This window comes from Psychrobacter sp. ASPA161_9 (genome assembly GCF_051970275.1).
In the GTDB taxonomy this organism is placed as follows: domain Bacteria; phylum Pseudomonadota; class Gammaproteobacteria; order Pseudomonadales; family Moraxellaceae; genus Psychrobacter.
In genome coordinates this window covers 230686-288356 of record NZ_JBEFNI010000002.1, presented here as the reverse complement: position 1 = coordinate 288356, position 57671 = coordinate 230686, and the positions used below count along the sequence as shown (strand labels likewise).

The window sequence follows — 57671 nt, the reverse complement described above, 5'->3', positions numbered from 1 at the left end:
GGCTAAAGGCTAAAGGCTAAAGGCTAAAGGCTAAAGGCTAAAGGCTAAAGGCTAAAGGCTAAAGGCTAAAGGCTAAAGGCTAAAGGCTAAAGGCTAAAGGGAGATTAACGAAGGCTTCACCTATCCTATAAGATATTTGAGCCAAGCAATCAGATGTAGTTACATTAATGTTTTTCAGGATTGACCTCATGGTAAGTCACATGTCAATGCCAATCCTGAAGAACTAATGATGGGAGCATCTGGGTTTGCTTTATAAGCGGTTATACGATTTTTTGATAGGCGACATGTAATATGTAATCGACTTCTGATATTTGGCAAAGTCGCCCTTTGAAAGTGACAGCAGACTACTTGATTAATGCTTTCCAAATTGACGTCTGGGTGCTTGACAGCATTTACTAATAGATTCTTAGTATCATTATGGGTATACCCTAAAGGAACCAGTCTGCTGCATCTGTAAATACATTTATAGACTACTCAGAATAGACCGGTGTCATGGAATCACTTGTATTAGACTGTTGAGCTAATGATGTATATTAAAGCTTATTTGAGCAAGTCTACTAAAGATTAATCAATGGACTCTGCCATTATGTTGCCTAATCAGAAAATCCTAAGTTAATATCTACGGATTTGACAGCAAAGGTCAATACTTGTGGATTCCTATTTTTTTAACTATTGGTTTTGATGATTAATATTTACGCTTAGAAAACATCTTGACTATATTCCTTTCCCATTTCAATCTAAACTATCAAAGAGACGTGTAACACGGGTTGAGAGTGAAAATATAGAATAATTGGAAGATAAAACAGCTACTATATTTCACTAAGCTTAGATGATTGGAATTTTTTTCATTCATCCAAAATAACTGTCACGCAATTGATAAATGCTCATCACAAATCATCATCATATGCACAAAATACCTCAATAACGGCGAAAACTTCCATTTACCTTGATTCACTCTTGCATCACGATGAGCGATACCGACATGCACAGTTGTGACAGATTTTTTATAGTAAAGGCACAACCCCTTAATTACCTGCTCATCACACCGTTTAGAAATGATTTCTTGCGCCCCAGAAACCAGCCAACTTTTAGCCGGTAACAATGTTTGAGCGATCTGTATAAAGCGCACTAAATCTGCATTCTCACTTTTTAAGAAAGATACTGAAGCTGTCGTTATTGTTAGCTTTTGACTGCAAATACCAATAAACCATTGCCAGTCATCTGGAGTATTTATGCGTAGATCTCGCGCCTTGCTTTGAAGAACAGACAACATTCTAAAGTCACTTTGATGCTGAATATTGAGAGGACTTAATAGTGGTTCTCCAGACTCCCCTAGTTTCACAAATCGTGGTTGATCTCTTTTGGTCACAAGCTTAGTAACTTTATAAGCTCGTCTAGCCAATATTTTTGCATCATTTATACTTAGATCAGCCAAACGCGCCGCGTCATTTATTAGCATTGATACATCCGAGACATTTAAAAATGTTTCTATTCGATTAATGCCATAACGCATGAAAAGCTCAGTGCTGGTAGCTGGTGACATATCATGTAGACTCTGAATGCAGGCTTGTTCAATAACGAAACTTGGTGATTTGCGACTTCCTTTTATGGTTTTTTTAAACAAGAGTTTTCGGATGCTTGTTAGGCTTACTTGCTCACTATTGATAGTAGCTTTATTTTCTTTTAACTGCTTCTTTGTGATGCCTGTAATATTATTAAACGTGTTAAAAGGCATATATATATTTGCAAAGCTCAGCTCATACGTTGCCATTAGCGTCGCAATATGATTGTAATATTCAAAGCTGCGTTGTGGAGACAGGTGTCCCATAATACCCGACAGTCCATACCAGCGGTCTGATTCTTCGATATGCTCACCTATCAATCCACGCTTGATACGTGACACATCATCAGAGTCGTAGTCCGTTAATGCTGTTATTAAGTCATCTCTACCATTTAGCACTAGAGACAGATTGCTAACGGCGGTATGTCTAAACGCATGAAAAGTGAAATTAGGCGACTCTTGCTCTACGGATATATCTTTTAGTACCTGTTTAAGCAGTTGTAGCGGGACATGGTCATCAACGGGCTGATGAGAGTTTGATAGCGTAAATATAAATTTGTTAGGATTATTACCGATATTGCTCTGTACATAGTTGATAAGAAAACTTAACTCCTGTGGTTTGAGAAGTGCAAAAACAGCAATCCGCCTAATACTACCTTGTGTTTTAGTAGAGCGATATTTATTAGGACGAACAATAACGGAAGGCTGACCTTGAGATAGTACCTCTATATCTATATAGCGCAGACCAAGTAATTCCTTTTTACGCATACCTGTGCGATATACCAGCATAAAGAGTAAAACGAACATCTCCATCTCTAGGACATCCACAGACTTAAACAGCTGTCTAATTATGGCGTTATAAGCTTGCGGAGAGACAAGCTCAGATCGTACACGGCGGTTGCTTCCAGCCTGCTGAATAACTACTGAAACCAAGCCAAACTCTGACTCTGCAAGCTTATGCATCCGCTGAAATAAATTTGCCCCATAGCTGATATCTTTATTGCCGCGTTCAAACATTTTATATTCTAAAATATCATCATAAAGCTCTTCAAAATCTTCCTCTGTCCAGTCGTTAAGTGGCTGACCTACTGTAAAATATAACCACTCATAACCAACATTTGAGAAATATTTTATTATGGAATCATGTGATGGAGCTTTTTTTTGATTCAGTAAGTCGTATATCCACATCAACAAGATGTTTTCACTTAGATCATCATACTGTTTGCATAGCCTTATGATACGAGCATTTAAGGTCAGTCTCACTTTCCAATTTTGAAATCCTAATGATTTATAAGTAATATTATCGAGGATATATGGCGTGACTTGCTTATACTCTAAACGATTAATAGGTGCTTTTAACTTATACTTTTTACTAAGTTCAAATGCACGTTTAACCTTATCAATTAGATCTGACTTCCTCACTTTGGCCCGACTATGCTTACTGATAGCTGGTTTTTTTGAATCATCAGTAGAGTCAATTGATAACTTTAGAACTGCTGCTAAGTCATATTGGACGGACTGATTTTTATATCTTCTATCTAGATACTGTTCAAAACCGGTAGTAACCAATCCTGTATGATTTTGCCGTCCTTGCAAGATGGTTACTGATGCTTGGTCTATGTCAATATCGTCTAACATCTCCCAATGATAGCTGGCGTAATGCAGTAGTCTAGTAAAGGTAGGCATCTCAATGGCCAAAGGTTCAATGACAGGAGACAAAACATTAAAAACATATTCTTTGATACGATTTTGAGATAACTGTTTTATAATATTTTGAGTATCAATCTCACTATTATTTTGAGCCTTATAACGCATTAACCAGCACTGACTGACCAAATCTAAGATGACTTGTTTGGTATTGTAGATAGTATCGCTATCTTCTATACGTTCGTTACCATAACCTCTTTGTTCATATCGAATAGATAAATAAACCCGTTCCTTGATAAATGGACGCGCTTGATTAGTAATCAACTCATGTAACCAAGCTTCTAGCAAATGCCTATCGTTAATGCCACCATAAATAATACCCGAGAATAACAACCATCCTATAATCTCTTGACTGCTATATTCAGTAGTATTACTCCAATGTGCTTTAATCGCCTTAATAATCCTAATTAAAACCTTACCTTCAGTGACCCAGTTGGTATTAATAACCAAGGGATTTAGCTTTGCTTTTTTGGGTGGTGTTAATACGGAATAATAGTGTTCAGCAAGCATAAAATGCTTATTCTGATAATTAATAAACTCCGCTACAATTCTCCACGCATGCTTCACCTCTTTTTCTGTCTTACATTGCTTACGCACTCTTTCAAGCGCAAAACCTCTAAACTCCTCAAAGCCTTTTTTAGATAAAGGCTGAATCTTAAGTTTGAGCTGTTGCAACTTATTAAAATCGTTAACCCACAGATACCATTTACAATCGAGGTAGCTGATTAGCTGATCTTGTAGTATGAATTGTTTATTCTTAGGATCTAAGGCTTGTTGGTATTGCTGAATAGTGAATCGTTGCCAGTTCATATTACCAGGCGTCTGCTGCCGTATTTGGTTCCACTTGGTTTGCAAATCGGCTAATAGCTGATATCTAGTTTGTTCTAACTTTTGCTCTTCAGTTGGCTCATTGGGCTTGTCTAAAAGCACATACTTTTTGCGTCTGCGATTAAATTTAGCAAAATCTTTAGTTATTTTGAGCATGCTTATTGTATGCAGCATCTCATCTAACATCGTTTTAGAACTTAAACTGACCATTTAGGTAACCAAGCCTCATCATTTAACTCCAATTGCCCAGCAATATCCTCAAGCGCTTTACCCACTGCTTTTAGTTGCGCTTTACTAAGTGATGAGAACTTACCTAAAACTTCTTGTCGGTTTTTTTCATGGCCAATAATGCCGTTTATCAGAGTAATACTCACTCCTAATCTCTCCAGTTGCGTCCGTACAAAATGACGTGTCCAATAAGGATTCAATTCAATAAAACCTTTAGTCATTGCATAAACAACACCGCGTTTGATAGGTACTAATTTATCAAAACTATATGAAAGCACTCTTAATAGTGAGACCTCATCACCAGCTCGAATCTGATCAATATCTCGACTAAGGTTACGCTTGATTAAATTATTTTTTTGATAGCTGACAAGGTAATTTTCATAGTTTCTAAGGTGTTTTATGAGGGTTGAACATAAGGGTATTAGTCGATGATTCCTAGCACTTTTACTGGGTTTATCATCAATCAGCAGCCAACCCATATCCAGATCTATATCTGCTATTTTACCGATTCCATTATTAGGTCTTATGCCGGTAAGCAGACAGAATACAAACCACGTATAGATGCTAGTTCTATCAAAGTGCTCATCCATTGTCAGACTACTTTGAACCCATTGTCGTAGTTGCTCTATAAACTCACTGACATAGCTCAGCTTAAGAGCAAAGCTTGAGCCCACTGTATATTTATGCCAAGGAGTGATGTAAGACAAATCAAAATCGCTTTCACCGTTTAAAACAGACAATGCGGACTTATAGTGGGCTATTATTGCTTCACTGCTGTGACTACTGTAATACATTGCTGCTGCATGGGGTGCAGGCGTCCGGCATATAAGATTGGCAATATGAGAGCTACAATTAGGTGTATAGCGAGATAAAATGACGTGCAATGCGGATTCAACTCTTGCGAGCGATAAATATGGTAGCTCTAAGTCTTTACGCAGTGACTTTAAAGAAGCGGTAAAAGCCTCTTTTGAGGGTATATGGTGATTAGTAAGCGCCGTAACTAACCAAAACGGTATAGGGATTTTTACTTCATCTGACTTATTTTCATATTTTTCTTCATCAAACAGATCAGAGCGCTTGGTTATTCCTAAACGATGCTGAATATAAGCCCGTCTGCTACCAATGTTAAAAGTTTTAGAATGCCTTATATAGCCTTCAGTGCTTAACGACTCAACTGGTATCGCCGTTATTAAAGACAGTAGCAAGATTCCAGCACATAGAGCATCCGTATCAGCAGGCGCAGTCTGTAGTTTTTTGGCAGCAGAGCTTAGTGACTTAAATAGAACCTGATAACCGGCTAAAGATAACAGTCGGGTATTGGAATTGAGCGCCAATTCACGTTGAGAGATATAGTTTTGCTGTAGTGATAAGTCAATGGTTTGCAGCGGTGCGGAGTGTCTAATCAACTCGTTTGGCAGCTGTTCATAGTTTATGTAAGGCGTATCGTAAGAATCTAATGTCTCTTCAAAGCCTGGCGTTAAACCCTCGTTTATTTCAGTTTCTGGCTCTAAGAATGCAGTATTAAAATTTGGACTATAGTGTTCAATATCGTCTTTTGGCGTGTCCCAGCGATAAGGGGCTGGCTCATTAGGAGGGGTATAACTTGGCGACTCATCTGAAAGTTTGATTGGCTTACCAATAGGCTTTTTCTTGTCACTATTTTCATCCTTTTTAGATTTACTTTTTCTTCTAGCATTTGGATAGTATGCCTGCTCGTAAGCGGTCAAGATCTTTTGAATTTGGCCATTTTTTGTCTTTAGTAGATTCTCACCCTTGCCCTTATCTTTATCCTCATCCGCCTTAATGAAATCCAAAACAGTACTATTAGCAATATCAGGCAGCTCTTGCTCAATTCGCTCTGAAATACCAGCTAATGTTAATAAAATATTTTTAACACAAAAGGGTATGCTGTTTTGAAGACTGCTTTGAAAGTCAGGTAGTTCATTCCAAATCCAACGTCTACTTTCAGTGGTAAAAAAAACAGCCAACTTTAACTGCATTAGAATATTATCGGACGTCGTATTTTTATTATGATGTTTTAATAAAACCGCGGTATGCATGGCGATAGCAAGCCATAACACTTTTTGTCTCCCACCTTTTTCACTATTCATATACACACTTTGCATAAGCAGAAAAATTTGTACTGCAAGCGGTTCTTTAGCTAAACCTGATTTAGAGATATCTATGTCATATCGTGAAATAGAGTTATTTCTCAAAACTAGTAGAATTTTCTCTATTGGGTTTTTGTGTTCCTTATAACCTACATGAATAATGTTTACGATATCAACAATAGCTTCAGCTATGTTGTGTCGATCTACGAAGACTTGTTTTCGGTTTATTTGTTGAACCGTTTTTATTAACTCTCCAATTGAGATGCTTATCAACTGACTTGTATCAGGTATTTCATAGCTTTTAACCATGACTAGTTTGTCTCAATTCGATTATAGTAAGTTCTTTCTGGCAAATTTATCAGGCTACAGAATGTAGCTATGCCAAAGTTATTTTTCCCGAATAGTTCCTGACATATCTCTAATGATAATGAAATCCTAAGCTCATTGTATACATGCTCTAAATTCACCAACTTATGGTATCTAGAGATACTATAAATTAATTCATAAAAAGCCAAATCAAATCTAAAAAACTCAGCACTTATCTCACTGTATAACATCTTATGCTTAAGTATTTCATCAGTGGCATCCGTCATTTTAAGTATATTATAGAGCTCAAAATTATGTCCTAAAATTAATGCCCTCTCATCTTTTATAAAAAGTGAAGGCTTAGATAACGCAATATTTCTTTCGTTTATGAGATGACAGTCTTCGAGATGAGGGTATATCAGCTTGGAGTGAATTTCAAATAGTGGTATGACTTCAGGCGCTACATATATCTCTTTTTTTTTAAGTTTTTCTGGTGTGATGCTTTTCATTAATAATTTCTCGATTTTATAAATCCAATTCATTTACGAGCTTTTAAATTTGTATTTCCACTACTCAAAAAGTCGATTCTAATCGTTAGTTTATATTACACGACATTAAATGTCGTGTAATCATTAATTGACTATTGTTTAAAGATATTATCTTGACTATAGTAAAACCCTATGCCTAATATGGCTTTTCGCCGAAAAATGGAACTATGATGAGCAAACCTAGCAATCCCTATACCAACAATAGCTTTGTCTCTTCAGATCTCAAAACCATTTTGCACTCCAAACGCGCCAATATCTACTACCTATCGCATTGCCGGGTCATGCAAAAAGATGGGCGTGTGTTGTACCTTACTGAAGATGATAAGACCAACCTCTATTACAATATTCCTATCGCTAATACGACCTCTCTCTTACTTGGGACAGGCACATCCATTACCCAAGCCGCGATGCGCCTGCTATCACAAGCAGGTGTATTGGTCGGCTTTTGTGGCGGTGGAGGTATGCCGCTATTCATGGGCACAGAGCGTGAGGTCTATGTCGAGTGGATGACCCCGCAAAGCGAGTATCGACCGACTGAATACATTCAAGGTTGGATGAGCTGGTGGTGGGATGATGACAAGCGTTTAGCAGCAGCCAAACAGTTGCAACTTGCCCGCCTTGCTTACCTACAAGCCGTTTGGAATAAAGACAGTGACTTTAAGCGCTGGGGTTTTGATAGCAATATTGATGCGGTACAAACATTGCTTAACGATAATATTCGGCAAATCGATAAGCAGACGGAGGTCATGCATTTGTTGCAGCTTGAAGCACGCTTGACCAAGCAACTATATAAATTGGCAGCAAAAAATACTGGTTATGATGGTTTTACTCGGGAGCATGAAGGCATTGATAAAGCTAATGGTTTTCTTAATCACGGTAATTATTTAGCTTATGGACTCGGCGCTACTACCGCATGGACGCTCGGTATTCCGCACGGCTTTGCGGTAATGCATGGCAAAACGCGGCGAGGTGCATTGGTGTTCGATATTGCTGACATTATCAAAGATGCTTTAGTGCTACCCCTCGCCTTTATCTGTGCTAGTGAAAACATGAGTGAGCAGGAGTTTCGTCAAGAATGCATCAATATTTTCACTAAGCATAAGGCACTAGATTATCAGTTTGAAGTAGTCAAACAGTTGGCGATGACCAAAAACTGGGAGGCATAAATGATCGTCACCTTTGTCTCTCAATGTGAAAAAAAATCACTTCAGCGCACACGGCGTATCTTAGATGCTTTTGCCAATCGCATCGGTAATAACGTTTGGCAGACGGCAATTACCGAGGATGGCTTAAAGACTGTCAAGCAATTACTACGGAAGTCAGCGACTAAGTCTACAGCGGTGAGTTGTCATCGCAATAAAACCCGCCAGCTAACTGAACTGGTGTGGGTGGTGGGCAATAAGCGTAAATTTAATGAGGTTGGAATTGTTCCTGTTAATTGGACAACTAAGGAGTTAAATATGGATATAGCAATATCTGACACATCACGTATTTTAGCAAATACAAATCAGCAGCCTTTATACCAGCATCTATTCGCTGTTGGTTATCTGGCTTACCATCTTATTGAACATATGAATATAGATAGTAAGCCGCTAAAGCAGTCTGCTTTCATAGCAGGTATATTGCATGATATTGGCAAAGCTGACCCTCACTTCCAAACCTGGGTCAATAAAAAAGTTGCTAAAACTGAAGATGAGCCATTACCAGAAGACGGGCAGCATATCGATAAAACAGTGTCAGGAATGACTAAGTTCACTTTTGAAAAACATCCACGTCATCATGAGCTGTCTTGGTTGTTTGCAAGCTCGTTATTAAGAGAAGGTGCTTCCTTAAATACTCTACAGCAATCACAAATAATGCACGGTATATATTGGCATCACACCAAGCCTTACCGAAAAAAAGACAATAAATACTTTGATGAAGCTAAAGGTATCTATAAAAAATTTACCGCTTCATTAGAAGGAACTTTGACTAACTTTGATACCGTCGTAGATGATGTAAACAGAATAATAAAAGACGTTACGAAGTTAGCTAAAAATCTCGGTAAGGCAGATATGTTAGCACCAATGCTTGATAATTTTATCTTAACTGCTAATGCTTTACCTGACTATAAAACATATAGCGATATTAATGACCGACTGCCTGAATATAAAAAGGAAGTTAAAGAAAATGCTTTAAACAATCTGATTCGTACTGCTGTTATTAGTGCAGATAGATTGGTATCTCGTCTCGATGCAGAGGATTTAACCAGCTACTTACAAGAGGATACTTTATTAGATTTAATTAATGACTTAGCTGTTGATGATAATGACTTACTCACTCAAATTCAGAGATGTATTGATGCTTTCGATAACAATAGTATTGAAACTGAACGTACTCAAGCACAAAAAGCTACGGCGACCAAACTTGCACAACTGAAAACTATCGCCGAAGCAAACGAATCTGACAACGTAGCGGTACTCCAAGGCCCTGCTGGCTGCGGTAAAACGAAAATAAGCCTTGAGTGGGCGTTAAATACTAAAGCTAAAAAGATAATTTGGGTCTGCCCTCGCGTGCAAGTTTGTCTCGGTATCGTCAATGACTTAACCCAACCAGAATACCTACCTAATAGTAGTATCGAAATATTCACAGGGGAATACAAAAAAATCTTGAAAGATGGCGTCATTCTGACTTATGCACCTGATACTGACGTTGATGATTACTTTAGCGGTGACATTGTAGTCACCACTATTGACCAAATTTTGAATGCTATCATTACGCACAATAAGGTCGATACGCTCATACCATTTATGCAATCCCATGTAATATTCGATGAGTTTCATGAGTTAATCCTCATGCCTGCCTTTAATTTATTATTTGCTGAATTAATTCATGCTAAAAAAATGCAAGCTCACTACGCTAATATTTTATTAGTATCCGCCACTCCAAACTATTTTTTTACTGAGCATTTTTTAGATATTAAATTAACTGATCATGTCAGCATTGAAAGCTTTAATAATTCAGACTATCAAATAGATTTCCAAGCCTATGACAGTGAAAACGAGCCAAGCCCTTTAATTCATCAAAGTCATAGCCAAGACCCTTCTACCTTCGTGATTACCAATACTGCTATATCTGCACAAATAGGCTTTATTGAGCATCATCAAGAGGAAAATAGTATTTTGCTTCATTCAAAATATAATAAAAGGGATAAATCTTATTGGTTTGATAAGGTATTTGAGTCTTTTAAAAGAAATGGCACAAAAGAGTTTAATGTTCTACGCAGTGGTCCTATTGTCCAAGCTTCATTGAATATCAGTTGCGACCGCATGTATACCGAGCTTACCAATGCGGAGAACTGGCTACAACGCTTAGGACGTTTAGATAGATTTGGACAGAATATTGATAATAATATCTATACAACCGTTATGGCCAGCAACGCCATTACAGGCAAACAAACTAGCAAAAATGCTAGATTCTTAAATCAGCTTCATGCATGGCATAGTACCGTTGCTTGGTTGAAGCATTTGCAATCACACTTGGAAGAAAAGAACACCTTTAAGCTTAATGAGTTGTACGCTGTTTATAAAGCGTTCTACCAAGATACAAAATGTCTAGGTAAGGTTGAAGAAGACTTTCTGACAGCACTCAAAAAGTCTGTCACGTTGATTAACACCAAAGTCCTCGACCCTATTTATGTGCCTTTCAATGTTACAAAAAATAGTGATACGGATACGGCTAAAATAGCCAAAACCTCATTGAGGGGTGATAGCCGTTTTGTACAGATGGCAATTTGCAACATAGAAGCAGATAAAACTATGAGGTTTGCTGATTACTATGCTTACGATGCGCTTGATGCAAAAGACGATACCACCATCACCGAATCAATTGCAAAAATCCAAGGGTATGATGACAGCTCTAAGAATTTAGTAGCCTTTATGCACGCCAAGCATCATAACATCGTCGAAGGCTATAAAAAGGCTTATAAAGATTTTGAGCTTCTCAATCAAGCTCGAACCTCTGAGACTCCTATTTATCTTAGCTACACGCCTACTGACCTTAAAAAGGTAAATAGCTCTGCTAATCCTCACAGTATCTATTATGTGCTGACCGATAGACAGCCAGTAGGAAGCATATCTATAGATAAACTCACTCACTTAACCTAATGCAGTGCTAAAAGTGCTGTCAACTACCATCTCAAGGAGAGATAAAATGAATAAGATTACCGGTATTAAGAGCGTTGATTTTAAAATAAAAGCATTCGGACATGGTGTAGTTAACTGGAATGGGCCGACTTCTTTAAGTAATGAAGGTAAGACAGTAGATAACCATACTCTACCTAAACTTCGTGGTTACACCAATTTGACGGGTAGAATCAAAGAAGAAACAGGCTATAAATATAAAAAAGAAGCGACTGATATCAATTTTAAAGAAACGCCGCTTTATATCAGTCAAAACTGTATTCGTCATCACCTGTTTAAAGAGCAAGCATTTGATTTGCATTATGCAGACAAGCAAAATGTAGATGAAGTTCTTGCTTCCCTTACAGGTCTAATTCGAGGTTACGTTATCCCATCTAGCCAATTTAAACGTACTAGCCCTTTACTTATTGAGGATTTTGTTGACCAACTAGGCAACGGCAATTTTGAACAGTTTGGTCAAGCTGGAGAACGTGACAGCTCATCATTCTTCTCCAAAACCACCTTTGGCGACACTCAATACGAAGCCTATGGTTCCATAAGTATAGAGCAATTACAGTTTATCTCTCTAGACAATAAGTTTGATAGAGCATCAATGGTTATCGAAGATACCCAAGGTGAAGAGTTAGCACAGAAAATTACGGATTTTATTAAGTCACTTGATACTAGTCGAGAACCCAAGGCAGTTTTTCATGAAAACTATGTGCGTAAAGGTACTATTTTCGATATTGGTGAAACAGGTATATTACTTGATGAAACAGCAATAGATATTCTTATTAATACTACCCTGCAAATACTGCAAGACTTGGCTATTAAGCAAGCTAAAGGTTATATGTATGTTGATAAAATAGAAGTTGATTACAATGACAGCAATAAAATGATGCGTATCAAGCGTTCACCCGATGAAATTAGCAATGCTAAGAGCAACTTAAATTACGCAGTTTATTTTGAAGGTAAAAACGCTAACTAGGAGGTTGATATGAGAATCATGATTGAATATGAATCATCATGGCGAAACTCGTTTTTAGACGGCACAAACGATGGGCCGATACCGAAAAACGGGCGCAACTTTGTTGCATCTATGACTGAACTTAAGAAGCCAGGAAATTATTTTACTAGGGAAGTCACTAAAAACACTGTTATGGGTGTGCTTAATAGGTTAATTGGTGACCAAAGAAAACTGTATCAATCTCGACAAGGTTATGAGGATGTGCCCTACTACTTTGAAGACTTAGAATCCAAGGTCTCATTCGTCGACAGACCCACAGCTATTAATACCGAAATTACATATATTCGCAACCTTAAAGGGAGTACAGACCAAAACTCCTTTACAGGTATGATTAAGGTTAATGATCCAATCTTTAATTCTGAATACTCACAAGATTTTTGGAGTGTACTGGCTCTAGATATCGATGAGCTATGTGATTTTATTATTGACGGTAAGTTGGCTAATAAATCTATTGAGTTGACACCATTTGGTATCTTGAGCTTTTTAGAAGATATAAAAAGCATTAAACCTGTGGAACATGAAGGCAGAGTCAAAGCTGCTTCTGATATATTGTCTAATAGGTTTGAAAAATACAATCCTTTGAATAAAAAAGAACAACAGTTACTTCTGCCCATGTATTGCTCCGCCTTATATTTACAAATGCAGCGTTTGGAAGATGCTAAATACGATATGAGCCAAGCCAAATCTAAAATGGGCGGTATTAGTGGTATTTCTAACAACGGTTTTACACCTAAAGACTTTTTAAACAAATATACCACTGGCGATAAAAAGCTCATCTATGGCAATCCATATGTTCGAGAAGAATATATCAAAGGTGAGGGAAAAATAAAGCATACTTTAAAAAAAGCAAGCGGCACGCTTGAGATTGTTATAGACACTAGCTTTGATACAGCTCGTGAACTTAAACAGCTCATAAACGACGCAAGCGTATCCTCTTTTTATCTTGGAAAAAAGGGTTTGGCATATGTATCTGACATAGATATAAGAGAGGTAGTATGAAGTATTATCAAGAGATCACATTATTAGACTCTGATGAAAAGTCAATATATGAGATTTGGAGCGAAGTTTATATGCAGCTTCATATCGCATTAGCTGACGTTAAAAATAAGCATGCTATTGACACTATAGGAGTAAGTTTACCCAACTATCGATACGAAGAAAAAAAGGGTCAAACCTTTGCAATATTGGGTAATAAGCTTCGAGTCTTTGCCTCCAGTCAAAAGCTTTTAGAAGCTCTAAATCTCGATAAATGGTTAGAGAGATTAACCGATTATGTGCATGTTAAGCGTATTGCCGAGGTTGGCAACAAAACCAAAGGAAACGTCGTCGTCAAACGCTACCGCCATAAAAATGTTCTTAAGCAAGCTGAAGAGTTTGCTAAACACAAAGGCATCACGTATGAAGCGGCATTGGCACACTGCGCGAAACACAAACAGGATAACAAACCGTATCCGTATATTAATTTAAAAAGCATAACCAATAGCCAGCCCTACTCATTATCTATCATGCAAGAAGTGGTAGACAACGAGACTCAAGGAACGTTTAACAGTTATGGCATTAATAATAAACTAGACAATATCACTGTGCCACATTGGTAATGGATTAGTTTGAATGGTAATGAAGAATTACCCAAAAATTGGGTGTAAAAACCCTTTTTTTGAGCTATTTAAAAACTTGCAATAAAATCAAACAGTTACAACAGGATAAAAAGTGGAAGGTAAAATTAGGTATTTTACTCTCCAGACCTTGTTGTAACTGATTTTTTAGAGGTATAATTCCTCTTCATCACCGCATAGGTGACTTAGAAATACTGGGTAGCGACTTACACCCTAAGCTCTCACTTCATCACCGCATAGGTGACTTAGAAATTTGAACTTGGTCTTGACACCATTTGGATTATCTTCATCACCGCATAGGTGACTTAGAAATTCCCGTTCTTGAGGGCGCGTCTACGTTCGTTCTTCATCACCGCATAGGTGACTTAGAAATCGCATGGTTGCCGACCTTGTGCGAGCCGGTGCTTCATCACCGCATAGGTGACTTAGAAATCTATGAATGACGGTGACACTTACGCTACGAACTTCATCACCGCATAGGTGACTTAGAAAATGATTAACTTAGGGGTAGTATAGTGAGCTTACTTCATCACCGCATAGGTGACTTAGAAATGAGTACATGTAAAATACTTCATCGAACAGGTCTTCATCACCGCATAGGTGACTTAGAAATTAGGACCATTTAGATAAAAATAATGAATACGCTTCATCACCGCATAGGTGACTTAGAAAAACACACTGGCCTCACCCGTCTTGCTATCCCACTTCATCACCGCATAGGTGACTTAGAAAAAAAATGCGTGTCAGCTATGACAGCAATGCTGCTTCATCACCGCATAGGTGACTTAGAAAAGCGCCTAGAGCTGTGGCATCTAACTCGTAAACTTCATCACCGCATAGGTGACTTAGAAAACTACCTGATATTAGTTCAGGCATATCAACTTCTTCATCACCGCATAGGTGACTTAGAAAATTAAGTCGGTTCGTAACCCTAACATAAAGCCCTTCATCACCGCATAGGTGACTTAGAAAACTATATCTCGCGAGGTCTCACCTCTATGGCGCTTCATCACCGCATAGGTGACTTAGAAAATCTGAGCGTGACTATCGTGATGAGAGCAAAACTTCATCACCGCATAGGTGACTTAGAAATTAAACTTAATCTTTTTGCCGTCTTTATTGACCTTCATCACCGCATAGGTGACTTAGAAATTGCAGACGGTCGCAAGGGCTGTCTTTAGTCACTTCATCACCGCATAGGTGACTTAGAAAAATTAATCGCTACCGCACTTAGTCCATACGCTCTTCATCACCGCATAGGTGACTTAGAAAATATAGAGTGACGGGATAAATCTAACAACATACTTCATCACCGCATAGGTGACTTAGAAAGAAGGCATCGGTGCAGTTAGGGATATTGTGATCTTCATCACCGCATAGGTGACTTAGAAAAATCACACCCGCAAACTGGTCTTGTTGCACTTCTTCATCACCGCATAGGTGACTTAGAAATGTATTTTTACTCTCAACGAGCTTAGCACCCACTTCATCACCGCATAGGTGACTTAGAAATAAAATACAAACAGAAGTTGGCGATTATATGCCTTCATCACCGCATAGGTGACTTAGAAATAATAAGGGTAGTTTATAACCTGTAGGTTTATCTTCATCACCGCATAGGTGACTTAGAAACTTATTCTCTAAACAAACTGTTATGACGGATACTTCATCACCGCATAGGTGACTTAGAAATTATGCAAGACAGAATAAACCAAGAGCAGTAACTTCATCACCGCATAGGTGACTTAGAAAAAAACGAAACGGCTACTGTAAACGGCCAGACGCTTCATCACCGCATAGGTGACTTAGAAAACCTCTCGTTATTTGTGCGCTCAATAATAGCTCTTCATCACCGCATAGGTGACTTAGAAAAATACTACGCAAACCAACCAGGTGAGCGAAGGCTTCATCACCGCATAGGTGACTTAGAAAGACTGAAAAGCAAATAGAAAAGATGAATAAGTCTTCATCACCGCATAGGTGACTTAGAAATTGTGTGCGCTCAATACGTGTGACACTCATACCTTCATCACCGCATAGGTGACTTAGAAATCTGCTTCAAAGTATTGGTCTTGCGCGCTAGGCTTCATCACCGCATAGGTGACTTAGAAATTATGACGTAATACTATAACTGTTCTTTTACTCTTCATCACCGCATAGGTGACTTAGAAAGACTGAAAAGCAAATAGAAAAGATGAATAAGTCTTCATCACCGCATAGGTGACTTAGAAATTGTGTGCGCTCAATACGTGTGACACTCATACCTTCATCACCGCATAGGTGACTTAGAAACCTTATACATTGCTTATATGCTTGCTACCACACTTCATCACCGCATAGGTGACTTAGAAATTTATGAGTGCTGGCTCAACACCTAGTTCATTCTTCATCACCGCATAGGTGACTTAGAAACTCTAAACTTAGCGCCTAATCCGCTATAAGCGCTTCATCACCGCATAGGTGACTTAGAAAAATCACTACGAGGTGGTGGTGCTTTGAGTTTGCTTCATCACCGCATAGGTGACTTAGAAAACTTGGACAACACGGTTCGAGATTTCGAATTTCTTCATCACCGCATAGGTGACTTAGAAAGTAAGAAGCTGCATGACATACACATAACCAATCTTCATCACCGCATAGGTGACTTAGAAAGGAAAACAGGACTGTCTATGGCTTGATTACACCTTCATCACCGCATAGGTGACTTAGAAACAAGTCAAAGCAGCAGGAGCCATCTTTGCAGCCTTCATCACCGCATAGGTGATTTAGAAAGCTGCCTGAACTGTCGCAAATTTTGCGACAGTTCAGGCAGCTTATAATCGGCGTTAAAAAAACCAGATAGCATAAACCATCTGGTTATTCAGAAGTATTAAAAATCTACCTACTAGTATTAAGCTGTCCACCAGAAAAGCTAATACATCCATCACAAAACCAAGAGTTTCTTTGTCTTGCATATGGTATATCTGCCGGCACGTCTAGCTGATACGGAAGACCACAGTATTCGCAATGGACATCATCTAAATAAGCCTGGAATTTATTAATTACCTTAAATAATAAATAGTAATTTATATTGTAATTCTGACAAAGTGTTTTTATATGAGCAATATAATCATCGGGTGATAGGTATGACCAATACTCATAACATAACCGCTTAGCCATATCATCAAGATCTGAGTCGAATACAAAGTTTAAACTCATAGTATCCTCCTTATTAGTAGCCATAGCCGAGCTGTGGTAGTAGTCCATATAACTCGCTCTCTAACTGATTACTCATTTCATCTATAATATAGCCTTCATGAGCATCTAACCGTTTTTGTACCCATACACGTATTGCCATATGATTTTCAAAGCAGTTATCTACGTTCAAGAATCTAACCAAACTACTGCCTGCTTGAATACAAAGCTCACAAATTAACATATTGGCTATAATATTGGCATCTTCACTAATATGGCCACTAGGTTTAAACTCCGCCAACAGTTTATCGTAATCAATAATTTTCATAATGACTTTTCCTTGTCAGTAGATATTTGAGCAATCTGACTGCGATTAACCAAAGCTTCAAAAGCGCTGCCATCTTGGCGAGTCATGTTTGGTACATAACGACTATAAGTGTTGAATAGCATCTTAGTTGTGGAGTGTCCCATTTGACTCGCTATCCATTCAGGACTCTCACCAGCAGCTAACCAAAGGGTAGCTGCTGTATGCCGCGTTTGATATGCATTGCGCTTCTTTAATCCTAAAATTTTAAGCGTAGGATGCCAAATACGCTTATTTACATTGTTATAATCTAATGGCTCACCTGTGTGCGCGCAAAACACATAATCAGAACGCTTGTAAGATATTATTTGTTGCTCTTTCAGCGCTTCATAAACCCAAGGCGACATCGCAATCGCTCGGTAAGACTCTTGAGTCTTAGGAGGCACAACTTTACCTTTAACCAGTGCCTGCTTAATGACAATCTCGTGACGATCAAAATCAACATTCTCCCATACTAGACCATCAATCTCACTGGTACGCATACCTGTTAAGAAGCGTACCAAATAATAATTTCGATAATCTTCTCTGACACCGTTGATGAACTTCCAAACCTCTTCCAAGGTCAATGGTTGAATATCAGTTTTGGGTTGTTTGAGTGCTTTAATATCATCATAAGGGTTATCAAACTTATAGCGTTTAGCTGCTTCTTTTAGTATCATACCCAAAGGTACCATGATCGAATTGATGCGTGCCGCTGACAGATGTTTGTTAGCTTTTCCGTACGTTACTTTGGCGAGCGATGAACGGAAGGCTAATACATCTGTCTTTTTTATGACATGGATAGGTTTAGTGCCAAACTCAGGAAGCAAGTACATATCAATAATCTCCTGTATTTTGCGCTTGTAGGTATCGCGCCACTCAATTTCCTTTTCAGAAAACCATAGTGTTGCAAACTGCTTAAAAGAAGGAACGTTAGTATTAATACACTCCTTACGATCGCTTAATGCCATCATCTCTTCTGTTTTATCGCTTTTTGGAAAGTACTTAGCATAATTAAAGATGCCTAAGGTAATTTCTGCTTCCATTTGCTCAATAATTTTCTCAAGCTTCTTGCGATTTGCAGGTGTGTCTGTGAGGTTTGTCGTCTCCCGACAGCGTATTCTCATATAGCGAAAATCAACAAATAGCATATTGCTCCCTCTGCGTGTTCTGATACTAGCCATCATATTTCTCCTTATTGTAATGCCATGGCGTTGATGCTGCCTGCGATACCAGTGCGCATATCTTTTTCAATCTCCTCCCACACATACAGAATTTTGCGACCACCGAAAGGACGTATATAATGAATTCCCTCAATGAGTACACTATCCTTAAGTTCATTACGGATGGTTCGAGGGTTGTACTTGATGAGCTCAGAAAGCTCTTGGGTAGTTAGGTAGGTATGTGACATAATAAATTCCCTGTAAGCCAATTAAATAACTAGATTGTTCTATCGAATTAACAAGTAATTTTATAGGATTATTTATTACTTCGATAGAAGTACTTTACTAACTATTGTTAGTCGATGCAAGTACTTTCTTAGTCTATTAAGGAATTATTGATGATTTTATGTAATTTACCAGTGCTACTAGCTGAACGACGTATGAAAGTAGCAGATTTGATAAGAATGACGGGAATTAGCAAGTCGACAATGCACAAGATTTATAATGAACAGACCTCAAGAATAGACTTTGAAACCATGGATAAGATATGTGAAGCATTAGATATTGAGGTAGGTGATTTATTCACTTATATGCCCAATGAGTCACTAGATATAGAGAAGTAAATTAATTTTATGACAATTTTAGAAAAATTAAGGTAGAGGTCAAAAATGCTCCTATGAAGAATGGACAAAATCGAAAGGAGGCACAACTTGGGCATAGTTTGGGCACACGTGAATTTTAAAGGAGTTTGATAGCAACTAGGAAAATAGAATTTTTAACTGTTATAGACTTTCCATTTCCACTACAGCCCATATATTACAGGCATAAAAAAAGTCCCAATCATAAGATTGGGACTTTCGAATTTGGTAGGCATAAGCAGATTCGAACTGCTGACCTCTACCATGTCAAGGTAGCGCTCTAACCAACTGAGCTATACGCCTATTTAGGTTGAGCATTTTAGCAAGTTTTCGAGACTTTGCAAGTGTTTTCTATCTAAACTAGAAGTTATTATTCAAATAGACGTGATTTAACAGCTTGAACAACCTGATTATATAGTGAAAACCGTAATAAGCAATTATGATGGACAACCTTAACCAAGCTAAATACTTACAACAACCTACATACGTTTTCCTTAAGTTGTTTGAGTGCGCGCTGATATTTAGCATTACTCGCATCGAGCGTACTCAGTCGCCCATAGCGTAGTTGTCGGTAGTCTTGTTTAATGTTATCGATATGCTGTCGAGTGAATGTTAGGTTGTCTGCCATTAATATGTTATCAGGCGCTGCTAGACTATCCGCTAGCCGATCAAGCCACGCTAATTGTCCTTCACTCTCATCACGAGCGAGTAACTTATCGTTTTTACTAATTCGTTTAGACAATTTAGCCAACGGTAAATCTGCCGGATGCCAACGCTTACGTCGACGTTGCCATATTATCAGCACCAACACTGATATGACCACGATGGCACTGACCGTTAACCAAACTATTTGTTGCATAAACGAGCTGATATTGAACCACTTTAGTAGCGAGCCTGCTTGCTTATCTTGATCGTAGCCAACAACATCTTTTTGCCAATAATAGCTGGCTTGGTCAGACAAACGTCTGAGTGTTTGCAGCATCTGATACTGCTGGTAGCTAATCTGCGCGCCAGCACCATCGCCAAACAATGCCGCTCCTTGCGTTTGAGTTAATGCGTCCATCCCTTGTTCAACACGCTCTGGCGCGACGAATGCAGTCGGGTCAACGCGTACCCACCCCTGACCGTCAAGCCATACTTCAGTCCATGCGTGAGCATCCATCTGCCGTACTTCCCACACGTTGCCACCGCGACTCAGCTCACCGCCTTGATAGCCAGCTACGACTCGCGCTGGAACGCCAGCCGCACGCATCATAAAAGTAAAACTTGAAGAATAATGCTCACAGAACCCTGCTTTGGTATCAAATAAAAACTCATCGATACGGTTATCATTTAGCCGTGGCGGCGATAACGTATAACGAAATTCCGTTTGATTAATCCAGCGCTCAAGCGCTTGCATATAGCGCACAGGATCAGAGCTTGATTGCGCAAATAGCTGCTGAGCAAGTGCACGCGCTTGCGGATTGCCATCGTTAGGTAGAGCCAAGTTAATACGACGAGAGGACTTATCAAGCACAGGGTCAATACGCATCGGTGCAAAACGTAGGACGTTATAACGTAGCTGCTGGGTAACAGGTAAGTCTTTTAATAAGGTAAATTCTGAGGTAATGCTGACGTCTGTACGCTGGGTAAATGGGTAATCGAGACCAAATAACCAGTTTTGTTGAGTTGGCTCCAAGATAACTTCATAGTTATTGGGTGCAAGCTGTACTTCATCAGGAACGGTGGCAAGCGCTTGTTCAATCCATACAGGAATTTGCTTTGTAGGCTGCCACTGCTGCTGCGTGCTACGATTAGGTCGCCATGTCACACCATCAAAGTCACTAAATACCAAACCACGCCAGTACAGCTCATGTTGTGGTGGAGTTTCATCCGCAAACTCAACTCTAAAAGCAAGCGCGGTTGATTGACTTAGATTAGCGAAGTCACCAGGTGACATACTATCAGAGACGCCAGTTGTCGCCTGCTGCCCTGATAGTTGCACTGACCATAATGGCGGTAGCCGTGGAAAGAATAAAAACAGCACCACTAATAACGGTAGTGCCCCTACTCCTAATATGCCAAGTGTACGCAGGCGTCCATCACCGCGTATATTGCCATCATCATTAAGCGCAATGAATGCTAGCAAGATGACAATCGTACCTATGATGACCTCTAAAGTAGTGACTAATCCTTGATTCATCAAAAATAGCGCAGCAAGCACAAACAGTGATAAATTTAACACTACATAAGCATCACGGCGCTTATACAACTCCCAAAGCTTACTAATCAAGCACAGTACTAAAAATGCCACACCCATATCCAGACCAAAGCTTGTGTTATAAGTCAGCCACAAGCCTACCAGTCCTAATAAAAACCCAAGCATTTGCATGCTTTGATACATGCGCTTGAGATGGCGCAGTTGCTTAAACCTCTGTTTAAACTTAGCTTTGATATAAGGCAGTTGGGCAATGATAGTGATTAAAGCAAAGACCATTAACCATAGTGGCAGATGAGCAGCATGGGGAAGGATTACGATAACCTGAGTCAGCAATACCCAATAATAAGCCGGTAGCGCTAGCAATTTGCTATACCATTTTCTGTTTGGGTTATAGCTGTTATTAGCAGTATTTCCCAATGCTAGATTTTCAAAACTTGCAGGCGAGGTTACCGCTGCAAAAGCAGATGAGTTCGGCAAAGATATGTTAGAAGAAGGGTTGCGTGTGCGCTTAGAATCAATCATGACGACTGTGCCAACCGAAGCAAACACACTTGCGCAAATGCCTCGCCATGTCCAATCGCTGACTCTGTATGGCTCTCGTTAGGCAATTGCATGGTAAAGGGCACTCCAAGGCTGCCAATCGTAATTGCGCCATGAGCCAGTTGCGCAAGCTTTTGTTCATGATGGGCAGCTGGCATATCGGCATAATCTAAAACCTGCTCTACTCCGACTGGATCAGCGAAATGCTTAGTAAGCATCCCCTGACCACGTGCCACATGCGCCCACGAGACTCTTGCTAGTGATTCGCCTTCGATGTAACTATCAAGACGCTCAAAATCATCTTGGCCTTGGATATGTTGACTATACTGTCCACCCGTCGGCAAGTCATCTAAGCTTGCAGTCACATACTGCGTCTGCCAGTCAAAAGCCGATGGCTTTGGATAGACCCAAGCAGTGCGCGCAAAATAAACGTATGACCATGCGCGCATAATACCAAGCGGATAAACCGTACTGACTGTTAATCTAGGAAGCTCAAGCTGACCGCGTTTATAGGTAATAATAGGCAGACGAATAATTTGCTCACCTTGTACGCGCGGTAGCAGTACCTGCAGCTTGGGATCGTTATTAAGTAATTTACGGCTACGCTTGCTGTTGCGCTTATGGTCATGTTCGTTATTTTCTTGCTTATCCAACTGATGTTGCTCAAACCTAAACATCAATTGTCGTCTTGGTTGGCGACTCTCACTACGCACTTGCAGGGTCACCCAAACTGGCGCCCCTACTTCTGCCATAGTTACTTCCAGCAATTGAACTTGCAGGCCAGATATGTGCAAAAAGGTCATATGAAAGCTAATCAACCATATACTAATAAGGTAAAAACAAAGCCCCAAAACCAAGTTATTGCCATAGTTGATACCAGCAATAAAGGTAATCATCAATAGTACAGCGAAAAGTAGCCCTTCACGTCGGAAGAAAATATAGACATTACGCAAGTTGAGAGTAGCACTATCACTCTTGGGAGCACGCTTAGCAAACCAGCGTGCCATTGCTCGTTTGATTGGCTGGGTCAGGGTACGTGGTGATAAGGTGCGCGGTAATACAGTCATAGCTGCCTTGTCATTATGGTTAGCACTTAAATAACTTTGCTTTCGTCCAAATTATTATTTAAACAATTACCGTTACTTCATTGATAATCCGCTGAGCAATGGTCTGTGGTGCTTGCCCACCAACGACATGCGATGGCACAAAGCGCTGACCTAACCTGTGGTCTGTAACAGCAGTAAATACTGCTTGAATATCCTCTGGTGATACCTCTTGATGACCTGACACATACGCATGAGCCTGTGCTGCTCGCTGCAGCGACAATACACCTCGCGGTGATAGCCCATGATACTCTTGGCTAATTCGGGTCTTTGCGACCAGACGCTGTAGATAATCCAGTACCACATCCGCGACATATACTTGTTGAACGCCTTGGCGTGCAAGCAGCACAGCATCCGTAGCAAGCATCGCATCTAAACTTGCGAGTAGCTCTCGACGATCTTGACCTCGGAGCAATGCGCGCTCTGCTGTTGGCGAAGGATAACCAAGCGACAAGCACATCAAGAACCGATCCAATTGTGACTCAGGCAGCGGATACGCACCCGCTTGCTGCATTGGGTTTTGGGTAGCAATGACGAAGAATGGCTTGGGTAAGCGATAGGTCTGGCCATCTTGGGTTACTTGATGCTCTTCCATTGCTTCAAGTAAGGCACTTTGAGTTTTTGGGCTGGAGCGGTTAATTTCATCGGCAAGTAGTAGCTGAGTAAAGATAGGCCCTTTACGAAACTCAAAACTCTGCGTAGTTTGATTATAGATACTCATACCTAAGATATCTGCTGGCAGCATATCATTGGTAAATTGCACACGATTAAATGATAGGCCAAGTAGCTGCGCTAAACCTTGTGCTAACGTCGTCTTGCCCATTCCCGGTAAATCTTGCAGTAGCAAATGCCCACCTGCCAGCACACAGCTAAGTGCAAGCTTAACCACTTGCGGCTTATCGAGCACCACTTGATTAAGCTGTACAAGCAATTGCGCCACTTGGCGTTGATTGGCTAAATAATCGGCAGTAGTATTGCTTGAATGCTCTAAACCAGAGTCTGACTCTAACTGAGATACAGTGTTTTTATGAGATGATAAATCGTAAGCATGGCTTTGGTGCATAATAAACTACCAACTTGATTAGAGCATGCTTGAATATTTACAGATAGACTCTGTCAGAGTTATGGTCAATATCAAATACACCCTATTATAATAAGGTTAAAAAGAGCAATCAAAAAGCGTTCTAATGGAAATACGTAAGATTAATTATAATAAAGATAAGGCAGAGTTATTAAAGGTTTAATATCAGAAGCTTGTGGCTGGCTTGTTTTCCTCACCTGCTGGTATCTCGACTGCCTCATTACTCATCTGCGTGTGCTTAGCCTTTACCACTTGATTCCCATCGCTATCGACAGTAGGAGCGGCCATGCGTAAAGTAGACAGATAAGCGATAACATCGGCACGCTCATCGGCATCTGGCATCGGGTCTGACAGCATTTTTGATTCTGGCATTGCTTTTTGAGCATCTGCAATATAAGGATCTAATGTTTCGGCATCCCATAGCCAGCCTGAGCTTTTTAGTGCTGCACCATAGTCATAGCCTTCTAAGTTGGCAGCAGGCGCACCGTATATATTCATCAGTTGCGGGCCTTTTTTATTACTTCCCGGGTTTAACTGATGGCACTGGCCACAAGCCTCTTCATAGATGATAGCGCCATTATCAGCATCCCCTGCGCTATACACTGGTAAGGTAACAGGGTCACGATAATCAGGTGGCGTACGCTCACAAGCAGTGAGCGAAAACGTTGCAATTAATATACCACCGAGTGCAATATTGACGTTAATAGGCATATTTATATATTCTTCAGATTTATTGATTGAGGGGGCTTTATAAGCGTGTGAGGATGATAGCAGACGTGTAGCGATAATGCAGAAATGTTGGTATGCTCTGAGATGCTGAGCGTACGCTGTTAAATTACATCGAAACTTAATAGCTAATTTTTATGATCTAGAGGGTTTCTGCTCTTTAGACAGTTTCTCTTTAAATACCATTTTTCTTAAACAACGATCTTCTTAAACAACGTTCATCGTTTTATTTGGCATCTCTAAATAATAGCCTTGCAAGTAACGCGCACCGACACTCCATGACACTGACATCGTAGCGGCCTCTTCAATATAAGGCATCAACACATCAATATTAAGCTCATTAGTGCGAACAATCAGAGATTTAATGGCATCCAAATTATCAGGTTTACTGATCTCATTGACATATTCACGAGCCAAGCGTGTCATATCAGGCTGCACGAATTCAGCAATTTCAATTGATTTTGCCGAGGTGCCAAAGTTATGAATACCTACTTGACAACTAATATCGCTCAGAGCTGCAAACTGAGATTTGGCAATCGTAAGGTGATTGGCCACATCTTGCTCATTAAACTGCAGTGTTAAGGCTCCTGATACGCCGCCCACTGCTTTAATTAGCTGACTGGCCACACTAGGCAGTTTTTTATCTATCAATGAGGCACTGGTCAACTGGACTAAGATGCGCGCTTCGGGGTGAGTCTTGCGCACCTCATTTAACTGTTTACAAGCATTGATCAATATCCAGCGGTCTATTTTTTCGCGCAGATGGTGTGTTTTTGCAACTGTCATAAATTTGTCAGGTGTCAACACAGTATTATCAGCGTCGGCTAATGGCAGGCGCAGATAAACTTCAAAAAAGTCACTGCGATCTTGATTGATATCATAAATTGGCTGGAAGAAAAGCTCAAAGCGGTTGTGAGTGATGGCACTTACTAAGTACTCGGCTAAAGCACTATCATCGCTGTTCGCATGCTCACTTGGATCATACAGATGATAAGCATTACCGTGGTTTGCAGTCTCAATTCTAATATGATTAATCGCATCAATAGCACGCTCGAGCAATATTTGCGGCTCGGCAGCGTTAGCGTCCATTTTGACAATACCAATACTGACTGTTGTATTAGTCGTGCGTTCATCAACTTCAATGAGCATATCACTGATATGCTGACGAACACTCTCAGCGAGCTCGATAAGTGCCTGAGACGATAAACCTTCAACTAGAACGGTAAATGCCGTATCACTAAAGCGGCTAATATGACCATCTGCTACTGTCTGCTCCAGCATACGAGCCACTTGCTGAACAGTGGCATCTACTCCTTGCAAACCTAAGCTACTACTGATTTTGCCGATATTATCTAGCTGTATATATAATAAGCCTGCCCTCACCTTACCTTCTAGCACTGATTGGTGTAAAGCCTCAAAACGCTCTTCAAAGCCGCGACGGTTATTAAGTCCTGTTAGGCTATCTTGGCGTTCAGCTACTGCTAAACGTTTAGCAATCTCAGCACTGTTATTGTTATTTTGCTGAATGATAATTTGGGTAACTGGCTCACCATCCAAGGTAGCTGCTGCTAACTGTAGCTTGGCCTCAAAAGTGCTACCGTCCATACGCTTACTTTCAAAATTGAATTCAACTTGCTCGCGATTACCTTTATCGAACTGACGTAAAAACTCTTTAAAGCCTTTAACATTGTCTTTTCCTGCGATAAAATCAATGACAGGCAAACCGATAATATCATCCATCGATTCAAAATTGAATAATTGTAGATAAGGGTCATTGGCAAAGATATGGATCCCTTGATCAATGTAGGCAACGGCACTTTTAGAGTTCTTAATCAAAATATTGGCACGCTGCTCAGCTTCAGAGAGTACATAGCGCAAGGTATTCAGCTGTCGCAGACTACGTAAGTTAGCATGTTGCAGGCAGATGGCCATTACCACTTGCACTTCTTTTTCTGCTAACAGTGCCTTTACCATCACCCCATCAATGACTGCTGGCAAACCATCATCGTTGCGGCCAGTGCCTGCCATCTCATCACTCATAAGCCCAATTATAGGCAAATCAAGGTTTTGTTCCTGCACAATACCGACCACATCAGTGAAGCTCAAATCATAGGCACGCCCAAACACTAAAACATCCCACTGGTGGCGCAGTGACTTTAGCAGCTCTTCTTTATCGTCTAGGAATCCTAGATTAACCTCATCATAATAAGCAGATAATAAACTGACTAAACGCTCAGCGTACAGCTGATCTTCGTCTATAACCAACAGATTTAAGATAGATTTGGTTCTCATAATAGGCCTTTTTATTCTTATAATCGTGATTATAGTATACTATATTACAATAACACTTAAGCAATACTTAACTAATGAATAGTGCCACTTACTTAACTACTATTAACCACAATTTATAAACTATGATTTAAAATAACCGACTCTCCAGTTACTTACAATCAAAAATTAATCGCAATCAAATTTGCGTAAAAATGTGGATTGTATCAGCCTTACTCAATTAAATCTGTATCACTTTATACTGGCTAAACTCCTCACTATTGATTAAGCATTGCTGCAAACAAAGCGTCTTTTGTTTGTTATTAATGCGCAGCATGACTTTATCGTTAGATTGGAAGTGATAAGGAGGGACTATGATAGTAAATTCTGTTTGCAATTCTTTATCACCAGCGATCATAAAAGCTGGTACAAAGCATTGGCTACGGTGGTCTCTAATATCCAATCGCAGGGCACAAGCTGTCAATACATGACCAAATACCTGCCACTCTACTTCAATGTACCTATTTTCAAAATTGAGCCAGCGCACCATACCCATTGACCACTTCAATTTGCTACTATTATTTGGATGATGTAACAATAACAAACTCATCAGGCCTAGTGGTGGCGGAGCCTTATTAAGCTTATCAGTATTATGAGTATTATGAGTATCGACATCAGTTACGATAGTTTTATTTAAATGAGAAGATGGTTTTTCTACCCTTTCATCTATTGCTGTTTGAAGTTGTGTTAAGTCTTCTGTAGGCAATAAATGCAATGTTCTAAATTGCAATGTGGTATCCGCGTGATCAAAAGTCTCAACGTTAAGTGTGATGTTTACAGTGTCTTTTTTGGGCTGCGTATCATAGCGTGGCAATTGCTCAGTCGGTAACTCTGAGGCAGCAATTATGCTCATCAAGCTATGCGCACCTGCTACCTCATAATGAATGTTGTTAAAACCCCTAATGATAGTAGCGCGCTGCTTTGAATGATATTTGGTCGGCATTACCATTTGCCGCTCGACATAACGATGCTTAATTGCCATCAACATTTTATTAACTAACTGATATTCAATCGCTGCATTATTACTATCAAGTAAGGCCTGCTTGCGCTGATGTAGATATGCTGTCAATGGCTCAAGGTCGATAAACAAGCAACGATGATGCTCTTCATAAGGATTGATGGCTGAGTTGGCAGTAAGGTATTCAGGCGGGTTGTCACTTTGCAGATCCACAAAAATACGTGTCTCAGTCTGCGGCTCAATAGTAGCATGGACATGAGTTGACCATAAGGGTAGTAAACGTTGAGTTAACAACATATTGGGACGACGCATGGCACGGACATTCAATAAGCTATGCAAGCAAATCTGTACATATAAGTCGTGAATACTAAGCGCATGATTTGTAACTACCTGCGTGCTTAAATTAGTGTGAGCTACATTTACTTTACAAGCTAAGTGATACAACTCATTGAATGCTGCCCATAAATATGGCCGTGGCTGTTGGTAGGATATATTTTGCTCATACAATAACTTTTGATAGGTTATTAGCGATTGATAAATAGTGGCCGCTAAAATGAGCGGTGAGGTTTTTGCTAAAGTTAGAAAACGTCTCCAACCATGTCCTGACGTTGTGCTTTGCTGGTCATTCAACGCTAAGCTCTTACGTTGTATAACATTGTCATAAGCCAAGATAGTCAAATAATATAACGATTCAACTTGAGAAATATATGCCAGCTGCTCGTTGTTGAATGCAACCAACTCATAGTTATAGTGTTTATGCAGTGAGGTAATTAAGCGATCCGAGGCACAGGAGACAATACTCAAAAGCTTAAGTCGCAGTTTATCATCTAAGTCTGCAACAGCCAGCTCAGTCAATATCTGCTCAAGCTGCATTGCCTGCTGAGCCTCAGTCTGTGTTGGTAAGCTCGCTGCCCACTTAAGCAGTTGCTTCTCTTGTCCATTGACATAGTTATGCGAAGGCTGTTTTAGTGGTGCTTTATGTGATAAATAATTCTGAAAGTCTGACAGCGTTATCATAAGCCCTCTTTAGCAAAACATTTAAGTTCAGGTTAGCAGTTGACACATCCATTGTTTTCTTAGCACACCACAGAGCATTACTAATGTTTAGCAAAATATACTAACACAACTTACTATGTTGAATACCTTAACTGCCTTTGTAAATATCAATCGGTACTTTAAATGGTCTATTCGGCAATTCTTGTACCAGTTTGGGTACCAGATACCCAGGAAGTGCCGCTAATAATAACCAATATAAGCTAATAGCCGACCGCTCATCGTTATCAAAATGCGCAGCTCCCGCCACTTTATCTAACACATGCAAATAATAAGGCAAAACGCCCGCGTCGAATAAACGCTGACTGAGCGCTGTTTGAGTCATTACGCTATCATTAATACCCTTTAGTAAGACTGCTTGATTTAGTAGCACGACTCCAGCAACCCGCGCTCGCTGCAAATACTCAGCGGTATTGGTATCAATCTCATTAGCATGGTTGCAGTGAATGACCATGACAATGTTGCAACGACTTTGGCTAAGACGATCTAACAACGCATTGTCCAATCGCTCAGGAATCACCAACGGTAAGCGCGTATGCAAACGAATAGTCGTCAGTTGCGGTATCGCCTCTAAAGTATCAAGCCATGCAAACAGCCGCCGATTAGAGACACTGAGTGGATCGCCGCCACTCAAGATTACCTCATTCACTTCGGGATGCTCGGTAATATATGATGTGATGGCCAAATGTTCAGCCGAGGTTGGCATATTAGCGTTATAATCGAAATGCTGACGAAAGCAATAACGACAATGAATTGCGCAAGCGCCTGTGACTGTTAATAGCACCCTTGACTGGTACTTATGCAGCAACCCTTTGATTGGGTTTTGATCGTTTTCAGCCAACGGATCAGCGACGTAACCCGTCACCGTAATTTGTTCTTGCTTATCTGGCAAGACCTGTTTTAATAACGGATCATTGGCATCGCCAGCAGTCATCTTAGCAACGAAGGCACGCGGGACACGCAGATGAAAGTGCGCTGGTATATAAATCTGGGCTTTTAGCGTCTCAAGATTGAGTACGGTAAGCAACTCATCCACTGAAGTAATCGCTTCGGATAATTGTGTTTGCCAGTTTTTTTGTGTGATTAAATGGTTTATCATGACAACCTAATGCGTGTGCCTAAAAACCGACATTATACGCTGTAAGTCAGCGCGCTATCAAAGCATGCCTATCAAACATAATGGTTTATGCCTATCTACCTTTGCCATTAACAGACTTCGGCCAGTTATGATAGGTATTTAAGCACAGATATCATCATGTCAGGTTTGGTGGCGCACCGATAATTAATCATTAACTTAGTAGCAATCTATCAATATAATTACCGCAACCTTTAGGAGTCTCTTGTGGCAAGTTTTTCTACCAACGAATTTAAAGCCGGTTTAAAAGTCATGCTTGATGGCAATCCTTATGCCATTGTCGAAAATGAGTTTGTTAAGCCAGGTAAAGGTCAAGCCTTCAACCGTGTCAAAATGCGTAATCTGCGCAGTGGCAGAATGCTTGAGCAAACCTTTAAATCAGGTGACAGCTTAGAAGCTGCTGACGTGATAGATACTGAAATGAACTATCTGTATAACGACGGTGAATTTTGGCACTTTATGCATCCTGAAAGCTTTGAGCAGTTACAAGCGGACAAAACAGCGATAGGTAATGCAGCACAATGGTTAAAAGAAAATAGTAACGCACTATGTGTGATTACTTTATTCAATGGCGTGCCATTAACTATTACTCCGCCAAATTTCGTCGAATTACAGATTACTGAAACAGATCCTGGAGTACGCGGTGACACATCTGGTGGTGGCGGTAAGCCTGCCACTCTAGAAACTGGCGCAGTTGTGCGTGTACCACTATTTGTACAACAAGGCGAAATAGTCCGTGTCGATACGCGCACGAGCGACTATCAGACTCGTGTTGGTTAACAAAGTTAGACCCATAAAAAAGCTCAACCATCGTAACGATGGTTGAGCTTTTTTTGGTCTTCGTAATAACTATTTGTAATAACTGAAGGTCAAGATAATGCTTTGTGCCTACCGTTATTGGCTTGTTTCTTTGTGGCTTGTTGATGCATGAGCCAATATTGTACCAGTGCATTAAGTTGCTCTTTTTTGAAAGGCTTGGTGCAGTAGTCTTGCATACCGACTTTCAGATACTTTTCGCGTTCACCATCCATTGCGTTTGCAGTCAGTGCAATAATGGGTGGTAACGACTTTGGATCATAAATCTCGTGCAGCTTAATCGTTGCTTGCATCCCATCCATAATCGGCATGTGATGATCCATTAGTATCACGTCAAAACGCTGCGGATGTGCTGAGAACTTATCGATAGCCTTTTGACCATCGGTGACATGCGTTACCTTGTGTCCGCTATCACATAGGGCTTTTTTAGCAATCATCGCATTAACGTTATCATCTTCAACTAGTAATATATGACCCGAATACTGTGAGTCAAGCTCAACATCTATAGTATCCGAGAGCTGCCAATCATCATATTTTGTTTGATCTATAGTTGCTAGTGGCAACAATACTTTAAATGTAGAGCCCTCTCCCACTAAACTGTTTGCCCAAATATGACCGCCCATAAGATGGACTAAAGACTTACATACAGACAAGCCAAGACCCGTACCACCATAAAGGCGATGCGTAGATTTGTCTGCTTGGTTATAAGCATCAAATATGGCATCCAATGATTCGGGCTTGATACCGACACCTGTATCTGTAACATCAATACAGACAGTCATGTCATGACATATTATCTTGTCAGTTTTGGCACCTAGATTGCTGCAGCCACCTTCATCGCAATGCGGTGCATGCGTAACATTAATACTGATACGTCCGCCTTCACGAGTGAACTTGATCGCATTATTGACTAAGTTTGCTAGGATTTGTTTCAATCGTACCGGATCACCTTGCACGTAAGGCGATAGCTCCTCGTTATAATGATAGTCGAGCGTCAGTCCGCGCTGACGAGCTCTGACCGCGAATAAACTAACGACTTCATCGCATAATACTGACAAGTTCAACGGTACAGCATCAACAGTCATTCTACCGGACTCAACCTTCGATAAGTCCAAAATACCATTAATAATCGCAAGTAGATGCTCAGTTGATACCTTTATATTATCTACATAATCTTTTTGCTCGGCATCTAGGTCAGTATCATCGAGCATCTCGACCATACCAATAATGCCATTCATAGGTGTCCGTATCTCATGGCTCATATTGGCCAAAAAATCAGACTTCATCTGATTGGCACGCTTAGCAAGGTGTTGGTTTTTTTGGAGTTGTAATGCATCTGCTGCCATCTCGGCAAACTGAATCAACAGGCGAGCTTTATCATTATCAAACTTGTAATTAGGCTTAGTATCAAGCAGGCAAAGTGAACCTAAACGGTAGCTTTTATTATCTTCACGCAGAACAATAGGCGCACCGGCATAAAAGCGTAGATGTGGATGTCCTGTTACTAGCGGGTTATGGGTAAAGCGCTCGTCTAAGGACAAATCTGGCACGATAAAAGCTTCACCAGATAAAATGGTATAATTACAAATGGACAATTCACGTTTAATCGTACAAAAATCACCAAGTCCATGAGGAGACTTTAGGTATAGGGTCTGCTCATCCATAAAAGAAATGGCCACGATAGGCACATTAAAAAATAGTTTCACAAGCTCAGTTAAGCGCGAAAATGCGGGCTCATTACAAGTATTAAGCACGTCGTATTCATGCAGCTTAGCAACACGTAAATGCTCATCTAATGCTAGCGGATAGGTATGAATCGACAAAGCTGTCTCCAAATTAATAGGAAGTAATGGGTTAAGCGTTAACTTGCTTGGTCAACATCTGTAACGCTTCACTGACCATAATCATTGCCACCACAGACGTTACGGCTACTGCAGAGCCATAGCCTCCGCATTGTAATCCGCCTGCCTGACAGCTTTTGTCTACACGCGGCGGTTCAGTTGAGTACACACATCTGATACCGAATTTATCTTTTAAGGCACTATTGATACCTTTCTCATGACGCAGTTTGTTACGTAGACGTGCTAATAATGGATCTTGATAACTGTCTTTTAAGTCACTGACTGTAATTTGAGATGGGTCTATCTTACCCCCTGCTCCACCTGCACAAACGAGTTTTAGTTTGTTAAAACGGCAGTGTAGTGCAATGGCGAGCTTGGCACTCATATCATCGACACAGTCTAAAATGACAATAGGTCTATGCTCGGCAGCGGCAGTTTTTGCTTCATGGCGACTGGGTAATAATTCATCGACATTATCAACAGTCAAAAAATCATCTACCAAATGTAAAGTGAGTTTTGGGTTAATTTCATGCAACCGCGCACCCATCGCTGCTATTTTACTTTGACCAAAAGTACTATCGAGCGCAGGCAGCTGCCGATTGACATTGGAGGCTACCAATACATCTAAGTCGATTAAAGTAATGTTGCCTACTGCGGTACGCGCTAACGCTTCAGCAGCCCAAGAGCCAACGCCACCAACGCCAATAATATAAACATGTGCAGCAGCAAAGATATCGAATGCAGCTGTACCATATAATGTTTGCGTCCCTTGAAAGCGCCGCTCGTATTGCTGGTCTACAGATGCTACGTTACTTACTGTATTAGTTGCTGCATTTAATGTGCCATGTTCTGAAGCCCCATCAGTAGTGTCCAGTTGTACATCGGTTTGCTTGGGTTGCGGTGGTTGATTCATAACGAATTAGAAGCTCTTGTGATTGGTGACATCATAGTTAATAGTGTTTTATGCTTAATTTTGACTTATGCTTAATTGCATACTATGTGGGATAAGACCAAGAAGTTTGCAAGGCATTGCAACTATTTTGCCACAATTGATGGGCAAGCTCTGCTGGCTCTACGTTGAGCAATTCACTAAGACTCGTCAGCACCCATGGTAAATTGGCGGGTATATTGCGGTTGTGTCCGTCAGCGCCTTGCCATTCATTATCTGGACTTTGTCCCGATGCTAAGCGACTGTCTGATTGGCTAGTTAGTTGATCGTCATCTGATGTCTGACACATGATCGGCGTCATATCAGGACAGTCGGTTTCAATGACCAAACATTCTAATCCGTAGCTATCAACGGCAGCTTTGATGGCGCGGCGCAGCTTTTTGGCGTTTTGGTTGGTAATTTGTCCAGTAACACCAAGCTTAAAGCCCAACTTAACAAACGCTTTCGCCTCTTGCTCACCGCCGCTAAAGCTGTGAGCAATACCGCCTAGCTTATGCGCATTGTAATCATGTGCTTTGATGATGGCCAACGTTTCAGCATGCGCTTTACGGATATGCAGCATCACAGGTAGCTTGTGCGTTACCGCTATATCTAGCTGCGCCTCAAAGAAGCGTTTCTGCTTGGCAAAAGCTTCAGGCTGTTTCATCGCATCGGTGTAGGTATCCAATCCTATTTCACCAATTGCCAGCGGGCGCTGTTCTTGGATCATCTGCGCCATACTAGTGAGATGCGCATCAGTATGCTGTTCGATATAAAAAGGATGTAGACCAAGCGCAATATGCGCTTTAGGATATAAGTTTACACAATTAGCTTTGTCCATGCTCTCAGACAAAGGCATTTGTTCGATTGCCTGCTGAGTCTCATACAGTCGAGGAAAATGTTGATATAGATAACCGACCAACATCAAATGACGAACACCGTGCACATAAGCTTGCCGCGTCTGTGCTTGTCTATCGCTATCAAAGACTGGCGCATCAAAATGAGTGTGGGTATCGATAAGAGGATAGATGGCAGGTAATGGGAAGTGGTTTGAAATTGAAGTTGGGTCTGTACGAGTCATAATCCGCCTTGATAGTAAGTTCTTTATAGTCGGTTAATGAATGATTTATGAATGAGTAGTTAGTTGATTATGATGATAGAAAATTTTCGGTTTTTAAGTGATTAATAGCTTTGTATCAACACATTAATGCATTGATATAAAGCTATTAGGGCGTGTCCTCATTTTGATAACATAAAAGCGGTTTCTTAACGGTTTACTTTTTCTTACCGAATTCGTTATCTTGAGAGTCTTTAACTTTAGAAGCTTTAGATTGGTGCTTTTTAGTTTTTGAGTCGTCTGCTCTAGATTCCTCATTGGCATTGAGAGTTGCTTGCCAGCTGCTACGTCTTGGTAGCAATAGTAAGGCCGTTCCGACAATACCCAATGTCAGCCACTTTTTTTTATTCATCCACTTAACTCCCAATTACTGTCGCTGTCTTTACTATTGTCTCGCGTAGGTTAAATGCACAGTTTAATGACAAACTCAGAAGTCTAGCACTTAGCGCTTTAGCGGATAAGTAGTAATCCCCGTACTTGGGCTATCAACCTTTGTAAATCCTTGCGATGCAGGTTTTGGCTTTTGATCTCGCTTAGGTACGAGTGGGTTCAGTGGCATCAACTCATAGTCGGCATCAACCTTACCATCCCATCCTTCAGTGCCACTCAATGGTAGCTGCTTAATCGTACCATTTTTATCGATAACCAATTGCAATACGCGCATCTGATTAAATTTACGCTCCGTGACACTAGCGACTGCGCCACCATCGCGTAGGATAGTTGGTTGTAAGAATATAATTAAGTTACTCTTTTGGGTATTGTCACTATCAGATCGGAACAGTCGACCAATAATAGGTATGTTACCTAGACCAGGGACTCTTTGTTGACTGGTCGTCGTGTTATCACGCATCAAACCGCCAAGCGCAATAGTCTGTTGGTCGTCTGCTAAAATAGTAGTATTAATAAGGCTTTTATTAGTAGTTAACCCGCTGGCATTGCCGACGCTACTTGGTACCACTGAAGACACCTCTTGCGAAACTTCTAAACGTACCGTGCCGTTATCACCAATGTGGGGAATGACGTTAAGATTAATACCGATATCTTGGCGCTCAATAGTCTGAAATGGGTTGTCAGAAGAGCTACCACTAGTGGTATAAGAGCCAGTCACAAAAGGTACGTTTTGACCGACTAAAATGCTGGCTTTTTCGTTGTCTAACGTCAAAATTGATGGCATGGATAATAAGTTAGCACTAGTAGAAGAGTCGAGTGCTTGCAAAATAGCCCCATAAAATTGCGTATTTCCATTGCGGTCTGTACTACTATCACCAATGCCAAGTAACGCCCCAGCGATAGAGCCAGCTGCAGAGCTGATACCTGATGCGCCGCCGGACAGCACTGCACCGGCAAGTGATGCTGCACTGACTCCAGCATTATTGAAGTTAACTACCCCATAGCCGCTGTTGGCATTGCCCAGTGCCCACTGCACCCCAAGCTGGGTCGCATCATCGCCTGAGACTTCAACGATAGCAGCTTGAATGAGGACTTGTGCACGGCGGTTATCCAGCTGATTGACAGCAGCTTCAATCTCAAACATCAGCTCTGGTGCAGCATTAACGATAATTGAGTTTTGAGTCTCGTCAGCGATAATGCTGAACGGGCGGCCGCCAGTGCTTGTACCTGATCCACCTGAGCTAGTCGCAGATGCTGCCGATGAGTTATTACCACCCATTAAACTGTTACCATTTGACGTATCGCCAGTATTACTATTTAACGCACCACTCGTGCCTGTGCTACTAGCATCGTTGAGTGAGGCTGATTCCAAAGTTGAAGTTGCACCAGCACTATTAATAGACTGATTGGCAAGTAAGCCGCGTAGCATCTCTGCGATATGTCCGGCGCTTGCATATTTTAAGCGAAAGACTCGTAAACCGCTTAGCCGACGCGAGGGCGTAGTATCAAGCTGATTGACCATTTCTTGCACTTTAGCAATCATCTCAGGACTACCTTTAACCAGTAGCCTATCACTGGAAGTATCAGCAATAACTTTAAGCTGATTACCTCCTTGCGCCTGCCCTGCACCTGTACTTAAAACCAGCGCGCTAATGAGGTCCATCATACGCTCGGCATCTACATGACGCAGCGGTATGACCTGTAAACTATCATTAACATTATTATCTAAATCACGAATAAGCGTGGTTAATTGGTTCAAACTATCAGCACGATCAGACAGTACCAGTGCGTTTACTCCAGGCACAGCAGCAGCATGTGCAGATTGTGGCATTAGTGGACGAATAACGCCCAATACCTCCGCTGCTTGCGTATTGGTCAAATAAATAACGCGAGTTGCTAGCGCTTCACCGACACTATCACCGCGCAAATCGACGGCAACACCGGACTGCTTAGCGACATTGTCAGGGACTAGTTTAATCGTCGTTCCTGAATCAATCGCTGCAATACCATTGACCTGCATCACACTCAAAAACAGCTGATAAATCTCATCACGAGATAAAGCTTTGTTGGAGATAACGGTCACATTGCCATTAATACGTGGATCAAGGACAAAGTTTTGGTCGGTAATCGTTGCCACTTCATTGATGAAAGCCTTGATATCCGCGTCTTGCAGATTCACCTTCCAGCTTTCGGCACTGGCAAACCCAAACGTTGCTGCCCATAGCGGCAGTGCTAAACACAATGGCCGACATATATACAGCAAACGCTGCAATGAATGGCGTAAAGGTGTTACTGAAAATTTATGAAAACTTATCATGGTCATAATTACCCATTGTGATATCACTCAGTCTAAACTGAAACGTTGCTAAGATAGCGCTAACAATATTGTCATTTGGTTGAAATAGTGGTGACTTGTTCAAACAGCTTTCATTTAAACACAATAATAGAGTCTAAAACTGCTGACGAATCGTAATCACTTGGTCCCCGCGTTTTACTTCAATCTGAGCTTCACCTGACTGCTGAACTTGTTTTAATAAGCCAGCATCTTGCGTAGGATCACTGCCGATACTTTGACCATTCACCTTAAGCACTCGATCACCCGGCTCTAGTCCCAACCGATTACGTACGCCGGCTGGCATCGCAGCGGTGACTTGATAACCTTCTCCTGCAGCCATTACCCCCATACGACTCAAATAGCTGGCTGGACTGTCTTGTAATGCTGTAACGGCTTCATCAATAGCAGAGTTTGAGTTACCTGTATCATTGCTATCGGCAGCAGATCCATTAGCAGAATCAGCAACATCATCACTAGGTGTAGAGTTAGGCATCGGTTGCGTTGATGGTAACGAATTATTAGTCGAGCTATTGTTATCTGGCAAACGCTGATTACTCACGTTCCCAGCAGCCATATCACTTTGATCAAGTGGCATTGAGTCCGCCATGCTAATGACAATTTGCTTGCTAGCAGCGTCAGTAATAATGACAGCATTCCAATCGACTGCAATAAGGGTATAGCCACTATCTTGTAAGCTTTCACCAATACGGTAATTTTTTACTTCACCATTTACATCTAATAATGCCGAAGATAAACTTTCTGGTATCGCTAACAGCACCCCTTTTAGAGCCACATTAGGCGGTGGCTGTACGGCAGCTGCAACGGGTTCAGGATCGGCGAAAATAGCAAACAAACTGCTATTATCAGCATTGGATGCTGCATTACTCTGCAATGACTGTATCTGCAATGCAGGTGCAGTAGGCGGCGCTAATATCAGCCATAGTAGACGTGCTGCTGTCCAAGCTAACCAACCAAGGGCCAATAATAACAGCCATGCCGAAAATCGATTCAGGTTATCTATCACTGGTTTTAGGCGTGCCGATACACTCATCATTTAACGCACCCCTAGGCCTGTCATTAACGGCTGGCGAACACTCACCACCGCTGTATCTTTCGGTGCTTGCCCCTCATACTCTGGCATATTCTCTAATAACCGCTGCGTCAAACTCACATCTAGCATATTATCGCCATCAAGATACAAGTCGCCTAAACGCTTATCTTGATTGTCCAATAGATTCATATGTAGCAGGTTTGTATCATTCTTTTGTTCTGTACTGAGTTCAGCGCGCATGGCTGGCATCGTGATATAAAACACTTTACCGCCACTTGGATAACCGACTTCACCGCCAACCCATGTCAGCTGACCATCTGCTTTTGTAAAGCCTATCGACTTTGGATCTGAACCTGACTTGCGTTGCAATGAAATCGCATTGACTTGAATAGGCGTATTGGGCAGCTGCCAATCGACCAATCCAGCAAGCGTTTCCGGCGCAATTTTGCCGCTCATATCAGCAACCTGCCAAGCGTTACGCCCTACTTTGATTTGTCCATCAAGGCGCGTCTGACCGGTACTGATGTCGATATCAGCGCCTATTTTACCTAAGAACAATTGCCACGGCTGCCAAGACCAATCGGCTGAACCTGTCAACGGGATGGTCGCTACTGGCAATTGCCAAATGGCTGAGCCTTGCCATAAATTACCTGACACATGCTGCACATAAAGTGAATCCGGTGCGTATTTTTCAATTACCCACGCTGCTGGCATCTGTAACAATGCAAATAGAGTGAATAAAATGAATCCAACCAGCCACCACAGCTTACGAGGACGCTTATGAGACGAAGCAGATGCTTTGGGCACAGTTAGAGTACTCTTATTGGCAAGGTAAAAATGATATTATCATAACAAACAATCACCTATATATGACAGCAAAAAAACCAGTATCTTTATTTAAAGATACTGGCTCTTAAAATCTAATCAGACAATTGCATTATCACTTTAATATATAACTCTCTTTCAAAGAGCTGATAAAGTCAGTGCAATATAGATTGGCTATAGCAAAATATATCTTGCCCATAGTCATTATATAAACAAGCTACCATATTAGCTTGATTTTTATACAGCAAAATCTTCAAGATCACTACCTGCTGCTAGTGCATCAACTAACCACGTAGGCTTACGGCCACGGCCAGTCCATGTCTCTTGATTGTTATCAGTATTACGATATTTGATACTGCGTTTTTTCTCTAATTTTTCACCAGCCTTTAGAATCTCTTCGATGGTACTGTTGCTTTCTTCTGCAATTTTTTCGAACTGCATATAAGCAGCATATAAACGCTGGTGTTGTTTTTTGGCGATAAGTTGTTGTGCATTTTCAGTAATGGCACGTAACTCATCTACGTTTAAATTGTCTAAATCAATAGTATTATTTTTATTCATAACAGCCTCGGTTTCAAAAATAGAAATAAGCTCAATAGGTCTTTTATAACTTCTCAAGCGCTGGATAGATATCTAGCAATACTGCTTTACCGCTGTTGATGTCTCTTTGAATATAGTAATTAAACCAGATTTAATGTAAATCCATTTAATCGATTCTATAATATGCGACACCTAATTAAACAGCTTTAGTAACCGTGCGAGATTAACATAATTTTTATCCTTAATGAATAATTAAATATTAATAATAGCATTTAAGTTTTTGAATAATAAAAGTCTATATTCATATTAAATAATATTAGCTTTCATAATCATCTATCAATAACTACGCATATTCTATTATCTTTTATAGACATAAGTTTGTTATAGAAATATGGTTAAACATCTAAATGACTCATTTTATAAACAGCAAAAACCAACTACTTTTTAATTCCCTAACGCATTTAAGGCTATAAAAACATTAGCCATAAAAAAGAGCCTATGTAAATAGGCTCCATCTAACTTAATCAACATTACTTAATCATGTGTTCCTCAAAACGGAATGTCATCATCTACAGGACCGTCTGGCATAGCCGTCGGTTTAGACTGTGCTGGCATTTGAGAAGGCTGATTGAACTGGTTTTGTTGAGCAGGTGCATTTTGATTATTGAAGCTGTTCTGATTACCACCTTGAGCTGCCGCACCGCCAGCTTGATTATAGCCACCTTGCTGGGCTGGCTGATTGTTTGCTTGCTGACCAAAGTTGTTTTGATTGCTTTGACCGCCTTGATTGCCATAGCCACCGCCTTGGCTTTGACCACCAAAGTTACTACTATCTTGACCACCACCAGTCGCGCCATCGAGCATCTGCATTTGCTCAGCACGAATCTCAGTGATGTAACGATCTTGTCCGCTTTGATCTTGGTATTTACGGGTACGCAGACTGCCTTCAATATAGACCTTACTGCCTTTGCGAAGATACTGCGCGGCAATCTCTCCTAAGCGATTAAATAATGCAATACGATGCCATTCGGTCGCTTCTCTTTTTTCACCGCTTTGCTTATCTGTCCATTGCTCTGACGTCGCAACCGAGATATTGGTCACGCTACCGCCATTATTAAATTGACGTGCCTCAGGGTCTGCTCCAAGGTTACCGATAATGATAACTTTATTAACTCCGCGCATGGTACCGTCCTTTTACTTATGAATAATTTAATGAATAGTTTTAACTGTCATTTAATGGAACCAATTAATACTATCAGTAATTTGTTTTTACTTTAACCAATTTTTGTTTAAATATCTAGGGGGCTTTGAGCAAGATGCGACAGCTCCTGTCGTGAAGTATCGGTCAGCTGGGTTTTGTCTAACTTAAGGTATGCTACCTGTTCTTTTGCCATTACCACCAGCTCATCGACGCCATCTACTGCCAGCATCTGCCGTGACCAATCTTGAATGTTGATATTTTTAGGGATAGTTACTGTCGTACTTGATAGATAAGGCGGCTGGGCAATCGGGATAATGAAAAGCAACGCTGCACCCATGATAGCGGCTAATATGCCCCAAGCCAGCAGATTTGGCTGCGTCAATAGTAAGCCACCCATCGCACCGCCAACAAAGGCCCCAAAGAACTGGCTAGATGAGTTAAGTCCCATTGCCGTCGCTTTATTCGCTACTGGCGCCCGCTTCGAGATCCATGATGGAATGGTGGCTTCAAGTAAATTAAAGCCCATAAAGTATAATAATAGACCTAAAATAATACCCACACCAAGATGACTACCAAAGGCGAGCAACGCTAATGAAGCAGTCATTAGCGCCAATGCTCCTAAAAACACTTGGCGCATTTTGCGTTTCTTTTCGGCAATGATGATAAACGGAATCGCGACGGCAAAGCCAATAAATAACAATGGCAAATAAACCAAGCCCTGCTGGCGTACAGACAAGCCCATCACGTCACTTAGCTGATGCGGCAAAATAACAAATATCGCCGTCATGGTAAGATGTAGCGCAAAAATACCGATATGCAAACGGTTTAAATCGCCTATTTTTATCACGCTAGCCAATTGCTGACCAATCGATTTATTATCCAAATTATGCTTAAGCACTCGTAGCGGTGTAGGCACGACGAAAAGTAGCATCATCGCTAAAACAGCAAAGCCTGCGGTCAACCAAAACAGCCCCGAAATACCAAGCGAGCCAACCAACAAGGGGCCAAAGGCAAAAGCGAGCATAATGGAGGTGGCAATGGTCAAGCCCATGGTTGCCATCGCTTTAGTGCGCATCTCTTCTCGCGTCACATCAGCTAGTAGCGCCATCAATACCGCAGAGACCGCGCCACTACCTGCCAGCGCCCGACCGATAATGACTTCATAAATATCAGTCGCATTTGCCGCGATGATACCGCCAAGGGCAAATAATATTAAACCCAAAAATATGATAGGTTTACGGGGAAACTTATCCGCGGCAAGGCTCATTGGTATCTGAAAAATAGCCTGCCCTAGCCCATAAATACCGACCGCTAAACCGATCAAAAATGGCGTGGCATGCGCATAATTGTCACCATACACAGAAAACACAGGCACAATCATAAACAGGCCAATCATCCGCAAGGCAAATATACCACCGACCCCCAGAATTGCCCGTTTTTCTACGCTATTCATACTTGCCTCACTGGTTTATCACATCACGACTGACATCTATACACTATGACAATGCACAGCTGCGCTACACTTATGGGTCTATCGACTGCCTCTGGCAACTATCGGCTAGTAAGACTGACAAGTAGCATCCAGAGCTACCTGCTCTAAGAGCGACATGTACCAAATTTAATAATAATTTGGCAAAATGCTCGTCTATTTGCTCAACCCATAAATCAAGCCCCACAGTATAAAACATTCGCTACTTAGTTGCCGAGACTTTTGTCTTCCTGCCTAGACTTACTATTCCACGCCATCCCAATTCATTCATTTTACTCAATAATTTTGTTACCAAGTGCATCTAATCCCTACTGATGCCTTGAATAATCCTGTAGTCATGACAATAAAGTAAGACGTTGTAAAAGTTATGATAGAGCAGTATATAAACAGGATAGCCTTATATGAACGCGAACAATGATATTACGAGCAATTATTCATAGTACTTAACTATTCGTAGTTTGTAGATATTCCCAGTTTATAAGTACTCATAGAGTCTAAAAGATAGAGCTTAAGAGATGAAGCATAATAAATAGTGTCTAAGAATATGAAATTGGCTTATTTATATCCTTTTGTGACATTAAGTCCTTAATTTATTACTCTATGATAACTTTGAGAATGAAATTAACGTTGATAACTTAGTATTCACATACATTACAGCAATAAACCCAATTCAATTAACATTTAAACTTTTGTCAATATTTAAATAACGAATCGCTTTATAGTTAGAATCATCGAATACCCCAATAAATAATAAGTACCTATAAATCTTTAATGATGGTTATAAAGACCTTTTATTTTTAATAATCAAATAAAGCGTAGTCTATTTTCAAGTAGCATGACTAAATCTTTTAATTAAACCTTATCTACATTTTTGTATTTTATAACCATACGTACATAGTTGTTTTAATAACGCTTTTAGCAAATAGGAAACCCAGAACCGATGGCACACGAGCATATTAAGATTCGCGGCGCACGCACTCATAATCTAAAAAACATCGACTTAGACATTCCACGAGATAAATTTGTGGTGATTACTGGCCTATCTGGTTCTGGTAAATCATCGCTGGCCTTTGATACGCTTTATGCCGAAGGGCAACGTCGCTATGTCGAGAGTCTATCGGCTTATGCGCGTCAGTTTCTCTCGCAAATGGAGAAGCCAGAGGTCGATAGTATTGAAGGTCTCTCCCCTGCGATTGCTATCGAGCAGAAATCAACCAACCATAACCCGCGATCAACGGTCGGTACGATTACCGAAATCTATGACTATTTGCGTCTGCTCTATGCGCGTATCGGTACGCCTTATTGTCCAGAACATGGCGAGCCAATGGTCGCGCAGTCGGTCACCGAAATGGTCGATCAAGTCATGGCGCTCCCAGATGACACCAAGCTAATGATTTTAGCGCCAGTGGTTCGTGAACGCAAAGGTGAGCATACAGTTCTGCTTGAGCAATTAATTGGTCAAGGATTCGTACGCGTACGTGTCGACGGCGATGTCTACGATACTGATGAGCTACCAACTCTCGATAAAAAGAAAAAGCATACGATTGAGGTCGTGGTTGACCGATTTAAAGTTCGTGATGACTTAGGCAACCGCGTCGCTGAAAGTTTGGAGACTGCCCTACGTTTAGGACAAGGGTTGGTGACGCTGCACTTTATGGATGGCAATCCAAAAGAAGGTGGCGATGCTAATCAGGTCATGTCAGCTAAGCATTCTTGCCCGGTTTGTGATCGCGCAGTGTCTGAGCTTGAGCCGCGTATGTTCAGTTTTAACAATCCTTATGGTGCTTGCCCAAGTTGTGATGGTCTCGGCAAACGTCAGTATTTCTCAGCCGAAAAGCTGATTACTCACCATGAAAAATCGCTCAATCAAGGCGCGATTAATGGTTGGGATAAGCGTCACGCTTATTACTTTGGCTTGCTTTCGACTGTTTGTAAGCACTTTAAAATCGATATGGATGCGCCGTGGCAAGAGCTGCCAAACGCGCAGCAAGATCTCATCATGCATGGCTCTGGTAAAGAAAAGCTGACCTTTAACTTTACTGATGAGCGTGGACGTAAAACCAATAAGACGGTACCATTTGAAGGTGTGCTTCCTTATCTAGAGCGTCGTTATGCCAAAACGCAAAGTAACCTTGTGCGTGATGAGCTGGCGAAATACTTGGCGGATACTACTTGTAACGTCTGTGATGGCGCGCGTCTGAATGAGATATCACGCAATGTCCGCGTCAACGAGCATACCATCGCTGAAATCGTCAAGTTGTCTATCGGTGATGCCGCTGACTATTATAAAACGCTGAAGATTGGCGGTCATAAAGGCGAAGTTGCAGAAAAAATCTTTAAAGAGATTAATGAGCGTCTAAACTTCCTCGTCAGTGTCGGACTTGATTATCTATCCCTTGCCCGCTCTGCTGAAACGCTATCGGGTGGTGAAGCTCAGCGTATTCGACTTGCCAGCCAAATTGGTGCAGGTCTCATGGGTGTCATGTATGTACTTGATGAGCCATCGATTGGCCTGCATCAGCGTGACAATGATCGCTTGCTAAAAACCTTAACACGCTTGCGTGATTTGGGTAATACCGTACTGGTCGTTGAACATGATGAAGATGCCATTCGTCAAGCGGATCACGTCATCGATATCGGTGTCGGCGCGGGCGTACATGGCGGTCATATTATCGCTCAGGGTACGGTCGATGACATCATGGCCAATGAAGAATCGCTAACTGGACAATATATGTCTGGTAAGAAAAAAATCGAGATTCCAACCATACGTCACAAGGCTAAAACGATAGAGGTTGAGGAAAAAGGGAAAGCCAGACCAAAAAAAGTACCGATGACTATTGAGCTAAAAGGTGCATCCGGTAACAACTTACACGATGTAGATTTGACCCTGCCAATAGGTATTATGACTTGTATCACGGGTGTTTCAGGTTCTGGTAAATCCACTTTGATTAACCGTACTTTAATGCCACTCGCCGCCACGCAGTTGAATAATGCCTCAACGCTCATCGCGGATAAGCATGACAGCATCAATGGTCTTGAGCATTTGGACAAAATGGTCGATATTGATCAAAGCCCGATTGGTCGTACGCCGCGTTCAAATCCAGCGACGTATACCGGTGTCTTTACGCCAGTACGTGAGATGTTTGCACAAACGCAAGAAGCGCGCGCCCGTGGTTACAAAGCGGGTCGCTTTAGCTTTAACGTTAAAGGCGGACGCTGTGAGATGTGTCAAGGTGACGGTCTCATCAAAGTTGAGATGCACTTTTTGCCAGACATGTATGTGCCGTGTGACACCTGTGAAGGCAAACGCTATAACCGCGAGACTTTAGAGATTCACTATAAAGGTAAAAATATCGCCGATGTGCTCGATATGACCGTTGAAGATGCGACTGAGTTCTTCTCTGCCATTCCAGCGATTTATCGTCGCCTGCAAGCGTTGATGGATGTTGGTTTGAGCTACATTCGCTTGGGTCAATCTGCGCCAACATTGTCAGGTGGTGAAGCGCAGCGTGTTAAGTTAGCCCGTGAATTGGCCAAACGTGATACCGGACAGACGCTCTATATCTTGGATGAGCCAACCACTGGTCTGCATTTCCATGATATTGATAAGCTACTCAATATCTTGCATGCCCTACGTGATAAAGGTAATACCATCGTGGTCATCGAGCATAACTTGGACGTCATCAAAACCGCGGATTGGGTGATTGATCTTGGCCCTGAAGGCGGTAAAGGTGGTGGACTGATTATCGCTGAAGGTACACCTGAAGAAGTAGCGGAAGTGAAAGGCTCGTATACGGGTGAGTTCTTAAAGCCAATGCTTAAGCAGGCGATGCAAGAAGTGAGTTAATACAAGTTAGTTAATTAATAATTGATAAAAGGCTATTCTTTAGGGAGTGGCCTTTTTTGTTGGGTTGAGTTTTTATTTTAGTATTAACATGATAATTATTTTAAGAACATCTGTAAGGTAATGAGCAATGGCAAATGTAGCAAATCTTGAGAAGAAGCTTTTTGAGCTTATCAATACTAAAGACCCTTTTGCTATTGCTCTGACTGGCGAATGGGGTATTGGTAAGACTCATTTTTGGAATAATTTCTGTAAAAAACATCGTGAAAATTTTCGGGTTAAGAAAATTGCTTATGTATCCTTATTCGGTATTGATTCATTGGATGCCTTAAAATTTGAAATAGCTATCAAATCTTACTCTACATCACAAAGCAGTGATAATTTATCTGGAATAAAGAAAGTTTTTCAAAACACAATTGAGGCAGTTGATCTACCTAAGATTGAAGGCAGTGGTGTTGCTCTATCTCTTAGCAAAAGTATGATTACTAGTACTATATCCAATATGGTTAATGAAACCTTAATATGTATAGACGATATTGAGCGAATATCAGACAAATTAGATATCAAAGATGTAATGGGGCTAGTCAATCATTTAAATTTAGAAAAAAAATGTAAAGTTATTGTTTTACTACACGAAGGGAAAGCTAATAAAAAATTTCATGAATACAAAGAAAAAGTCTTTGATGAAATCTTAACTCTAAGTGAATCGATAACCATTATTAAGAAAGATATAGTTGATGATAATGACTTATTTCCCATATACGAGCTATTCTATCAAACATTAAATATAAAGAACTTAAGATTTTATCAACGTGTTCAGAGCACTTTAAAGATTATAATAGATAACTCAGGCAGTGAACTATCTTTAGTAAGTAAGAAACAAATATTAGAGTTTCTTTTAGTAATTATGTTTGCGCATGATATGCCTAAATTACTAGGTTCAGAGATAGATTTTGAATCGTTTATAACAATTCTCGATGAGAAAAATCCAGTTTTTTCAGATCGGCTCATAGACTTAAAATCATCTTCTAGTGAAACATCATCTAAGAAAGACTTACACATTCTCAAACAGTTTGAAAAACTTAATGAAATTCGAGATATTATCGAACCATTTATTTCAAACTTCATTATTTCAGGTTGGGGTCATTTCGTTGTTTCATTGGTTAGAGATTTAGACCTAAACAGTGATATGGCGAAACTTCTAAATGAAAAAGATACTATCAATGAGAGAAACTTAGAAGATAGCAGACTGAAGACCCAAGTGTTACAAGAGTTTCATAACTTGGGGATCGAACCAAAATTTGCCGAACGATTATACTATGTAGCTTGTAGCAGTCTATCTTCAGAACAATTAAGTAACTTAAGCTTTTATTGTGATATTCTCGAAACTAGCAATAGGTCAGACTTGGCTACTCAACTTGAAGACCATATTAAAAGACATATTGAACAATCAGTTAGGTCATCTAAAAGTCATATGTCTATAGATGACTTCTATTTTTTTGGAAAAAAGCCTGAAGATCGCTTCTACGATTTTACTGTTAATTCACTAGCGAGCTTCAGAACTAACAGTTTTAGCTCTAAAAAGATACTTTCAATATTTTTAGATTTTCATAAAAATAGTCGTAGAGCCTGGAATAGTCATGATAAAGACCTCCTAAAGCTAATTGATAAAGATATTTTGAAACAGGTAATTTGGGCAGATATAGAAAGTAACCAAAGATACCGTAAGTTATTTATCCATTCAATTTTATTACATCCATGTCTAGGAGATATTAGTGGTAAACGTGAAGAAATTAGGCTATGGATACTAGATCTACTGCGAGAAAACATTGTTGATAATCCGAACAACGAACCTTCTATAAAAATGTGGTTAGATAATACTAATAATTTGACAGAAAACCTAACTTAGATCGTAAGCTAGCCAAAGCTCACAACCTAAATAAACTCTCTCTCAACATTCATCATCTTTGCATCTACCGTCCGTTCTATCTTCTCCTCTATCTGACTACACTGCGACTCGACTTCACGTTTAGACAGCCCGACTATAACGAATGTCCACTCGCTGGCATCATGTCGATCACGCTCGCCGCTCTCACATACCGCGACGCTTGGCGTATTGCCAAAGCGGGCGTGCAGGCCGCCCATACGTTGGCGCTTTTCTTTTAATGAGCTACATCCGGATAGCGCAAAAGTCAGCGTTAAGATAGCGATATGCATTTTATTCTCCTTGCGACAGTGGTTTACGCTTTATAATAGTAGCAAATAAGCACGGCAAGTTATGCTATCGTTACCTTGCCGTATCGATACCTCATAACGACTCACACTGTTTATACTAATACCATTCATAAAAATCACAATAGCCAACATGCGTACTCGCCCAATGACCTCTATCAGCTACGTACAGCAACAGCGCATTACTCGATTATGCGTGCGCTGCGGATTACTCCTTATGCAATATGGTGCCGAGTCCGCTGTGGTGGTTGACTTGTCTAAACGTTTGGGATTCGCTTTGGGAATGAGTAGCGTAGAATGTTCGCTTAATTTTAATGCCATCACCTTGACGACCATCTGTGATGAACGCTGTATCACCACCACTCGAGACACTATTAATCAAAGCATCAATGTCAATTTATTGGTACAAATCCAGCAAATTATCAATAAAACCGAAGCCGATACAAATAGCCACAAGCTATATAACAATAAGCTGAAGTCTGAGCTTACTGACCGCACCACCCTTGCGTTTGATGAATTAGATAAAACGGTTTATCCAACGTGGCTAGTGGGCATATTTGTTGGCGCATCTTGTGCCGCGTTTGCGAATCTTAATGGCGGCAGTTGGTCGATTACCGCCGTAACCTTTATCGCTGGCATGGTAGCAATGTTTACCCGCATTTATTTGGCTAAGCACCACTTCAATCCCTTTATCACGGTCATTGTTACGGCTTTTATCGCCTCTTTGATTGGGGCGACGACCTATTACTTTGATATTGGTAATAATGCAGATATTGCCGTTGCCTCTAGCGTTCTACTTTTGATACCAAGCTTTCCTTTGATCAATTCTTTCTCAGATATTTTAAAGGGCTATGTCAATATTGGCGTTGGACGTGCCGTTTTTACCTATATGTTGACCTTGTCAGCGTGCGTTGGCATTGTGATGGCACTGGTTTTACTGCAAATACAGCACTGGGGGTTTTGACATGTGGTTCATTGAGACCGTGGTGCTGTCGTGTATCATTACCCTTGGTTGGACGCTTATGTTCAGCGTGCCCAAACGCTATATTTTGCCGTGTTTGCTGATGACCGCGTTTGGATTTGGGTTAAAAACAGCACTTGTCTATCAGCACATCCATCTGGTGGTTGCCAGCTTCTTTGGGGCGATGCTTGCCAGCTTTTTGGGCGTTTACTTTTCTAAAAAGTATACGCTACCGCCCAAAGCGTTAATTTCACCGAGCGTCATCTGTATGATGCCAGGTATCGCTGCTTATAAGGCGATGGTCAGTATGGTGCAGATTGGTTATTTTGGTTTTTCCGACGAATTATTTAGCCAAATGATGGTGTATTTGTTTGAGGCCTTGTTTGTGACTTCAGGATTGGTGCTAGGTTTGTCCATTCCTGGACTGTTATTTTATAGGCGGCGTGCCATTGTTTAAGTGGGTGTAGATAGGTTTAGATATCAAGCTATTTTCGCCTAAATGCTTTTATATTCTGATACTAGCTGGCATATCCTTATAAGCAAAACCTTGTAAGATTAATAATGATACCCATTACAATAGAGTTCAAAATTGCACCAAAACTTAATAAAGAGACATAACAATGACAAAACATTACGATTATATTTCCATTGGCGGCGGTAGCGGCGGCATTGCTTCGATTAATCGAGCGGCGAGCTATGGCAAAAAATGCGCCATTATCGAAGCTGACCAATTGGGCGGCACCTGCGTAAACTGGGGCTGCGTACCTAAAAAGGTGATGTGGTATGGGGCACAAGTTGCCGAAGCCATCGAAAAATATGCGCCAGATTATGGCTTTAATGTGGAAGTAAAAGGCTTTGATTTTCAAAAGCTGGTCAATAGTCGTCAACAATATATCCAAAACATTCACCGCTCTTATGATAATAACTTGGCAAAGAACGGCGTTGAAGTGATAAAAGGCTTTGCCAAATTTATCGATACCAATACGGTCGAGGTTAACGGTGAGCATATTACCGCCGACCATATTTTGATTGCTACAGGCGGTCATCCTATTCTTCCTGATATCAAAGGCGCAGAACACGGTATTGATTCTGATGGGTTTTTTAGGTTAAACCATTTGCCAAAACGTGTGGCTATTGTCGGTGCAGGATATATCGCGGTTGAGATTGCGGGCGTCCTTAACAGTCTAGGCGCTGAGGTGCATCTGTATGTGCGTCAACACTCGCCACTGCGCTCGTTTGACCATACTATCGTAGAGACTTTACTGATAGAGATGGAGCAAGACGGCATTCAATTGCACACCGACACCACACTGACGGAAGTCAATAAAAAAGAAGATGGCTGTTTAGAGTTATTTACCAAAGACGGCGCTCTTGATACCGTAGATTGCTTGATTTGGGCGATTGGTCGCGCGCCTTCTACGGACAATATTAACCTGCAAGTGACGGGTGTGGACACTAACGAGTTTGGCAAAATCAAAGTTGATAAGTTTCAAAACACCAATATCGAGGGCATTTACGCGGTCGGCGATATTATTGAGAACAGTATTGATTTGACGCCGGTAGCTATTGCCGCAGGTCGTCGCCTATCTGAGCGCTTATTTAATGATAAGACTAATGAGCATCTAAGTTATGATTTGATACCAACGGTCATCTTTACCCACCCTGCTATCGGTACGATTGGCTTGTCTGAAATCGATGCTGTTAAGGAATATGGTAAGGATAATATTAAGTGCTATAAATCGACCTTTACCTCTATGTATAGTGCGGTGACCCAGCACCGTCAAAAATGCGTGATGAAGCTGGTATGCTTGGGTGAGGATGAAAAAGTGATTGGCTTGCATGGTATTGGCTATGGCGTTGATGAGATGATTCAAGGCTTTGCGGTGGCGATAAAAATGGGCGCGACCAAAGCTGACTTTGATAATACCGTTGCTATTCATCCTACGGGTTCGGAAGAATTTGTGACGATGCGTTAGATAGACTGGGTGCTATTAGAAGAAAGGCTATTCTTGACGGAATAGCCTTTTTTATTGCCTATTTTTTATTTAGTGTAAAACCACATACTGACAGCACAATCACGATACTGCTATGATGCGTTTAATAATGACCGTTGCGAGATGACTGTGTGGCAGGTATACCTTTTTATATTACCAATTGGTCTAGGCATCATGACTTTGGCAGCAAGCCTATTGTTTTTGTTTGCTTACCTGATGTCTGATGACAATGCCACGCGCTTGCCTGCTTTCAACTGGTTTAAGCGTTTAATTATCGTGGCATTTGTTCTGCTAAGCGTTGGCTTGTTTATGACCTTTGGGCATTTTTGGGGTTAGCTCAAGTTTGATATAGATAAAGTTAACCTTTAAGCGTTAACGATTTTCTCTAATTCTAATAACTCTAAATCCTGACGTTTTGGTTCGCCATTATTGCCATCATATGGAAATGGCATCTTATTACCATTGAACTGATAACCACGGCGCTGATAGTAAGCCAATAGCTCAGGTCGATGGCTTAAAATAGACATAGTAAGACGGGTTGGTTGGCTGTTACTTTTTAAATGTCTTTCAGCGAAAGTTTCGGCGGCTTGTAATATCACATTACCAACGCCCTGCCCCTGCAGCTCTGGATGTACGGCAAACATACCAATATAAGCTTTGTTATCATTGTCAGTCCTATTAAGGTTGCTCTCATTTGTATTGTCATCAACTTTTATATCGACCGCAATACAACCCAACAGCTCACCGGTTTCATCTCCACCGCGTTCGCCTGTGGTCGTTTTTGGATAAATGAACAGATAGTGTTTTGGATTGGCAATGATGCTTGCTAGCTCAGCTTGAGTGATACGAATACCACCGACTAAATCCGCTTCATTGGTCCAGCCCTCCGTCTCTCGATAGCAGCGGTTTAGTAACTGTTCGAGTGCGTCAATATCATCCGCTTCTGCTTGTCGTAAAAATACAGATTCTCTATTCAAGTGATTTTTATTTATCTGTTCTTTATTTATCTGTTCTTTATTTATCTGTTCTTTATTCATGAAACTGGTTGTCCTTTTCCGTTTATTTAGTATAAAAGGCTGACCTAAATTAATAGACCAGCCTTTATAGTAAACCTTATCAGATTTAAGTACTAGCGTGATAACGCCTGTGCTTGGTCGATAAGATTAAATCCTGCATTGATTTGCGCACGCGTTGGCACATGACCACGGCGGAGTAGCTCAGAAAAGGCGACCAGCTCTTTATCGCGCCCTAACGTGCTAGCAGCACTCGCACGCGTATCTTCCCCATCGTCATCAAAGTAATATTCAATATAATCTAGCGTATCTGGCGAGCCAAACAAGATATTGTTATCTGGCGAGGCTGCATGTCCGCTATAGCGTAGGCTTTTGCCATATTGTGCCGTCCAAAAGAAAGGAATACGTTCCTCTAGCGAGTTGACATTGTCTTGATTTAAGATAGCTGCTGCCGTCACGATGCCATGTTGCAGAGCCACCCGCCAATGCTCAATACGCATACGTCCCATTTGGTTGGTCGCTTTAGCAATATCACCGAGCGCATAGACGCCATCACGCAGTTGTAGATGCTCATCCACTTGGACGCCATCTGGAGCGTTCACCTCATTTAAAATCTCGATACGTGGTGCTACGCCAGTACCTAAAATGACAACATCTGCTGCAATCGTACTGCCATCTGACAGTTTTACACCGCTGACTTTACTACCTTCTCCATTGATTTCATCAACACCCGCGCCAAATGTGAACTTCACCCCTTTTTCTTCATGAAGTTTAATGAGCGCATTACTCACCGTTTCAGAGACTATATTGCTCATGACGCGGCGGCTGCGCCCAATAACGGTGACAGATTCTGCCTTCTTCGCCTCCATTAAAGCAGACGCCACTTCCATGCCGATAAAGCCCGTACCTACAATGACGACATGCTTGCTATCACTGGCCGCTTTGATGTCTTTGGCATCATCCATACTACGTAGCGTATAGACACCATTCAAATCAGCACCTTTAAAAGGCGGTATCTTAGGCTCAGCACCTGTCGCTACCACTAGGAAGTCGGCTGTTTGCTGCTCACTATTGCCACTCTCATCTTTCATCACGATAGTGCGCTCATTAGGTAGTACTTTACTGACGGTTTGGTTTAAGCGTAGTTCGATATTATTTTTACTGGCCCACTCGCTGCCGCCAAGCATCAGATATTTCTCTTCCATTTTTCCTGCCAAAAATGCTTTTGACAATAAAGGACGGTTATAAGGGGCTTTATCATCTTTACTAATCAAGGTAATCTTACCGCCATAGCCAGTATGACGCAGCTGATTGGCCGTCATAAAACCAGCACCGCCGCCACCAATGATAATAGTATGGGTATCAGTCAGCTTGTCGTTTTCAACGCGTTTATCTATCTTCGCTGAGGTATTGACGGTCAAGCTATCGCCCTCATCTGTCAGCTCATATTGCGTCAATCCGCGCATGGCAACTGGCTCTAATAGCGTGCCATCGCGGCTGTCAAAACTGCCATGATGCCACGGGCAGACCACTCGATTACCACAGCGCATGCCATCACCTAAATCTGCACCAACATGAGGACATTTGCCATCAAAGGCAAAAAACTCGTCCTCATCACGGGTAATTAAAATGATACTATCGTCATCTTGTTTATATGACTTCATACCGCCACTTGGAATGTCAGATTTATTGATCGTTACTAGATTTTTGGCGGCGATTTTGTTATCGGCTTGGTTATTATTAACTTGGCTCATAGGTCATCCTTAACAGTTATAATTATGTTCTGCGTAAAACGTGTTTGAGATAGTCGATATACTTTAATGAATACAGGATTACTGCGGACTACCAAGCGTTACTGGAATGAATTTTACGAAGCCTCTGTCGGCGTAGGCACAGCAAGCGAGAAAAATTTGTACCAGTAACGCATAATAATGTTATGTAACCATTTTATTTAGTATCAAGTATACATTTAAAAAAAGTAGATTCATTGATAGTAGCAAGCCCAGTTAGCGTACGCTGTTTATTTGTATGTTTGCTGCGTTGCAAAACGTAACTTCCTAACCTTTACTAGCCTTTAACGAATAGCTCTATTCTTTCAACCTAAAGCTTATAACCAAAATACAAGACGACTTTATGAATTCTCAAGTTAACCAGAACGAAATGACAGATAACTCTATTGCCCAATCTGATTTAAATAGTCAGCCAGTTGATAGCAAGCTAGTGAATATTTCAAGTATTGATATCGAGGCAGCGACGGATACTGCGCAATTACCGCAGCCAACTTTGCCACCTCTCAAACAAGCGACTTACAAGACCCATAACACAGATTTTGTCGTCAATGAAATATTGCCGTTAGACTTTACTGGCGAGGGTGAGCACTTATGGCTACATATAGAGAAGTCAGGGGTGAATACTGCCTATCTGGCTAAATTACTGTCAGAGTGGGCAGAGATTCCCTTACGTGATGTCGGTTATTCAGGACTCAAAGACCGTCATGCGCTAACGACACAATGGTTTAGCTTAAGAATACCTTTGAGGCAATTGCCAGAGTCTGAGTTTGCACCAGTAGATATCAGCGACAGCGAGTCGGTCACTATCCTTGCTCAACATTGGCACAATAAAAAGCTTAATCGTGGTACGCACCGAGCTAATCAATTTATTATCACCTTGCGAGATATTGAGTTGGAAAATGAAGATAAGTCGTCTGTAGAACAGCATTTGCAAAATATAAGTGTCAACGGCGTGCCCAATTACTTTGGACCACAGCGTTTTGGATGGAATGGTAATAACATTAGAGAAGCATTGGCGTTGTTTGCACGTCCAGCGCCAGAAAGTCGACCTCAGCCAAAGAAGAGTAAACGCAAACGTGCGCCGCGAGAGCAAAATTCTATGGAACTGTCCGCCGCGCGTAGCTTAATATTTAATGAGATATTGGCTGCAAGGGTACGCGCGGGCAGTTGGAATACTGGACTCACAGGTGAAGTGTTTAACCTAGATGGATCAGGCTCGATATTTACCAGTGAAGAAATTGACGACACTTTACGAGCGCGAGTTGCCAGCGGTGATATTCATCCGACCGGTGTGTTATGGGGTATGGATAACGTTAAAGTAAGCGGCATAACAGCTCAGCTTGAAAACGATGTGGTACAGAGTAGTGCGTTATTAACACAGCTGGCAATGGGGTTAGAGAAGCGCGATGTGAAAGCACAACGACGAGCGCTACGATTGCCGATTGAAGCCTTGAGTTGGGAATGGCAAGGTAGTCAAAATAGTAATGAGCAAACGCTGGTATTAAACTTTACGTTGACGACTGGCAGTTTTGCGACCAGTGTATTGGCAAGCTTGGTGCAACGGTTAAGCACCTTGTAATTAAGTGCATAGTGCATGAAGGTCAAACAATCTTTATTAAACTGCGCTGTCATTAGCTGCAATAAAGGGGCTCAATATTACTATTTTCCGCTGCTAGCATCTCGTTGGCGCTAACGACTTGATTACGGCCACGATCTTTGGCTTCATATAAAGCTTTGTCTGCTATCCTAATTAAGCGCTGGCAAATATCACTTGGCAATTGCGCCTTTGGTAGCTCTGGAGCTTGTTTAGTCACCCGCTTGCCTCTTCGCGACTTAACTATCTGCGACTTTGTTAGCTGCGGTGCGTGTTCTTTTGACTTTATAGAGGCATATCTTTGCTTAATGCATGTCCGCTCAGTATGAGTCAATGTATAAAGCCCTAGACTCGCCGTTATACTAAAGCTGAGACTATAATTTACTTGAATCACGTGATTGGCAATATCGCAACGCAATTGTTCTGCAATAGTCATCGCTAAATCATGCGCTATATCAGGCAAGACGATTAAAAATTCCTCGCCACCATAACGACTGACAATATCTGTATCAGTGAACGTATTCATCAATATATCGGCAACTTCTTTTAACACCTGATCGCCGACTTCGTGACCATAATTGTCATTAATATCTTTAAATAAATCTAAATCCAATAAGATAACCGTATAGTCCTGATTATCTGTCAAATCTGCTAGCGTTTGCCGCATTTGGGTCAGACCATAGCGTCGATTCTTCAGTCCTGTCAGCTCGTCATGATTGGCATGCTGTATAATTTCTTTTTTACTGTTATCTAAGATTAATAATAGTGTACTAAATACATATACCATAAAAATAGCTTTGGGCAATGCCAAATACATGTGCGTTGCACGCCAAAAGAATACTGAAGAACGACGAATCTCGTTTATGCTATCCCAGCTAAGCGTACCATCTTGAAAAATAGTGGCTGCTATCGCATTTTCCATATTAGTCATCTCGGTATAAGTCTGATAACTATAAGTACCAAGCGGTAACGAAGTAATGGTGAGTTGACGCATACTGGGCAAATTCACGCCCAAATAAGGCAAAATAGCCACTAACATAATCAAGAATACTTGAATTAAGAATGCATACCAAATATAACGACGGCGTACCAGCATCATCGCCAGCATAGTACCGCCAACTAGCGACACTCCTGAGACCAAACTACTATGACCCATTACCAAAACGACAACTGCAA

The 57671-nt window shown here is 41.0% G+C and carries 42 protein-coding genes, 1 tRNA gene and 1 CRISPR repeat array (1 of these 44 running past the window's edge); of the genes, 14 read left to right on the top strand and 29 right to left on the bottom strand.

The genetic code is table 11. The features are described from left to right. Positions 1 to 865 precede the first annotated feature (865 nt). The 3 genes from ACTQ9S_RS04275 to ACTQ9S_RS04265 are packed head-to-tail and all read right to left on the bottom strand — an operon-like array spanning position 866 to position 7283. Positions 866 to 4306 carry a tyrosine-type recombinase/integrase gene (locus tag ACTQ9S_RS04275; protein ID WP_440453939.1) on the bottom strand — a complete coding sequence of 1147 codons (3441 nt, stop codon included), beginning with the start codon at positions 4304 to 4306 and terminating at the stop codon, positions 866 to 868. Continuing rightward, positions 4294 to 6744 (bottom strand): hypothetical protein, encoded by a 2451-nt coding sequence (locus ACTQ9S_RS04270; protein ID WP_440453937.1) that lies wholly within the window; start codon positions 6742 to 6744, stop codon positions 4294 to 4296. The genes ACTQ9S_RS04275 and ACTQ9S_RS04270 overlap by 13 nt, the downstream gene beginning before the upstream one ends. Before the next feature lie 2 nt (positions 6745 to 6746). Next, positions 6747 to 7283 carry a hypothetical protein gene (locus tag ACTQ9S_RS04265; protein ID WP_440453935.1) on the bottom strand — a complete coding sequence of 179 codons (537 nt, stop codon included), beginning with the start codon at positions 7281 to 7283 and terminating at the stop codon, positions 6747 to 6749. A gap of 176 nt (positions 7284 to 7459) precedes the next feature. Between ACTQ9S_RS04265 and cas1f the strand changes: the two genes are divergently transcribed. Genes cas1f through cas6f form a run of 5 tightly spaced genes read left to right on the top strand, consistent with a single transcriptional unit; the run spans position 7460 to position 14074 of the window. Further along, positions 7460 to 8455, top strand: a complete 996-nt coding sequence (gene cas1f, locus ACTQ9S_RS04260; protein ID WP_440453933.1) for a type I-F CRISPR-associated endonuclease Cas1f — start codon at positions 7460 to 7462, stop codon at positions 8453 to 8455. Further along, positions 8456 to 11434: a CRISPR-associated helicase Cas3' gene (cas3, locus tag ACTQ9S_RS04255; protein WP_440453931.1), complete on the top strand. Its 2979-nt coding sequence runs from the start codon at positions 8456 to 8458 to the stop codon at positions 11432 to 11434. A 46-nt stretch (positions 11435 to 11480) separates the two neighbouring features. Continuing rightward, positions 11481 to 12437 (top strand): type I-Fv CRISPR-associated protein Cas7fv, encoded by a 957-nt coding sequence (gene cas7fv / locus ACTQ9S_RS04250; RefSeq protein ID WP_440453930.1) that lies wholly within the window; start codon positions 11481 to 11483, stop codon positions 12435 to 12437. Positions 12438 to 12446: 9 nt separating this feature from the next. Then, positions 12447 to 13475 (top strand): type I-Fv CRISPR-associated protein Cas5fv, encoded by a 1029-nt coding sequence (gene cas5fv / locus ACTQ9S_RS04245; RefSeq protein WP_440453928.1) that lies wholly within the window; start codon positions 12447 to 12449, stop codon positions 13473 to 13475. Next, positions 13472 to 14074: a type I-F CRISPR-associated endoribonuclease Cas6/Csy4 gene (gene cas6f / locus ACTQ9S_RS04240; RefSeq protein ID WP_440453927.1), complete on the top strand. Its 603-nt coding sequence runs from the start codon at positions 13472 to 13474 to the stop codon at positions 14072 to 14074. Before cas5fv ends, cas6f begins: the two co-directional genes overlap by 4 nt. Before the next feature lie 182 nt (positions 14075 to 14256). Further along, positions 14257 to 16864: direct repeats of the CRISPR family, unit length 28 nt; unit sequence CTTCATCACCGCATAGGTGACTTAGAAA. 105 nt (positions 16865 to 16969) lie between these two features. Here the strand turns inward: cas6f and ACTQ9S_RS04235 are convergent. From ACTQ9S_RS04235 to ACTQ9S_RS04220, 4 genes are read right to left on the bottom strand one after another with little or no spacing between them, the layout of a single operon-like run. Further along, positions 16970 to 17290 (bottom strand): hypothetical protein, encoded by a 321-nt coding sequence (locus ACTQ9S_RS04235; RefSeq protein WP_440453925.1) that lies wholly within the window; start codon positions 17288 to 17290, stop codon positions 16970 to 16972. Positions 17291 to 17303: 13 nt separating this feature from the next. Next, the gene (locus ACTQ9S_RS04230; protein ID WP_440453923.1) at positions 17304 to 17594 is read right to left on the bottom strand and encodes a hypothetical protein; all 291 of its coding nucleotides are present in this window, start codon (positions 17592 to 17594) and stop codon (positions 17304 to 17306) included. Beyond that, positions 17591 to 18793, bottom strand: coding sequence for an Arm DNA-binding domain-containing protein (locus tag ACTQ9S_RS04225; protein WP_440454043.1), 1203 nt, complete (start codon positions 18791 to 18793; stop codon positions 17591 to 17593). Before ACTQ9S_RS04225 ends, ACTQ9S_RS04230 begins: the two co-directional genes overlap by 4 nt. Before the next feature lie 11 nt (positions 18794 to 18804). Next, positions 18805 to 19020, bottom strand: a complete 216-nt coding sequence (locus ACTQ9S_RS04220) for a hypothetical protein (protein WP_020443850.1) — start codon at positions 19018 to 19020, stop codon at positions 18805 to 18807. 150 nt (positions 19021 to 19170) lie between these two features. Between ACTQ9S_RS04220 and ACTQ9S_RS04215 the strand changes: the two genes are divergently transcribed. Continuing rightward, positions 19171 to 19395: a helix-turn-helix domain-containing protein gene (locus tag ACTQ9S_RS04215; protein WP_440453922.1), complete on the top strand. Its 225-nt coding sequence runs from the start codon at positions 19171 to 19173 to the stop codon at positions 19393 to 19395. Positions 19396 to 19636: 241 nt separating this feature from the next. Here ACTQ9S_RS04215 and ACTQ9S_RS04210 read toward each other — a convergent pair. The 8 genes from ACTQ9S_RS04210 to epmB form a co-directional block, all read right to left on the bottom strand. Beyond that, positions 19637 to 19713 (bottom strand) — tRNA-Val (locus ACTQ9S_RS04210). Between the two features lie 166 nt (positions 19714 to 19879). After that, the gene (locus tag ACTQ9S_RS04205) at positions 19880 to 22132 is read right to left on the bottom strand and encodes a transglutaminase family protein (RefSeq protein WP_440453920.1); all 2253 of its coding nucleotides are present in this window, start codon (positions 22130 to 22132) and stop codon (positions 19880 to 19882) included. After that, positions 22129 to 23217, bottom strand: a complete 1089-nt coding sequence (locus ACTQ9S_RS04200; protein WP_440453918.1) for a hypothetical protein — start codon at positions 23215 to 23217, stop codon at positions 22129 to 22131. The genes ACTQ9S_RS04205 and ACTQ9S_RS04200 overlap by 4 nt, the downstream gene beginning before the upstream one ends. Positions 23218 to 23275: 58 nt before the next feature. Beyond that, entirely contained in the window at positions 23276 to 24316 is a 1041-nt protein-coding gene (locus ACTQ9S_RS04195) for an AAA family ATPase (protein ID WP_440453916.1), read from the bottom strand. A gap of 183 nt (positions 24317 to 24499) precedes the next feature. After that, positions 24500 to 25045, bottom strand: a complete 546-nt coding sequence (locus tag ACTQ9S_RS04190; RefSeq protein ID WP_440453914.1) for a c-type cytochrome — start codon at positions 25043 to 25045, stop codon at positions 24500 to 24502. 222 nt (positions 25046 to 25267) lie between these two features. After that, a complete protein-coding gene (locus tag ACTQ9S_RS04185; RefSeq protein WP_068037386.1) occupies positions 25268 to 27352 on the bottom strand; it encodes an EAL domain-containing protein in 2085 nt (694 codons plus the stop codon). A 217-nt stretch (positions 27353 to 27569) separates the two neighbouring features. Then, a complete protein-coding gene (locus ACTQ9S_RS04180; RefSeq protein WP_440453912.1) occupies positions 27570 to 29363 on the bottom strand; it encodes a hypothetical protein in 1794 nt (597 codons plus the stop codon). A 127-nt stretch (positions 29364 to 29490) separates the two neighbouring features. Further along, positions 29491 to 30498, bottom strand: coding sequence for an EF-P beta-lysylation protein EpmB (gene epmB, locus ACTQ9S_RS04175; protein WP_440453910.1), 1008 nt, complete (start codon positions 30496 to 30498; stop codon positions 29491 to 29493). Between the two features lie 243 nt (positions 30499 to 30741). Here epmB and efp point away from each other — a divergent pair, with 243 nt between their 5' ends. Further along, positions 30742 to 31314: an elongation factor P gene (gene efp / locus ACTQ9S_RS04170; RefSeq protein WP_068037394.1), complete on the top strand. Its 573-nt coding sequence runs from the start codon at positions 30742 to 30744 to the stop codon at positions 31312 to 31314. Between the two features lie 89 nt (positions 31315 to 31403). Here efp and ACTQ9S_RS04165 read toward each other — a convergent pair whose 3' ends face one another. The 10 genes from ACTQ9S_RS04165 to ACTQ9S_RS04120 all read right to left on the bottom strand — a co-directional run bounded on the left by ACTQ9S_RS04165 (position 31404) and on the right by ACTQ9S_RS04120 (position 43031). Continuing rightward, complete coding sequence (locus ACTQ9S_RS04165) at positions 31404 to 33173, bottom strand: ATP-binding protein (protein ID WP_440453908.1); 1770 nt, start codon at positions 33171 to 33173, stop codon at positions 31404 to 31406. 31 nt (positions 33174 to 33204) lie between these two features. Continuing rightward, complete coding sequence (locus tag ACTQ9S_RS04160) at positions 33205 to 34104, bottom strand: tRNA threonylcarbamoyladenosine dehydratase (protein ID WP_440453906.1); 900 nt, start codon at positions 34102 to 34104, stop codon at positions 33205 to 33207. 82 nt (positions 34105 to 34186) lie between these two features. Continuing rightward, positions 34187 to 35200, bottom strand: coding sequence for a TatD family hydrolase (locus tag ACTQ9S_RS04155; protein ID WP_440453904.1), 1014 nt, complete (start codon positions 35198 to 35200; stop codon positions 34187 to 34189). A gap of 193 nt (positions 35201 to 35393) precedes the next feature. Next, positions 35394 to 35588 carry a hypothetical protein gene (locus ACTQ9S_RS04150; protein WP_440453902.1) on the bottom strand — a complete coding sequence of 65 codons (195 nt, stop codon included), beginning with the start codon at positions 35586 to 35588 and terminating at the stop codon, positions 35394 to 35396. A gap of 90 nt (positions 35589 to 35678) precedes the next feature. Continuing rightward, entirely contained in the window at positions 35679 to 37943 is a 2265-nt protein-coding gene (gspD, locus tag ACTQ9S_RS04145; RefSeq protein WP_440454041.1) for a type II secretion system secretin GspD, read from the bottom strand. 133 nt (positions 37944 to 38076) lie between these two features. After that, positions 38077 to 39015: a type II secretion system protein N gene (locus tag ACTQ9S_RS04140; RefSeq protein ID WP_440453900.1), complete on the bottom strand. Its 939-nt coding sequence runs from the start codon at positions 39013 to 39015 to the stop codon at positions 38077 to 38079. Beyond that, the gene (gene gspN / locus ACTQ9S_RS04135) at positions 39016 to 39819 is read right to left on the bottom strand and encodes a type II secretion system protein N (RefSeq protein WP_440453899.1); all 804 of its coding nucleotides are present in this window, start codon (positions 39817 to 39819) and stop codon (positions 39016 to 39018) included. It lies immediately after the preceding gene. Positions 39820 to 40074: 255 nt separating this feature from the next. Then, positions 40075 to 40398: an H-NS histone family protein gene (locus ACTQ9S_RS04130; RefSeq protein WP_440453897.1), complete on the bottom strand. Its 324-nt coding sequence runs from the start codon at positions 40396 to 40398 to the stop codon at positions 40075 to 40077. A 528-nt stretch (positions 40399 to 40926) separates the two neighbouring features. Then, on the bottom strand, positions 40927 to 41559 hold the full coding sequence (gene ssb / locus ACTQ9S_RS04125; RefSeq protein ID WP_440453895.1) for a single-stranded DNA-binding protein: 633 nt from the start codon (positions 41557 to 41559) through the stop codon (positions 40927 to 40929). Positions 41560 to 41666: 107 nt separating this feature from the next. After that, complete coding sequence (locus ACTQ9S_RS04120) at positions 41667 to 43031, bottom strand: MFS transporter (protein ID WP_068037410.1); 1365 nt, start codon at positions 43029 to 43031, stop codon at positions 41667 to 41669. A 976-nt stretch (positions 43032 to 44007) separates the two neighbouring features. Here ACTQ9S_RS04120 and uvrA point away from each other — a divergent pair. Further along, the gene (uvrA, locus tag ACTQ9S_RS04115; protein ID WP_440453893.1) at positions 44008 to 46914 is read left to right on the top strand and encodes an excinuclease ABC subunit UvrA; all 2907 of its coding nucleotides are present in this window, start codon (positions 44008 to 44010) and stop codon (positions 46912 to 46914) included. A 127-nt stretch (positions 46915 to 47041) separates the two neighbouring features. After that, positions 47042 to 48820: a P-loop NTPase fold protein gene (locus tag ACTQ9S_RS04110; protein WP_440453891.1), complete on the top strand. Its 1779-nt coding sequence runs from the start codon at positions 47042 to 47044 to the stop codon at positions 48818 to 48820. A gap of 26 nt (positions 48821 to 48846) precedes the next feature. On the opposite strand, the gene ACTQ9S_RS04105 is transcribed toward ACTQ9S_RS04110, so the two are convergent. Beyond that, on the bottom strand, positions 48847 to 49128 hold the full coding sequence (locus ACTQ9S_RS04105; protein WP_440453889.1) for a DUF503 domain-containing protein: 282 nt from the start codon (positions 49126 to 49128) through the stop codon (positions 48847 to 48849). Positions 49129 to 49291: 163 nt separating this feature from the next. On the opposite strand from ACTQ9S_RS04105, the gene ACTQ9S_RS04100 reads away from it, so the two are divergent. From ACTQ9S_RS04100 to ACTQ9S_RS04085, 4 genes are all read left to right on the top strand, one after another. Further along, the gene (locus ACTQ9S_RS04100; RefSeq protein ID WP_350656209.1) at positions 49292 to 50107 is read left to right on the top strand and encodes a threonine/serine ThrE exporter family protein; all 816 of its coding nucleotides are present in this window, start codon (positions 49292 to 49294) and stop codon (positions 50105 to 50107) included. Position 50108: 1 nt separating this feature from the next. Further along, the gene (locus ACTQ9S_RS04095; protein ID WP_068037441.1) at positions 50109 to 50561 is read left to right on the top strand and encodes a threonine/serine exporter family protein; all 453 of its coding nucleotides are present in this window, start codon (positions 50109 to 50111) and stop codon (positions 50559 to 50561) included. A gap of 163 nt (positions 50562 to 50724) precedes the next feature. Further along, positions 50725 to 52080, top strand: coding sequence for a glutathione-disulfide reductase (gene gorA / locus ACTQ9S_RS04090; protein ID WP_440453887.1), 1356 nt, complete (start codon positions 50725 to 50727; stop codon positions 52078 to 52080). A gap of 141 nt (positions 52081 to 52221) precedes the next feature. After that, a complete protein-coding gene (locus ACTQ9S_RS04085; protein WP_068037443.1) occupies positions 52222 to 52434 on the top strand; it encodes a hypothetical protein in 213 nt (70 codons plus the stop codon). A gap of 29 nt (positions 52435 to 52463) precedes the next feature. Here ACTQ9S_RS04085 and ACTQ9S_RS04080 read toward each other — a convergent pair whose 3' ends face one another. Together ACTQ9S_RS04080 and ACTQ9S_RS04075 are read right to left on the bottom strand one after the other, a co-directional pair. Beyond that, positions 52464 to 53135 (bottom strand): GNAT family N-acetyltransferase, encoded by a 672-nt coding sequence (locus tag ACTQ9S_RS04080; RefSeq protein WP_440453886.1) that lies wholly within the window; start codon positions 53133 to 53135, stop codon positions 52464 to 52466. A gap of 92 nt (positions 53136 to 53227) precedes the next feature. Next, the gene (locus ACTQ9S_RS04075) at positions 53228 to 54865 is read right to left on the bottom strand and encodes an FAD-dependent oxidoreductase (protein WP_440453884.1); all 1638 of its coding nucleotides are present in this window, start codon (positions 54863 to 54865) and stop codon (positions 53228 to 53230) included. Positions 54866 to 55244: 379 nt separating this feature from the next. On the opposite strand from ACTQ9S_RS04075, the gene truD reads away from it, so the two are divergent. Beyond that, positions 55245 to 56480 carry a tRNA pseudouridine(13) synthase TruD gene (gene truD, locus ACTQ9S_RS04070; RefSeq protein WP_440453882.1) on the top strand — a complete coding sequence of 412 codons (1236 nt, stop codon included), beginning with the start codon at positions 55245 to 55247 and terminating at the stop codon, positions 56478 to 56480. A 52-nt stretch (positions 56481 to 56532) separates the two neighbouring features. Here the strand turns inward: truD and ACTQ9S_RS04065 are convergent, their stop codons facing one another. Beyond that, positions 56533 to 57671 carry the 3' portion of a diguanylate cyclase gene (locus ACTQ9S_RS04065; protein WP_440453880.1) on the bottom strand. Its footprint extends 325 nt past the window's final position, so only the last 1139 of its 1464 coding nucleotides appear in the window; the start codon falls outside the window, past its right edge — the gene reads right to left on this strand; it ends in the stop codon at positions 56533 to 56535.

Coding starts and splice junctions, on each gene's coding strand:
- ACTQ9S_RS04190 (WP_440453914.1), bottom strand. CDS start 25,045: ATGCCTATTAACGTCAATATTGCACTCGGTGGTATATTAATTGCAACG.
- ACTQ9S_RS04225 (WP_440454043.1), bottom strand. CDS start 18,793: ATGGCTAGTATCAGAACACGCAGAGGGAGCAATATGCTATTTGTTGAT.
- ACTQ9S_RS04140 (WP_440453900.1), bottom strand. CDS start 39,015: ATGATGAGTGTATCGGCACGCCTAAAACCAGTGATAGATAACCTGAAT.
- ACTQ9S_RS04095 (WP_068037441.1), top strand. CDS start 50,109: ATGTGGTTCATTGAGACCGTGGTGCTGTCGTGTATCATTACCCTTGGT.
- cas5fv (WP_440453928.1), top strand. CDS start 12,447: ATGAGAATCATGATTGAATATGAATCATCATGGCGAAACTCGTTTTTA.
- ACTQ9S_RS04220 (WP_020443850.1), bottom strand. CDS start 19,020: ATGTCACATACCTACCTAACTACCCAAGAGCTTTCTGAGCTCATCAAG.
- ACTQ9S_RS04205 (WP_440453920.1), bottom strand. CDS start 22,132: ATGATTGATTCTAAGCGCACACGCAACCCTTCTTCTAACATATCTTTG.
- ssb (WP_440453895.1), bottom strand. CDS start 41,559: ATGCGCGGAGTTAATAAAGTTATCATTATCGGTAACCTTGGAGCAGAC.
- ACTQ9S_RS04080 (WP_440453886.1), bottom strand. CDS start 53,135: ATGAATAAAGAACAGATAAATAAAGAACAGATAAATAAAGAACAGATA.
- uvrA (WP_440453893.1), top strand. CDS start 44,008: ATGGCACACGAGCATATTAAGATTCGCGGCGCACGCACTCATAATCTA.
- ACTQ9S_RS04105 (WP_440453889.1), bottom strand. CDS start 49,128: ATGCATATCGCTATCTTAACGCTGACTTTTGCGCTATCCGGATGTAGC.
- truD (WP_440453882.1), top strand. CDS start 55,245: ATGAATTCTCAAGTTAACCAGAACGAAATGACAGATAACTCTATTGCC.
- ACTQ9S_RS04155 (WP_440453904.1), bottom strand. CDS start 35,200: ATGACTCGTACAGACCCAACTTCAATTTCAAACCACTTCCCATTACCT.
- ACTQ9S_RS04180 (WP_440453912.1), bottom strand. CDS start 29,363: ATGATAACGCTGTCAGACTTTCAGAATTATTTATCACATAAAGCACCA.
- ACTQ9S_RS04120 (WP_068037410.1), bottom strand. CDS start 43,031: ATGAATAGCGTAGAAAAACGGGCAATTCTGGGGGTCGGTGGTATATTT.
- ACTQ9S_RS04270 (WP_440453937.1), bottom strand. CDS start 6,744: ATGGTTAAAAGCTATGAAATACCTGATACAAGTCAGTTGATAAGCATC.
- cas6f (WP_440453927.1), top strand. CDS start 13,472: ATGAAGTATTATCAAGAGATCACATTATTAGACTCTGATGAAAAGTCA.
- ACTQ9S_RS04275 (WP_440453939.1), bottom strand. CDS start 4,306: ATGGTCAGTTTAAGTTCTAAAACGATGTTAGATGAGATGCTGCATACA.
- ACTQ9S_RS04085 (WP_068037443.1), top strand. CDS start 52,222: ATGACTGTGTGGCAGGTATACCTTTTTATATTACCAATTGGTCTAGGC.
- cas7fv (WP_440453930.1), top strand. CDS start 11,481: ATGAATAAGATTACCGGTATTAAGAGCGTTGATTTTAAAATAAAAGCA.
- ACTQ9S_RS04185 (WP_068037386.1), bottom strand. CDS start 27,352: ATGAGAACCAAATCTATCTTAAATCTGTTGGTTATAGACGAAGATCAG.
- gspD (WP_440454041.1), bottom strand. CDS start 37,943: ATGATAAGTTTTCATAAATTTTCAGTAACACCTTTACGCCATTCATTG.
- ACTQ9S_RS04230 (WP_440453923.1), bottom strand. CDS start 17,594: ATGAAAATTATTGATTACGATAAACTGTTGGCGGAGTTTAAACCTAGT.
- ACTQ9S_RS04110 (WP_440453891.1), top strand. CDS start 47,042: ATGGCAAATGTAGCAAATCTTGAGAAGAAGCTTTTTGAGCTTATCAAT.
- ACTQ9S_RS04150 (WP_440453902.1), bottom strand. CDS start 35,588: ATGAATAAAAAAAAGTGGCTGACATTGGGTATTGTCGGAACGGCCTTA.
- ACTQ9S_RS04195 (WP_440453916.1), bottom strand. CDS start 24,316: ATGCACCAAAGCCATGCTTACGATTTATCATCTCATAAAAACACTGTA.
- ACTQ9S_RS04215 (WP_440453922.1), top strand. CDS start 19,171: ATGATTTTATGTAATTTACCAGTGCTACTAGCTGAACGACGTATGAAA.
- ACTQ9S_RS04265 (WP_440453935.1), bottom strand. CDS start 7,283: ATGAATTGGATTTATAAAATCGAGAAATTATTAATGAAAAGCATCACA.
- ACTQ9S_RS04075 (WP_440453884.1), bottom strand. CDS start 54,865: ATGAGCCAAGTTAATAATAACCAAGCCGATAACAAAATCGCCGCCAAA.
- ACTQ9S_RS04130 (WP_440453897.1), bottom strand. CDS start 40,398: ATGAATAAAAATAATACTATTGATTTAGACAATTTAAACGTAGATGAG.
- epmB (WP_440453910.1), bottom strand. CDS start 30,498: ATGATAAACCATTTAATCACACAAAAAAACTGGCAAACACAATTATCC.
- cas3 (WP_440453931.1), top strand. CDS start 8,456: ATGATCGTCACCTTTGTCTCTCAATGTGAAAAAAAATCACTTCAGCGC.
- ACTQ9S_RS04100 (WP_350656209.1), top strand. CDS start 49,292: ATGACCTCTATCAGCTACGTACAGCAACAGCGCATTACTCGATTATGC.
- ACTQ9S_RS04160 (WP_440453906.1), bottom strand. CDS start 34,104: ATGAATCAACCACCGCAACCCAAGCAAACCGATGTACAACTGGACACT.
- cas1f (WP_440453933.1), top strand. CDS start 7,460: ATGAGCAAACCTAGCAATCCCTATACCAACAATAGCTTTGTCTCTTCA.
- ACTQ9S_RS04235 (WP_440453925.1), bottom strand. CDS start 17,290: ATGAGTTTAAACTTTGTATTCGACTCAGATCTTGATGATATGGCTAAG.
- ACTQ9S_RS04200 (WP_440453918.1), bottom strand. CDS start 23,217: ATGACTGTATTACCGCGCACCTTATCACCACGTACCCTGACCCAGCCA.
- gorA (WP_440453887.1), top strand. CDS start 50,725: ATGACAAAACATTACGATTATATTTCCATTGGCGGCGGTAGCGGCGGC.